Annotated in this window: 48 protein-coding genes and 1 tRNA gene (1 of these 49 only partly in view); 17 read left to right on the top strand and 32 right to left on the bottom strand. The window is 73.4% G+C overall.

Going from position 1 to position 56982, the window contains the following annotated elements; translation table 11 throughout:
* Positions 1–258: 258 nt before the first annotated feature.
* From thrB to ACFCZ1_RS13630, 6 genes are all read right to left on the bottom strand, one after another.
* Complete coding sequence (gene thrB / locus ACFCZ1_RS13655) at positions 259–1185, bottom strand: homoserine kinase (protein ID WP_376678553.1); 927 nt, start codon at positions 1183–1185, stop codon at positions 259–261.
* Positions 1186–1484: 299 nt separating this feature from the next.
* Entirely contained in the window at positions 1485–2555 is a 1071-nt protein-coding gene (gene thrC, locus ACFCZ1_RS13650; RefSeq protein ID WP_376678552.1) for a threonine synthase, read from the bottom strand.
* A 6-nt stretch (positions 2556–2561) separates the two neighbouring features.
* Positions 2562–3851, bottom strand: coding sequence for a homoserine dehydrogenase (locus ACFCZ1_RS13645; RefSeq protein ID WP_376678663.1), 1290 nt, complete (start codon positions 3849–3851; stop codon positions 2562–2564).
* Between the two features lie 126 nt (positions 3852–3977).
* Positions 3978–5369, bottom strand: coding sequence for a diaminopimelate decarboxylase (gene lysA, locus ACFCZ1_RS13640; RefSeq protein WP_376678551.1), 1392 nt, complete (start codon positions 5367–5369; stop codon positions 3978–3980).
* Positions 5370–5388: 19 nt separating this feature from the next.
* Positions 5389–6390 carry an ArgS-related anticodon-binding protein NrtL gene (gene nrtL / locus ACFCZ1_RS13635; RefSeq protein WP_376678550.1) on the bottom strand — a complete coding sequence of 334 codons (1002 nt, stop codon included), beginning with the start codon at positions 6388–6390 and terminating at the stop codon, positions 5389–5391.
* A gap of 70 nt (positions 6391–6460) precedes the next feature.
* Positions 6461–6958, bottom strand: a complete 498-nt coding sequence (locus tag ACFCZ1_RS13630; RefSeq protein ID WP_376678549.1) for a response regulator — start codon at positions 6956–6958, stop codon at positions 6461–6463.
* 82 nt (positions 6959–7040) lie between these two features.
* Here ACFCZ1_RS13630 and ACFCZ1_RS13625 point away from each other — a divergent pair.
* A tRNA-Arg gene (locus ACFCZ1_RS13625) sits at positions 7041–7112 on the top strand.
* Between the two features lie 266 nt (positions 7113–7378).
* On the opposite strand, the gene ACFCZ1_RS13620 is transcribed toward ACFCZ1_RS13625, so the two are convergent.
* Positions 7379–8680, bottom strand: a complete 1302-nt coding sequence (locus ACFCZ1_RS13620) for a tyrosine-type recombinase/integrase (protein WP_376678548.1) — start codon at positions 8678–8680, stop codon at positions 7379–7381.
* A gap of 120 nt (positions 8681–8800) precedes the next feature.
* Between ACFCZ1_RS13620 and ACFCZ1_RS13615 the strand changes: the two genes are divergently transcribed.
* Complete coding sequence (locus ACFCZ1_RS13615) at positions 8801–8986, top strand: DUF397 domain-containing protein (RefSeq protein WP_376678547.1); 186 nt, start codon at positions 8801–8803, stop codon at positions 8984–8986.
* On the opposite strand, the gene ACFCZ1_RS13610 is transcribed toward ACFCZ1_RS13615, so the two are convergent.
* Complete coding sequence (locus ACFCZ1_RS13610) at positions 8970–11453, bottom strand: helicase-associated domain-containing protein (RefSeq protein WP_376678546.1); 2484 nt, start codon at positions 11451–11453, stop codon at positions 8970–8972. The two genes, ACFCZ1_RS13615 and ACFCZ1_RS13610, sit on opposite strands and share 17 nt — an antisense overlap.
* A 108-nt stretch (positions 11454–11561) precedes the next feature.
* Positions 11562–13199 (bottom strand): hypothetical protein, encoded by a 1638-nt coding sequence (locus tag ACFCZ1_RS13605; RefSeq protein ID WP_376678545.1) that lies wholly within the window; start codon positions 13197–13199, stop codon positions 11562–11564.
* 721 nt (positions 13200–13920) lie between these two features.
* Between ACFCZ1_RS13605 and ACFCZ1_RS13600 the strand changes: the two genes are divergently transcribed.
* Positions 13921–14904, top strand: coding sequence for an XdhC family protein (locus tag ACFCZ1_RS13600; RefSeq protein WP_376678544.1), 984 nt, complete (start codon positions 13921–13923; stop codon positions 14902–14904).
* Between the two features lie 535 nt (positions 14905–15439).
* Here ACFCZ1_RS13600 and ACFCZ1_RS13595 read toward each other — a convergent pair.
* Entirely contained in the window at positions 15440–15739 is a 300-nt protein-coding gene (locus tag ACFCZ1_RS13595) for a plasmid stabilization protein (RefSeq protein ID WP_376678543.1), read from the bottom strand.
* A gap of 113 nt (positions 15740–15852) precedes the next feature.
* Here ACFCZ1_RS13595 and ACFCZ1_RS13590 point away from each other — a divergent pair, with 113 nt between their 5' ends.
* Positions 15853–16248 (top strand): DUF6479 family protein, encoded by a 396-nt coding sequence (locus ACFCZ1_RS13590; protein ID WP_376678542.1) that lies wholly within the window; start codon positions 15853–15855, stop codon positions 16246–16248.
* A 50-nt stretch (positions 16249–16298) separates the two neighbouring features.
* Here the strand turns inward: ACFCZ1_RS13590 and ACFCZ1_RS13585 are convergent, their stop codons facing one another.
* Entirely contained in the window at positions 16299–17183 is an 885-nt protein-coding gene (locus ACFCZ1_RS13585) for an ATP-dependent DNA ligase (RefSeq protein WP_376678662.1), read from the bottom strand.
* On the bottom strand, positions 17183–18088 hold the full coding sequence (gene ligD, locus ACFCZ1_RS13580; protein ID WP_376678541.1) for a non-homologous end-joining DNA ligase: 906 nt from the start codon (positions 18086–18088) through the stop codon (positions 17183–17185). Before ligD ends, ACFCZ1_RS13585 begins: the two co-directional genes overlap by 1 nt.
* A 31-nt stretch (positions 18089–18119) precedes the next feature.
* On the opposite strand from ligD, the gene ACFCZ1_RS13575 reads away from it, so the two are divergent.
* The gene (locus ACFCZ1_RS13575) at positions 18120–19193 is read left to right on the top strand and encodes a Ku protein (RefSeq protein ID WP_376678540.1); all 1074 of its coding nucleotides are present in this window, start codon (positions 18120–18122) and stop codon (positions 19191–19193) included.
* 127 nt (positions 19194–19320) lie between these two features.
* Here ACFCZ1_RS13575 and ACFCZ1_RS13570 read toward each other — a convergent pair whose 3' ends face one another.
* Entirely contained in the window at positions 19321–20142 is an 822-nt protein-coding gene (locus ACFCZ1_RS13570; RefSeq protein ID WP_376678539.1) for a nuclease-related domain-containing protein, read from the bottom strand.
* 185 nt (positions 20143–20327) lie between these two features.
* On the opposite strand from ACFCZ1_RS13570, the gene ACFCZ1_RS13565 reads away from it, so the two are divergent.
* The gene (locus ACFCZ1_RS13565; protein WP_376678538.1) at positions 20328–20957 is read left to right on the top strand and encodes a hypothetical protein; all 630 of its coding nucleotides are present in this window, start codon (positions 20328–20330) and stop codon (positions 20955–20957) included.
* Positions 20958–21067: 110 nt separating this feature from the next.
* Positions 21068–21820, top strand: a complete 753-nt coding sequence (locus ACFCZ1_RS13560; protein WP_376678537.1) for a hypothetical protein — start codon at positions 21068–21070, stop codon at positions 21818–21820.
* A gap of 166 nt (positions 21821–21986) precedes the next feature.
* Here ACFCZ1_RS13560 and ACFCZ1_RS13555 read toward each other — a convergent pair whose 3' ends face one another.
* The 3 genes from ACFCZ1_RS13555 to ACFCZ1_RS13545 form a co-directional block, all read right to left on the bottom strand.
* Positions 21987–22256, bottom strand: coding sequence for a hypothetical protein (locus tag ACFCZ1_RS13555; protein WP_376678536.1), 270 nt, complete (start codon positions 22254–22256; stop codon positions 21987–21989).
* A gap of 198 nt (positions 22257–22454) precedes the next feature.
* A complete protein-coding gene (locus ACFCZ1_RS13550; protein ID WP_376678535.1) occupies positions 22455–23168 on the bottom strand; it encodes a TetR/AcrR family transcriptional regulator in 714 nt (237 codons plus the stop codon).
* Positions 23169–23190: 22 nt separating this feature from the next.
* Positions 23191–24120, bottom strand: coding sequence for a diiron oxygenase (locus ACFCZ1_RS13545; RefSeq protein ID WP_376678534.1), 930 nt, complete (start codon positions 24118–24120; stop codon positions 23191–23193).
* Between the two features lie 169 nt (positions 24121–24289).
* Between ACFCZ1_RS13545 and ACFCZ1_RS13540 the strand changes: the two genes are divergently transcribed.
* A complete protein-coding gene (locus ACFCZ1_RS13540) occupies positions 24290–25411 on the top strand; it encodes a ferritin-like domain-containing protein (protein WP_376678533.1) in 1122 nt (373 codons plus the stop codon).
* Between the two features lie 134 nt (positions 25412–25545).
* On the opposite strand, the gene ACFCZ1_RS13535 is transcribed toward ACFCZ1_RS13540, so the two are convergent.
* Together ACFCZ1_RS13535 and ACFCZ1_RS13530 are read right to left on the bottom strand one after the other, a co-directional pair.
* Positions 25546–27003: a penicillin-binding transpeptidase domain-containing protein gene (locus ACFCZ1_RS13535; RefSeq protein ID WP_376678532.1), complete on the bottom strand. Its 1458-nt coding sequence runs from the start codon at positions 27001–27003 to the stop codon at positions 25546–25548.
* On the bottom strand, positions 27000–28415 hold the full coding sequence (locus tag ACFCZ1_RS13530; RefSeq protein WP_376678531.1) for an FtsW/RodA/SpoVE family cell cycle protein: 1416 nt from the start codon (positions 28413–28415) through the stop codon (positions 27000–27002). The genes ACFCZ1_RS13535 and ACFCZ1_RS13530 overlap by 4 nt, the downstream gene beginning before the upstream one ends.
* Positions 28416–28508: 93 nt before the next feature.
* Here ACFCZ1_RS13530 and ACFCZ1_RS13525 point away from each other — a divergent pair, with 93 nt between their 5' ends.
* A complete protein-coding gene (locus ACFCZ1_RS13525; RefSeq protein ID WP_376678530.1) occupies positions 28509–28916 on the top strand; it encodes a DUF6325 family protein in 408 nt (135 codons plus the stop codon).
* Between the two features lie 26 nt (positions 28917–28942).
* Entirely contained in the window at positions 28943–29350 is a 408-nt protein-coding gene (locus tag ACFCZ1_RS13520; protein ID WP_376678529.1) for a hypothetical protein, read from the top strand.
* Between the two features lie 18 nt (positions 29351–29368).
* Here the strand turns inward: ACFCZ1_RS13520 and ACFCZ1_RS13515 are convergent, their stop codons facing one another.
* Positions 29369–29845, bottom strand: a complete 477-nt coding sequence (locus tag ACFCZ1_RS13515) for a hypothetical protein (protein ID WP_376678528.1) — start codon at positions 29843–29845, stop codon at positions 29369–29371.
* Positions 29846–30064: 219 nt separating this feature from the next.
* On the opposite strand from ACFCZ1_RS13515, the gene ACFCZ1_RS13510 reads away from it, so the two are divergent.
* Positions 30065–31312, top strand: a complete 1248-nt coding sequence (locus ACFCZ1_RS13510) for a C40 family peptidase (RefSeq protein ID WP_376678527.1) — start codon at positions 30065–30067, stop codon at positions 31310–31312.
* Here the strand turns inward: ACFCZ1_RS13510 and ACFCZ1_RS13505 are convergent.
* From ACFCZ1_RS13505 to ACFCZ1_RS13485, 5 genes are all read right to left on the bottom strand, one after another.
* Positions 31195–32499 (bottom strand): styrene monooxygenase/indole monooxygenase family protein, encoded by a 1305-nt coding sequence (locus ACFCZ1_RS13505; protein WP_376678526.1) that lies wholly within the window; start codon positions 32497–32499, stop codon positions 31195–31197. The two genes, ACFCZ1_RS13510 and ACFCZ1_RS13505, sit on opposite strands and share 118 nt — an antisense overlap.
* A gap of 66 nt (positions 32500–32565) precedes the next feature.
* The gene (locus ACFCZ1_RS13500) at positions 32566–33177 is read right to left on the bottom strand and encodes an ATP/GTP-binding protein (RefSeq protein WP_376678525.1); all 612 of its coding nucleotides are present in this window, start codon (positions 33175–33177) and stop codon (positions 32566–32568) included.
* A gap of 7 nt (positions 33178–33184) precedes the next feature.
* Complete coding sequence (locus ACFCZ1_RS13495; RefSeq protein WP_376678524.1) at positions 33185–33574, bottom strand: DUF742 domain-containing protein; 390 nt, start codon at positions 33572–33574, stop codon at positions 33185–33187.
* Complete coding sequence (locus ACFCZ1_RS13490) at positions 33571–34056, bottom strand: roadblock/LC7 domain-containing protein (RefSeq protein WP_376678523.1); 486 nt, start codon at positions 34054–34056, stop codon at positions 33571–33573. The genes ACFCZ1_RS13495 and ACFCZ1_RS13490 overlap by 4 nt, the downstream gene beginning before the upstream one ends.
* Complete coding sequence (locus ACFCZ1_RS13485; RefSeq protein WP_376678522.1) at positions 34053–37046, bottom strand: nitrate- and nitrite sensing domain-containing protein; 2994 nt, start codon at positions 37044–37046, stop codon at positions 34053–34055. The genes ACFCZ1_RS13490 and ACFCZ1_RS13485 overlap by 4 nt, the downstream gene beginning before the upstream one ends.
* A gap of 388 nt (positions 37047–37434) precedes the next feature.
* On the opposite strand from ACFCZ1_RS13485, the gene ACFCZ1_RS13480 reads away from it, so the two are divergent.
* A complete protein-coding gene (locus tag ACFCZ1_RS13480) occupies positions 37435–38208 on the top strand; it encodes a hypothetical protein (RefSeq protein WP_376678521.1) in 774 nt (257 codons plus the stop codon).
* A gap of 114 nt (positions 38209–38322) precedes the next feature.
* On the opposite strand, the gene ACFCZ1_RS13475 is transcribed toward ACFCZ1_RS13480, so the two are convergent.
* The 5 genes from ACFCZ1_RS13475 to ACFCZ1_RS13455 all read right to left on the bottom strand — a co-directional run bounded on the left by ACFCZ1_RS13475 (position 38323) and on the right by ACFCZ1_RS13455 (position 44689).
* On the bottom strand, positions 38323–38796 hold the full coding sequence (locus ACFCZ1_RS13475; RefSeq protein WP_376678661.1) for a MarR family winged helix-turn-helix transcriptional regulator: 474 nt from the start codon (positions 38794–38796) through the stop codon (positions 38323–38325).
* 95 nt (positions 38797–38891) lie between these two features.
* Positions 38892–41303 carry an endopeptidase La gene (gene lon / locus ACFCZ1_RS13470; protein WP_376678520.1) on the bottom strand — a complete coding sequence of 804 codons (2412 nt, stop codon included), beginning with the start codon at positions 41301–41303 and terminating at the stop codon, positions 38892–38894.
* A 127-nt stretch (positions 41304–41430) separates the two neighbouring features.
* Entirely contained in the window at positions 41431–42186 is a 756-nt protein-coding gene (locus ACFCZ1_RS13465; RefSeq protein ID WP_376678519.1) for a DUF4097 domain-containing protein, read from the bottom strand.
* 66 nt (positions 42187–42252) lie between these two features.
* Positions 42253–43245: a sulfurtransferase gene (locus ACFCZ1_RS13460; protein ID WP_376678518.1), complete on the bottom strand. Its 993-nt coding sequence runs from the start codon at positions 43243–43245 to the stop codon at positions 42253–42255.
* A gap of 73 nt (positions 43246–43318) precedes the next feature.
* Complete coding sequence (locus ACFCZ1_RS13455) at positions 43319–44689, bottom strand: hypothetical protein (RefSeq protein WP_376678517.1); 1371 nt, start codon at positions 44687–44689, stop codon at positions 43319–43321.
* 53 nt (positions 44690–44742) lie between these two features.
* Here ACFCZ1_RS13455 and ACFCZ1_RS13450 point away from each other — a divergent pair, with 53 nt between their 5' ends.
* From ACFCZ1_RS13450 to ACFCZ1_RS13430, 5 genes are all read left to right on the top strand, one after another.
* Positions 44743–45288, top strand: a complete 546-nt coding sequence (locus ACFCZ1_RS13450) for a hypothetical protein (RefSeq protein WP_376678516.1) — start codon at positions 44743–44745, stop codon at positions 45286–45288.
* 237 nt (positions 45289–45525) lie between these two features.
* Positions 45526–45795 carry a hypothetical protein gene (locus ACFCZ1_RS13445; protein ID WP_376678515.1) on the top strand — a complete coding sequence of 90 codons (270 nt, stop codon included), beginning with the start codon at positions 45526–45528 and terminating at the stop codon, positions 45793–45795.
* Between the two features lie 380 nt (positions 45796–46175).
* A complete protein-coding gene (locus ACFCZ1_RS13440; protein ID WP_328927608.1) occupies positions 46176–46916 on the top strand; it encodes a response regulator transcription factor in 741 nt (246 codons plus the stop codon).
* A complete protein-coding gene (locus ACFCZ1_RS13435) occupies positions 46913–47989 on the top strand; it encodes an ATP-binding protein (protein ID WP_376678514.1) in 1077 nt (358 codons plus the stop codon). The genes ACFCZ1_RS13440 and ACFCZ1_RS13435 overlap by 4 nt, the downstream gene beginning before the upstream one ends.
* 270 nt (positions 47990–48259) lie before the next feature.
* The gene (locus tag ACFCZ1_RS13430) at positions 48260–52147 is read left to right on the top strand and encodes a multifunctional oxoglutarate decarboxylase/oxoglutarate dehydrogenase thiamine pyrophosphate-binding subunit/dihydrolipoyllysine-residue succinyltransferase subunit (protein WP_376678513.1); all 3888 of its coding nucleotides are present in this window, start codon (positions 48260–48262) and stop codon (positions 52145–52147) included.
* Positions 52148–52367: 220 nt separating this feature from the next.
* Here the strand turns inward: ACFCZ1_RS13430 and fxsT are convergent, their stop codons facing one another.
* The 3 genes from fxsT to ACFCZ1_RS13415 form a co-directional block, all read right to left on the bottom strand.
* Entirely contained in the window at positions 52368–55370 is a 3003-nt protein-coding gene (fxsT, locus tag ACFCZ1_RS13425) for an FxSxx-COOH system tetratricopeptide repeat protein (protein WP_376678512.1), read from the bottom strand.
* A gap of 64 nt (positions 55371–55434) precedes the next feature.
* A complete protein-coding gene (locus ACFCZ1_RS13420; protein ID WP_376678511.1) occupies positions 55435–56691 on the bottom strand; it encodes an HEXXH motif domain-containing protein in 1257 nt (418 codons plus the stop codon).
* Positions 56688–56982: the end of an FxsB family cyclophane-forming radical SAM/SPASM peptide maturase gene (locus tag ACFCZ1_RS13415; RefSeq protein WP_376678510.1), read on the bottom strand. 1028 nt of this gene lie beyond the right edge of the window; 295 of the gene's 1323 nt are visible here — the last part of the coding sequence; its start codon lies off the right edge, out of view — the gene reads right to left on this strand; it ends in the stop codon at positions 56688–56690. The genes ACFCZ1_RS13420 and ACFCZ1_RS13415 overlap by 4 nt, the downstream gene beginning before the upstream one ends.

The following is a 56982-nucleotide window of genomic DNA, read 5'->3' as shown; positions in this document are numbered from 1 at the left end:
CGAGCTGGAAGCGTGGGAAAGTCACGCCGATTCCGGAGCGTGCTCGAAACTGCTGGAGTGATCAAAGCAGTCGGGGAGGCTCCCGGAAGAGAGGTGGTCCCGAATGGGGACACTGAGCACCGAGCCATGGCGGCTTCGGATGCGCACTTGAGACTAACACTACCGGATCCAACAGATATTCCCCCTCTCAATCACCGGCAATCGCGCCCTTCCGCGCGGGCGGCCTGCCCTGGCCGCCCGCCCCCGACCGGCCCTGACTCAGCCGCCCTGGGTACCCAGCGGAAGTACGCTCGCGCCCGCGGCGTCGAGGGCGAGCCGGTTCGCCGCCCACCCCTCGCCCGCGAGCTGCGCGACCTTGTCGGCCGCGCCGTTGTCGACCAGCGCGAGGACCGTGGGGCCCGCGCCGGAGATGACCGCGGGGATGCCGTCCGCCCGCAGCCGGTTCACGAGTGCGACGCTCTCGGGCATCGCCGGGGACCGGTACTCCTGGTGGAGCCGGTCTTCGGTGGCCGGCAGCAGCAGCTCGGGGCGCCTGGTCAGGGCTTCCACGAGCAGTGCCGCGCGGCCTGCGTTGACGGCCGCGTCCACGTGCGGGACGGTGCGCGGCAGCAGGCCGCGCGCGGTCTCCGTGAGGACGGGCTTGGAGGGGACGAAGACCACCGGAACGATGGAATCGGCGGGCTCCATCCGGATCGCCTTGGCACTGCCGCCGTCCATCCAGGCCAGCGTGAAGCCGCCGAGCAGACAGGCGGCGACGTTGTCGGGGTGGCCCTCGATCTCGGTGGCGAGCTCCAGCAGCGCCGCGTCGTCGAGTCTGGCCTCTCCGCCTATGGTCACGGCGCGGGCGGCGACGATGCCGGCGCAGATGGCTGCGGAGGAGGAGCCCAGGCCCCGGCCGTGCGGGATGCGGTTGGCGCAGACCACCTCGAGGCCGCGCGGCTGCCCGCCCAGCAGGTCGAAGGCGGTGCGCATGGAGCGTACGAGCAGGTGGCTCTCGTCCCGCGGGAGGGTGTCGGCGCCCTCACCCGCGATGTCGATGTCGAGGCCGGAGTCGGCCACCCGGACGACCACGTCGTCGTAGAGCCCCAGGGCCAGGCCCAGGGCGTCGAAGCCCGGGCCGAGATTGGCACTGCTGGCGGGGACGCGCACCCGTACGGCGGCGGCGCGGAACGCTGGACCGGCCATCGTCCGATGACACTCCTTGTGACTGTGCGAGATCTTCGCTCTTCGCTGGCTCGCTGCGAATGTACTGGAGAACGTACGACACCCGAAGGCCCTGTGGGCAGCACCGCAGTCATATGCGCGGTGGCGGATGTAAGTACAGCCTATCGAAGGAAGGTTCTCTCGCGACATAGGGCGCACGGGAGGCGCACGATGCGTGTCGCGGGTACCGCGGCCTTCAGCCGCACTTTTGTCGTCGTACGGGGCGAGTTGCCGGGTTCCGGAGGACCTTGCGGGCCTCCGGAACCCGGCCCCGGCCGGCCTCAGACCAGGCCGAGGCGGATGGCCGCGGCTTCGGCGTCCACCGGAACGGTGACGGGCTGCGGAGCACCGGCGACCGCCCAGTCGGGGTCCTTGAGGCCGTTGCCGGTGACGGTGCATACGATCTTCTGGCCCGGGTCGACGAGGCCCAGCTCGGCGGCCTTGAGCAGACCGGCCACGGAGGCGGCCGAGGCGGGCTCGACGAAGACACCCTCCTGTGCGGCCAACAGCCGGTAGGCGGCCAGGATCTGACGGTCGGTCACTTCGTCGATGAAGCCGCCCGACTCGTCACGGGCCTGCAGGGCGTAGTCCCAGGACGCCGGGTTGCCGATGCGGATCGCGGTGGCGATGGTGTGCGGCTCCTTGACGACCTCGCCGCGCACGATCGGCGCGGAACCGGAGGCCTGGAAACCCCACACGCGGGGCGTACGGGAGGCCAGGCCGTCGGCCTTGTACTCCTTGAACCCCCTCCAGTACGCGGTGATGTTGCCGGCGTTGCCGACGGGCAGCACGTGGACGTCGGGTGCGTCACCGAGCGCGTCGACGATCTCGAACGCGGCCGTCTTCTGACCCTCGATGCGCACCGGGTTGACCGAATTGACCAGCGCCACCGGGTAGTTGTCGGAGAGCGCGCGGGCCAGGTCCAGGCAGTCGTCGAAGTTGCCGTCCACCTGAAGGATCTTGGCGCCGTGCACGAGGGCCTGGCCCATCTTGCCGAGCGCGATCTTGCCGCGGGGCACGAGCACCGCGCAGACCATCCCGGCGCGCACCGCGTAGGCGGCGGCCGAGGCCGAGGTGTTGCCGGTGGAGGCGCAGATGACGGCCTGCGCACCCTCCTCCTTGGCCTTGGAGATCGCCATGGTCATGCCGCGGTCCTTGAAGGACCCGGTGGGGTTCGCGCCCTCGACCTTGAGGTGGACCTCGCAGCCGGTGCGCTCGGACAGCACCTGCGCGGGAACGAGAGGAGTGCCGCCCTCGCGGAGCGTGACCACGGGAGTGGTGTCCGTCACCGGCAGGCGGTCCCGGTACTCCTCGATGATGCCGCGCCACTGGTGGGTGCGATTGCTGCTCATGGGTCCTTACTCCCCTTCAACACGCATGATGCTGGCGACACCGCGGACGGTGTCCAGCTTCCGCAGCGCCTCGACGGTCCCGGAGAGGGCGGCGTCGGGTGCGCGGTGAGTGACGACGACGAGGGAGGCCTCGCCGTCCTTTCCCTGCTGACGGACGGTGTCGATGGAGACACCGTGCTCCGCGAAGGTGGTCGCCACCTGGGCGAGGACGCCCGGCTTGTCCGCCACATCGAGGCTGATGTGGTAGCGGGTGACGACGTCCCCCATGGGGCTGACCGGCAGCTGGGTGTACGCCGACTCGCCCGGCCCCGTTGCCTCGGCGAGCTTGTTGCGGCAGACGGCGACGAGGTCGCCGAGGACCGCGGACGCGGTCGGCGAACCGCCCGCGCCGGGCCCGTAGAACATGAGCCGCCCGGCGGCCTCGGCCTCGACGAAGACCGCGTTGTACGCCTCGCGGACGGAGGCGAGGGGGTGGCTGAGCGGAATCATCGCCGGATGCACGCGCGCGGTCACCGACTCCCCGTCGGCGGCGCGCTCCAGGATCGCCAGGAGCTTGATGGTGCAGCCCATGCGCTTGGCGGAGGCGAAGTCGGCGGCGCTGACCTCGGTCATGCCCTCGCGGTAGACGTCGTCGAGGCGGACCCGGGTGTGGAAGGCGATGCCGGCCAGGATCGCGGCCTTGGCGGCGGCGTCGTAGCCCTCCACGTCGGCCGTGGGGTCGGCCTCGGCGTACCCGAGGGCCGTGGCCTCGTCGAGCGCCTCCTGGTAGCCGGCCCCGGTGGAGTCCATCTTGTCGAGGATGAAGTTCGTCGTGCCGTTGACGATGCCCATGACGCGGTTGATCTTGTCGCCCGCGAGGGACTCGCGCATCGGACGGACCAGCGGAATGGCGCCGGCGACGGCGGCCTCGTAGTAGAGGTCCAGCCCCCGGGCCTCCGCTGCGGCGTGCAGCGCGGCGCCGTCCTGGGCGAGCAGCGCCTTGTTCGCCGAGACGACGGAGATGCCGTTCTCGAAGGCGGTGGTGATGAGCGTACGGGCGGGCTCGATGCCGCCGATGACCTCGATGGCGATGTCGATGTCGCCGCGTTTGAGGAGGGCGGTCGCGTCGGTGGTGATGAGCGCCGGGTCGATGCCCTCGCGCACCTTGGAGGGCCGCCGTACGGCCACGCCGGCGAGCTCGACGGGCGCACCGATCCTCTGCGTGAGGTCGTCGGCGTGCGTCGTCATGATGCGGGCCACTTCCGAGCCGACCACTCCACAGCCCAGCAGCGCCACCTTCAGCGGACGCGTACGCATCATCGACCTACGCCTTTCGATCTTCCATCAGTACCCCGCGCGCGGCTTGCGCGCGGGGTGGGAACCAGTCTCACTCAATGGACAGCAGTTTCCACCTTCGGTCCATTGACTGAGATGTCTATTTCATCATCCGAGGTCGAGGCGCAGGAGATCTTCCTCCGTCTCGCGGCGGACGATCACGCGGGCCTGTCCGTCGCGCACGGCGACGACGGGCGGGCGGAGCGCGTGGTTGTAGTTGCTGGCCATGGACCGGCAGTACGCGCCGGTGGCGGGGACGGCGATGAGGTCGCCGGGCGCGAGGTCGGCGGGGAGGAAGGCGTCCTTGACGACGATGTCGCCGCTCTCGCAGTGCTTGCCGACGACGCGGACGAGCATCGGCTCCGCCTCGGAGGTGCGCGAGACGAGGGCGACGGAGTACTCGGCGTCGTAGAGGGCGGTCCGGATGTTGTCGGACATCCCGCCGTCGACGCTCACGTACGTACGGAGCCCTTCGAGCGGCTTGATGGTGCCGACCTCGTAGAGGGTGAAGGCGGTGGGGCCGACGATGGCGCGGCCGGGCTCGACGGAGATGCGCGGCGCGGCCAGGCCGGCGGACTCGCACTCGCGGGCCACGATCTCGGTGAGCGCCTTGGCGATCTCGTGCGGCTCGCTCGGGTCGTCGCCGGAGGTGTAGGCGATGCCGAGGCCGCCGCCGAGGTCGATCTCGGGGAGCTCGACGCCGTGCTCGTCGCGTACGGCGGCCAGCAGTCGTACGACGCGCTTGGCGGAGACCTCGAAGCCGGCCATGTCGAAGATCTGCGAGCCGATGTGCGAGTGGACGCCGAGCAGCTCGAGGCTGTCGTGGCCGAGGGCGCGCCGTACGGCCTCGGCGGCGGAGCCGTCGGCCACGGCGATGCCGAACTTCTGGTCCTCGTGGGCGGTGGCGATGAACTCGTGGGTGTGCGCCTCGACGCCGACGGTGACGCGGATCTGGACGGGCTGGCGTACGCCCAGCTCACGGGCGATGTGCGCGACGCGGGCGATCTCCTGGAAGGAGTCGAGCACGATCCGGCCCACGCCGGCCCCGATGGCGCGGGTGATCTCGCCCTCGGACTTGTTGTTGCCGTGGAAGGCGATCCGCGAGGCGGGCATCCCGGCGGCGAGCGCGGTGGCCAGCTCCCCGCCGGAGCACACGTCGAGGTTCAGCCCTTCCTCCTTGAGCCACTTCACGACGGCCTTGGAGAGGAACGCCTTCCCGGCGTAGAAGACGTCGGCGTCCTTGCCGAAGGCGTGCGCCCAGGCCCGGCACCGCGCCCGGAAGTCCTCCTCGTCGAGGAAGTAGGCCGGCGTCCCGAACTCCTCGGCGAGCCGGGTGACTTCGATCCCGCCGACGCTGGCGACGCCCTCGCTGTCACGCGTGACGGTCCGGGCCCAGACCTTCTCGTCGAGTGCGTTGAGGTCGGCGGGCGGCGGGGAGTAGTGCCCCTCGGGCAGGACATCGGCGTGGCGGGGCCCGGCGGGGTGCGCGGAACGGCTCATCGGTATCTCTCTTCGCGGGTCACAGGCGTGTCGGTGCGTCTATGCCGAGCAGGGCCAGGCCGCCGGCCAGCACCGTCCCGGCGGCTTCGGCGAGAGCCAGCCGGGCACGGTGGGCGGCCGAGGGTTTCTCGTCCCCCTGGGGCAGCACGCGGTACTGGAAGTCGAGCAGCGCGTCCGCCAGCTCGACGAGGTGCCGGGTGAGCCGCTCGGGGGCACGGTGGTGCGCGGCGGATTCGAGGACGAGCGGGTGGTCGGCGAGGAGGCGCAGCAGGGCGGGGGCGTCGACGTCGCCCGCCTCCGGGTGGAAGCCCAGTTGGTCGGCGTTCCGTACGAGCGCCCGGCTGCGCGCGTGGGCGTACCGCACCCGGAAGAACTCGCTGGCCTCGCCCTGTACGAGCAGCACCTCGGAGAAGACCGGGGTCTCCCGGGCCGGCACCGCGAGCATCGCCCAGTGGGCGGCGTCGCTCCCGTAGCGGGCGACGACGTCGCGGTCCCGCTTGGCGAGGGGGGCGACGGGCAGGGGCTCGGGCAGCTGCTCGGGCAGCTGCTCGGGCAGGTCGCGCTCGGTGCCGCCGCGGGCGCACAGGAGCCGCAGGACGCTGCGGCGCACGACGCGCTCGCGCGTCCCGAGCCCGGTCTCGTCGGCGGGGACGGCGTGGGCGGCGCCGCCGCACACGTCCCGGATCACGACGTCGCGGACGAGGGCGTCCCGGACGACGGAGGGTGCGGAGGGGGCCGGCAACACGAAGTTGAGGAACCCGGCTCCGGTGACCTCGACGTGCTCGATGCCGGGCTCCGCGCCGAGCCGCCGGGCCAGTACGTCCGCCACGTCACGGGGCGGACAGCCGGCGGCCCTGGCGACCTGGAAGGCGACGGGTGTGGCGTAGTCCCCCACTCCGCCGGGCCGGGTCCGCTCGACGACGACCCGCTCCGGCGCGACCGCGCAGGCGGCCAGCTCCCCGTCGGCGACGGCGCGGCGCACGGCGCCTACGACGCAACGGGAGAGGTCTGCGGGGGTCACGGGACCAGCCTAGGGGAGACCCCCCGTCATCCCGCGAAGGGTTTCGCCATGTGAACAGGAGGCCGGGAACTCAGCCCCGCCCCCTGCCGGCGGGAGCCCCTTTCCTCCCGTCGCGCCGGTCCTTCCCCTCGATCAGCCGCCGTACGACCCGCACCAGCTCGGCGGGCTCGAAGGGCTTCGCGACGAAGGCGTCCACCCCGGCCACCATCCCGGCCTCCACCTCGTGCTGCGTACAGGCGCTCACGATCGCGACGGGCACGTCCCTGGTCCGCGGATCGGCCCGCAACCGCGCGACCGTCCCGAACCCGTCCAGCCGGGGCATGACCACATCAAGGGTGATCACATCGGGAGAGACGTGGTGCACGACGTCCAGGCACTCGGCACCATCGTTCGCGGTCACGACCTCGAAGCCCTCCAGCTCGAGATTGACCTTGATCAGTTGCCTGATGACCTTGTTGTCGTCGACAACAAGCACCCGGCCCGAGACGCCTGACACAACTCGAGAGTAGGTCGGCCCGGGCCCCCGCGTCCGCGTTTTTGCCACTTCCACCCCCTGCGGGCGACCCACCCCCCTCTCCCCCGCAAACCAGTTCCTGATCACCCCACGGAAGCTGGTAGTGTTCAACCCGTCGCCGCACAGCGAACGACACGCCCCCGTAGCTCAGGGGATAGAGCAACGGCCTCCGGAGCCGTGTGCGCAGGTTCGAATCCTGCCGGGGGCACTTCGCAAGAAGCGCCAAAGAAGCCTCTGACCTGCAGAAATGCAAGTCAGGGGCTTTCTTGTTCATACCAAAAGACACACGGCCTGTATGACCGTTGCGCTTTCTATCAACTCGCCCCTCACACGTCCCTGACCTGTGGTTTTGCCTCGCCACGTCGACGGGATCGGGCGTCCCCGACCGCGTGCAAACCGCTCGCGCGGGAGATGCTTGGGACGCAAAAGGTCTACGCGGACCGCCTGATCCTCCACGGGAGTCATGATGGCCCCTCAGTTGTACTCGTCCAGAAGCGCGTCGATGCGTTTGTTCGCGAGGGCCTGGCGCCCATAAAGGCACTTCGCATACCGGGTCATGAGGACCTCTACGCTGTTCCCAGCCCGTTCGGCGACTTCGGTGGGATCGACGCCGGCGTTCAGCCAGGTGGACAGCGCCGAGTGCCGCAGGTCGTAGGGGCGGGCGGCGAGGGGGGATCCCACCAGGCCCGGCGAAAGCGCGAGTTCGCGGGCCTCGCGCCAGGCACGGTCGTAGGTGGTGGATCCCACGATGCCGCCCTTCTCGTTGAAGAACAGCCGACCGTCGTCCGCGGTGCCGAAGGTGTCGACGCTCTCCCGCCACAGGCTGACGAGTTCGTGCGGGAGTGGCACCTTACGCGTGCCTCCCGGCGGTCGACTCTTCAGGCCGCGCAGGTCGTGATTCTGTCCGCTGTCGGTCCACTTCTTGCCGACGGAGGGGCGGGTGGCATGAAGGACCACGCTGCCCCACCCCTCTGTCGGCAGTTCGCAGTCCGGCAACGTAACCGCAACGGCTTCGGCCGGCCGCAGCCCCCCGTAGTACATCCCGGCGAGGAGGCCGACCAGCCTCCGCCCCCGCGCCCGCCCGTAACCACCGACGTAGGAGACCGCACAGAGCAGGTTCCGGGCCTGCACGGGATTGACGACCACCCGGGGATCGACCTGCTGAACGGTTTCGGTGATGCGCCAGCTGATGTTGGCCAGTGGATCGGCGCGGAGCTGACCTAGCTCGATCGCGTACCGCACCGCGTTCACGAACGTCATCCGCTTGCGCCGCTGCGTCTCGGCAGCCGCGACCGTGCCGTCCCTCTTCAGCCGGAGGGCCTGCAGCACACCGCGCATCACGGCTGGGTCCAGCAGGTCATCCAGGGGGCGTGAGGCCCGGGCGACCCAGCCCAGGGCAAGCCGCACCTCTGTGGGCGCCTTGCGCACATCGGGACGGGGCACCACGAACGCCCAGTTTCGCAACGCCCGCCGCAACAACTCGTCATCCGGCCGGCCTCGCGTCCTTCGGAGCATGGCCTCGGTGATCGAGCACAGAGCATCGTTGGTCTCGCTCCGGGTCTTCACCGCGACCTGCACCCAACGCGCCTCCATATATTCGAGCGAGAAGGCGTACCAGCTGAGGGCCAGAGCGCGCTCATTCCTCACCCGGCCGAAGTCATCAGCGGCGGCTTCCTTGATCGCCCGAACCAACGAGGACCCGATCTCGTCGGCAAGCGCTCTGACATCCGCCCCGTCCCCCGCCGCGCGCCCCCGGCGGGACGGTGCGGCAACCACCGCCCTCGACCCACGCCCGGTGGGCCCTCGGCCAGGGCGAGGACGACCGACAGGCCGCCGGTTGCGTGGTGGGCGGTTCGCACGCTGCGGACCGCGTGCCAGAGCAACGAGGTCCGCACGATGGCCGGGGTCCACAAGACGGCGATATGGCGCACGAGCAGCTACAGCGGGGGGCAAGGAGACTGCGTCGAGGTCGCGGACAGTCTGCCCGGCGTCGTTCCCGTCCGCGACAGCAAGCGGCCCGCCGGGCCCGTGATCGGGTTCGGGCCCGGCGCCTGGCAGGCGTTCGTCACGTACGTGGGCTGAGGAGCCGGGCCGCCAGGGTGCGGGCGCTGGCCGGGACGCCGCGGGCGGGTTCGCCGTAACGGGGGTGGGCCTGGTCGAGGGTGGGGAGGAGGCTGCGCGCGCGTTCGGCCGGGGCCCGGTCGAGGACCGTGGTGCCGGTCTCGGCTTCCTGGGTGGGGGCGTAGCCGGCGGCGCGCAGGGCGGTGAGGGTCTCCTCGGGAGGCGCTGTGGAGATCAGGACGGTCGGGGCGATCCGGCGCAGGCGGAGCTTGGTCAGGCCGCGGGCATGGGCCACCTCGGCGATCAGTGCGGTGTCGTCCGAGCGGATGCAGCAGGCGGAGCGGACGACCTTGAGCTGTCCGTGGGTGCGGGCGGTGTCCTTGATCGTGTAGGCGAGCGGCTGGGGCAGTGGGGTGTTGCGTTCGCTCACCTCGGTCAGGCGGTCGAGGAGTTCGTCGGCGGCCCAGCCCGCGTCCAGGGCCCGGCGTACGGAAGTCGCGGTGATCCGCCAGACCACCGCGTGCCCCTCGGACTCGATGTCGCCGACGCTGGACAGCAGCTCCGCGAGGGCGGGCGCGGGCGCGCCGGTGACGGTGGCGGTCAGGTCGCTCTGGAACCGGGCGGTGACGCTGGGCTCGGGCAGGGCCGCGTACAGGGCTTCACGAAGGGTGGTCACCGCCTGGGCCAGGGCGGGGCGGTGGGTGAGGTCCTCGCCCAGGCCCTCGGAGTCGCGGGCGGCCGGGTCGGCGCCCGCTCCGGGCACGGCCGGGTAGTGGTGGGCGGCGCCCGCCTCCAGGAGTCGGCACAGGGCACGCCCTACGGGGGTGAGCGCGCCGTGGGCGACCACGCCGAGCAGGGCCGCCTCCGCCAGGGTGGCCGCCAGGCGGTCGAGGAGTTCGTCGGCGACCGTCATCGCTCCCGTGCCATCTCCGGCCAGGTGGCCGCGCAGGGCCGGCTGGAACCATGCGGCCAGGACCAGGAGTTCGGCGTATCCCTGCGCGTCCCCGGTCAGCCCGTGGCCGTCGGGGAGGGTGGCGAGGGCCCGCAGGACGCCGGTACGCAGGGTCACCGCGTCCTCGTCACTCGGGCTGATGAGCGCGACCGGGGTCTCGTCGGGGTCCGGCCAGTGGCTGAGGACCTCGGGGACCACGGCCCAGGCGGCCAGCAGAGGCAGCAGCTTGCCCGCGGGCGGGGCCGCCGCCCAGGCGTCGTAGCGGTCGCTGGGCAGCAGGCGGGCGGAGGGCTGGGGCGCCTTGGAGCCCCGGCGGCGGCTCCGGGCGGCGGGGGCCGGCTCGTCGTCCTGGGGTGCGGCGAGCCCGGCGTTCACGGCGAGGTCGAGCCACAGCCGGGTGCCGGCCTCGTCCGCCCCGGCCGCTTTGGCCAGCCGCCGGGTCTCCCGTACGGCGATCCCGCCCGCCTTGCGGATGGCGACCGGCTGGGCGGCCAGCGCCCGCAGTACCAGTTCGGCCCGCCAGGCGGCCGCCGCGGCGGCCGTGCCGCCCTCGCCTTCCCAGCCGGGCGGCAGTGGCGCGGTGGCGGTGAGCGGCTCCGGTTCCAGGCGGGGCGCGGGTGCCGTGCCCTCGTCGCGGAGTGCACGCGCGACCTCGTACGGAAGCTCCGCCAGGTCGAGCCCGACGGGGACCACGAGCCCGCGCGCGGCCAGCCAGTCGGTGCCCTCGTCGCCGCTGCCGCTCTCCCGGAAGACGTACTTGGAGTCCGGGCCCGCGTACTGGCCCCCGTACCGGCTGGCGAAGCAGTGGGTGCGCAGCAGCGGCGGGCCGGGCACCAGGTGGTCCAGCAGCTCCTGGGCGCGGGCCGGGGCGTCCGCCACCAGTGCCCGCACCCGGGCGGGATCGGCGAGCAAGGCGGTGATCTGTTCCTGGGCCTGGTCGCGGGTACGGGCTGCGCCCTCGCCGAAGAGGTTCGCGGCGATCCGCTTGACCTCCGGGGCGTTGTAGGCGGAGGTCAACAGCCGGTCGGCGGTGCGCCCGTAGCCGTCGAACCCGGCGGCCCGGACGTGCAGCAGTGGCGGCAGCGCCAGTTTCCCCTTGGGCGCGGGGAGCAACAGCGCGCGCTCCCGCAGCCGGGTGAGCGTGTGCTCCGCCCGCTGCCGCTTCTCCCCCGGCTCGAACCAGGCCAGTACGTCCCGCTCGGCCACCATCCGGTCCGCGGGCTCCACCGGCGCCACGGGCCGGTGCTGCTGCCAGGGATACCGGGGGCCGCTCCCGCTCTCGCCGCCCTCGACAGGGCCGTGCCGCTCCAGAGCCAGCGCGGCGATGGAGGCAAGCAACGCCAACTCCCCTGCCGTGCCTGCCATCAGGCCGTGGCCCACCGACTCGTCGGTGAGCAGGTGCTCGGCGAGCTCGGGGAGGGTGGTGACCTGCCGGTACTCGGCGGCGAGCGGCAGATCCCGCTCCTCCAGCAGGGCGGTCAGCCGCTCGGCATCCTGGGCGCCGAGCCATTTCGCCAGGGCGGTGCGTGCGTTCACCCGGCCAGCCTAGCGTCGGCCGGCCACCCCGCAGGGGTGAACCAGCCGCGTGCCTCAAGGCGCCGCCCTGCGCCGGCGCAGGCGCCCGCCCGCCCGCCCGCGGGGCCGTCATGTCAGGGTGTTGGTGAGGTGCGGGCCGATGTAGCCGATGAAGATCCCGTGGGTGGCGCACGATGCGTCGTAGTAGTGCAGTCGCGGGGCGACCGTGTTGCCGCCGCCGATCCTGACGTGCGCACCCATGAAGACCCTGCGGGCGGGGTCGACGTCCTCCGGCACGGGGAACGTCCGTTCCCTGCGCCAGTCGGTCTTGGTCTTCACCGACTTCGACTCGTCCCGCACGATCTTCCGCGGCGAGATGGCGTGCTTGCCGTCGGGCGCGTCCTCGCACCACTGTTTGAAGTCCCGCGAGGTCTCCCCGCCGGCGGCGGCGTCGGCGTAGTCGCGCAGTGCCAGCAGGGCGTCCCAGGTCATGCGCCCCCAGGACGAGCCGTACGCCTGGTCGTCGAGTTCCAGAGTGACCTTGCGGGCGCCGGTGAAGTGGACGCGGGGCATATCGGCGATCCGGTCGAGGATCTCCGCGAAGGACGCCGGTTCCGCGGGTCCGGGGGCGACGGGCGTGTACGCGGCCTCGCCCGCGTTGAGTACGAGGAGCCGGTTCTGGAGCACGCGCACGTGGGCCTTGGCGCCCTGCAGCTCCCGGTACTGATCGTCGTACTCGACGGCCAGCATCGACTCGCCCCGCCGTGCCCGTTGCAGTTCCTGCTTCAGGTCGCGGATCTCGTCCGCCCGGACCCTCTGCTCGCGCCCCGCCTCCTCCAGGATTTCGAAGAGCGCGTGGTTCTCGTCCCTCAGCCGCTGCAGCTCGGACGTCCCGACGCCCTCCTTGGTCCGGGCGCGGAGCACGGGAACGGAGTCGAGCTCCGGCGGCAACGGGGCGTGCGTCGCCAGGCTCTGCGGGAGCTGGGCGAGGAGGCGGCGGGCCCGATGCGGGCTCTCGACGACGGCCCGGCGGGACATCACGCGGTGCCGCTGGCCGTCGGCCGCCCAGGCCGGGTCCACTCCTGGCAGGTACGTGCGGATCCCGCCGGCGAAGACCTGGTGGTATTCCAGCGCCCGGTTGAAGCGGGGCTCGGCCTCGGGCGCGAGGACGTAGAGGACGGCCAGGCCGGCCAGCGGCCGGACCAGCGGGTCCACGGTGCGTTCCAGCCAGGCGTCGAAGTCGATGCCGTGGGGGGTGCTGGCCACGACCACGGGCAGGCGCCGCCGGTCGTCGCACAGCTCGTCTATGACGCAGTCGACGTCGTCGGCCTCGATGACCTGCGGCATCCGCGTCACGTCGGCGAGCCCGTCGCGCGCCTGGAGCACATCGAGCAGGCTTCCGGCGAGCCGGGGGGTCTTGGCCGGTACGGGGAGTGCGCCGGGGTCGTCGGGCAGGTGCTCCACGTCCAGTTGGACCCAGGTCGGTCCGGCGCCGGCCTGCCGGATCACCACGGTCGTCTGCCACGTGCCGTCCGGGGTCGTCTCGCGGAGCCGCCAGCGTCCGTAGGCTCCTGACGTCCCCGTCGCGGAGTCGTGGTCGAGGGTCACACCCCGGGCTATCTCGTTGCGCCCTTCGGCGAACGCGTCGATGTCGTACGTCTTCGGGGGCGCCTTGAGCCAGCTCCGCAGCCGGTCGTCGACCTGGGCTCCGGTTCCTACGTAGTCGAGTCCGCTGGTGACGACCATGCGGTAGCGGGGGGTTGCCACGTGGGGCGGTTCCTTCCGTACGGGGGTCACGGCCTGACGGAGGTCGTGACCGGGGTGGGCGGCACGGATCGCGGGAGCTGCGCCGAGACCTGCGGAGCGGTGTGGTCGTGCAGGTTGCGCCGGCCCCGCTTCCCGACCTGAGTACGTTGCTGTCGGCGGAAGTTGTCCCCGGTGAGCAGCAGTTCGGCGGCTCCGGCGGCTCTGGCGGCTCTGGCGGAGCGCGGCTTCACCGAGCCGGGCCGGTGCCGCGCCGACGGGGCGCCGAGATCGACCGCCGGTGAACCGGCCCCGCCCGCCCGGCACTTCTGGTCCGCGGCTCGGGCAGCAGCTCCGCCACGAGGTCCCGCACCGCGGGGGCCGGCCCGGAAGGGGCGGGGCGGTCGAGTGCCAGGGCGCGGAGGGCGGGGTGGGGCTGGTCACTCACGGCGGCTCCTTGCGGTGGCACGGGGGCGGCGCTGGTCGAGCTGTTCGCCCATGGTGCCCGAGTCCGCCGCCCCCGGGAGGCGGAACCGTCCAGCGAGGTCATCGGCCTTGCGGCTCATGGCGCCCGGGCCCCGGCGCTGCGGTTCCGGTGGTCCGTACGAGGGGGTGGGGGCGGGTCTGTGGGTTTGGGGGGTGGGTGGGGGCGGGGAGCGTGCGTAGGGTGGACGGTGAGGCCGCATAGTGCCGTTGACCTGGTGCTTTGCGGGAAGTGAGCTGGCATGCGGATGGGGCGGTGCGGATGCGTGAGCTGGTGGGGACGGCCCGGCGGTGGGTGGCCGAGGGGCGGGCGGGCTATCTGGCCCGGCCCGTGACCGAGCAGGGGTTCGGACCGCGGGATCCGGCCGGGGCACTGCTCGTCGACGCGCGCGGGGAGTGCGTCGGAGCCCTGTACCGGGGGGTCTTCGACGCCGAGCTCGTCGCCGAGGCGGGAGCCATGGCGGCCGGGCACACCGCGCGGGTGTGCGAGGTGTCCGTGCGCGCGGCCGAGGCCGCGGAGGCGAGGCTGACGTGTGGCGGGCAGGCCGAGGTGCTGCTGCAGCCGCTGACGGCGATCCCGGCCGAGTGGTGGGAACTGCTCGGTGAGGGGGCCGGGGTGGCACTGGTGACCCGGCTGAACGAGGCCGCCGACCGGGCCGTCAGTGAGGTCGTACGTGCCACGGACACGCCGCGTGACGATGCCGGGCGGCGGGCCGGGGAACTGCTGGGCACCCGGCGGCCCGGGCGGGACGCGCTGTACGGGGAGAGCGGGCTGGTGCTCGTCGAGGCGTACCCGTCGGCCCCGTACGTGGTCATCGGCGGCGGCGGCGAGCTCGCCGGGATCATCGAGCGGCAGGCCGCGCTGCTGGGCTGGGGCACGCGGCTGGTGGACTCCGCGGCGGACGCCGCGGAGGTGCTCGCGGACCACCGGGACGCCGCGTGCCTGGTCGTGCTCAGCCACGAGCCGGACTTCGACGTCCCGACGCTGCGCAAGGCCCTGGAGCTGCGCATCCCCTACGTGGGGGCGCTGGGGTCGAGGCGGACCACGGCGCGCCGCCGGGAAGGGCTGATCGCCGCCGGGGTGAGCGAGGCCCGGCTGGCCCTGGTGCACGGGCCGATCGGGCTGGACCTGGGCGCGAAGACGCCGCCCGAGACGGCCCTGGCCATCTGCGCGGAGATCCTCGGGGTGCTGAGCGGCCGGGCGACCCCGGCGCTGCGCGACTCCGACGGTCCGCTCAGGGGATGAGCGGACAGAGGGAAAGGTGGGCGGCTCCGCCGGGCGCCCGTGAGAGCCCGGAGTTCGCGTAGGAGTGGACAAGCGCGTACGAGCGCGTACGCGCGAGGCGTGCGCGCTGCGGGACGAGTGGCCGGCGTACGGGCTGAGCGCCCGGCCGGCCGGCCCGCCGTTCCGGCAGCGCCGATAACGCGGGTTGTTGCGGCATGCCGGTCTGCCGCCGAACCGTCGCCGACCGCCCGCCGACCGCCCGCGCCTCGCCATGGCCGGACCCGGCTCGCCCGCACGGAGTCTGGCTACCGCACGGAGTCCGGTCTGCGGCGCCGGTCGGGCGAGGTCGCGGCCGAGCCGTGGCCGGGTCGTGGGCGCTGCCCCGGGCGCGCCTCGGGCCACTGCCGCCGGGAACGTCGGCGGGTAGGCACTGGCCGCCGTTGGCCCCGGCCCCGGCACCCGGTTGCCCCACACGCCAGCACGCCAGGGAGCCCGGGAGCCGCGAGCCCGGGACGCGGCTGGCGGCGGGCCGTCATTCGCCCAGGGCGCGCTTGAGCTACTCCTTGTTCATGTCCGACCGGCCGTGGACGTTGCGGCGCCGGGCCTCCGCGTAGAGCTGGTCGTACGTCGGGCCCTGCGCGCCGCTGTGGGAGCGCAGGCCGCCGCGCCGGGACGAGGACATGTCCTCCAGCGACTCCTTGCTCGCGGTCCTGGCTTCGCCGGCCCGGGCGCGTTCCTTGTTGACCGTCCGGGCGGCGATCTCCTTGGCCTTCTCCTCGGACTCGCCGCGCTGCTCGACGCTCTCCTTGATGTGTTCGTACTGGCGTTCGCGCTTGGGGGAAGATCCGCGGGGCATGACCGGCCTCCTTCTCCGTTCGGGCTTCCGCAGTGGGGCGCGTACCCCGGATGGCGCAAGTTATCCCCGGCCGAACAGCGCATATCGTGGCGAAATGCGGGAAACTGGGCTTCATGGACATGATCCTGAGCGTGGACTCGACCTTGACCGACATCGCGTGGTTCGCGGTGGTCGGGATAGTCGTCGTCGGCTTCCTCCTCGCCGGCTTCAAGCTGGGCCAGCGGGTCAGGGCGAAGGAGCCCCCGCCGCCCACTCCCGAGAGTCAGCCCCACCTGCCGAACGGCGGAGCCGTGTACGAGGTCCGCGAAGAGCGGGACCCGGTGGAGATCCCCGAGGGCGGCCTGAGACCGCACGAGATGCAGGGCTACGGGAACTTCGGCTCCACGACCTCCGGCCATCCTGACGACGTCCGGGCGGAACGCGAGTCCGGCTACGAGCACGTGGAAGGGCCTGGTCCGCATCCACAGCCCGGGTCTCCCCCGAACGCGGGGCGCGGCGCCCACAGCTGACGCGCACCGCCGACAGGACCCGTCCCTCTGACCCGCGCGTCCCGCACGGGTCAGAGGTCCGTCCGCAGCCGCAGGACCTCGGGCGGCGGGTGCCGGGTCGAGGTGTGCCGGACCTCCGCCGTCAGCGGCGGGTCGAGCGGGCGGTAGGGGACCTCGCCGAGCCCGATCGCGGTGACGGTCGCCCCGGCCGGGGCCGCCTGCGCTCGATCGGCCACGGCCACCGCCACTTCCGCGCGCAGGGCCGCCGTCAGCGGGCTCGACACCGTCGGGGTCTCGTCCCCGACCGGCAGCACGAGCACCAGGGCGAGCGGGCGGCGCGGGGTGCCGGTGTAGCCGACCACCGCCGCGTCGCGGACGTCGGTGTGCCGGAGCTTCTGCCAGCCGCGCCGCCCCGCCGGGTAGGTCTGGTCGAGCCGCTTGATGACCAGACCCTCGACGCCGCTGGCGGGCAGGGTCTCGTACCAGGTGGCGGCCAGTTCCGGGTCGGTCGTCATCGGCACCGGCTGCAGCGGCGGCCCGAGCGGCAGCAACAGGTCGACCAGGAGCGCCCGGCGGCGCTCGTACGGCCGCCCGCGCAGGTCGAGGCCGGCCAGTTCCAGCACGTCGAAGGCCGCGTACGAGGCCGGCAGGTCCTGGGCCAGTACGGCGGCCCGGGCGGGCGTGGCCGCCGCACGCCGCTGGACCAGCGCGAAGTCCGTCCGGCCCGCGTGCCAGACCACCACCTCGCCGTCCAGCACCGTTCCGGCGGGCAACTGGCGCGCGGCTGCGGCCAGATCGGGGAACGCGCTGGTCACGATCCGGCCGGAGCGGGCCTGCAGCACCACGTCCGCCTCGGAGCGGACGACGACCAGGCGGTGGCCGTCGAACTTCGGCTCGTACGCCAGGCCCGCCCCGCGCGGCAGGGTCCGTACGGCTGCGGCCAGCGCGACCTGGATCACGGCGCCGCTCCCCCTCCCGCGGGCAGCCGGCCGGCCAGGCCGGGGTTGAGCATCGGGCCGAAGAGGTCCCCGTCGCGCTCCAGCCGCGGCCCGATGTCGTCGGCGAGGAAGAGCAGGTCGGCGGGGGTGCGACAGGCCGCCACCTCCTCCCAGGACACCGGCGCGGACACGGTGGGGCGGGCCCGCGCACGCAGCGTGTAGGGGGCGGCGGTCGTCTTGGCGGCGGCGTTCTGGCTGTGGTCGACGAAGACCTTGCCGGGGCGCAGGGCTTTGGCCATGCGGTGGACGATCAGGTCGGGAAGCTCGCGTTCGGCCTCCTGGGCGAGTCGCTTGGCGTACGCCGACACCTGCCGGGACGGGGTCGGCTCCAGGGGCACGGCCAGGTGCAGGCCCTTGGAGCCGGAGGTCTTGGCGAAGGCGTGCAGGCCGTCGGCGGCGAGCCGGTCGCGCAGCCAGAGCGCGGCGGCGCAGCACTCGACGACGGAGGCGGGGGCGCCGGGGTCGAGGTCGAGGACCATGCGGTCGGCGACGGCGGGGGCGCCGGCGGGCCACTGGGGGGTGTGGAACTCCACGACGAGGTTGGCGGACCACATGAGGGTGGCCATGTCGGCGACGACCACCTGTTCGGCGGAGGGGTCCTCGGAACGGGGCACGGGTGTGGTCTTGACCCAGGCGGGTGTGCCGGGCGGCGGGTTCTTGGTGAAGAAGAGCTGGCCGTCCGGGCCGTCGGGGTAGCGCAGGAAGGACACCGGCCGGTCGTGGATGTGGGCGAGGAGGGAGTCCGCGACGGTGGCGTAGTAGTGGAGCACCTCGCCCTTGGTGAAGCCGGTCTCCGCATAGAGGACCTTGTCGAGGTTGCTGAGCGAGATGCGACGACCCTCCACCAATGTGATCGGCGTCATACGATGAGACTGCCACGAATCAGGAGGAACCGTGCGATCCATTTGGAACGGGGCGATCTCCTTCGGCCTGGTCAGCATTCCGATCAAGCTCGTGAACGCCACCGAGAGCCACTCGATCTCCTTCCGCCAGATCCATCTCGCCGACGGCGGGCGGATCCGCTACCGCAAGGTGTGCGAGCTGGACGGCGAGGAGGTGCCGGGCACCGAGATCGGCAAGGGGTACGAGGAGGCCGACGGGTCGGTCATCCCGATCACCGACGAGGACCTCGGGCAGCTCCCGATCGCGACGGCCAGGACGATCGAGATCATGTCGTTCGTGCCGGCGGAGGAGATCGACCCCCTGCAGATGGACGCGGCGTACTACCTCGCGGCGAACGGGGCGACGGCGGCGAAGCCCTACACGCTGCTGCGGGAGGCCCTGAAGCGCAGCCGGAAGGTCGCGATCGCCAAGTACGCGCTGCGGGGGCGGGAGCGGCTGGGCATGCTGCGGGTCGTCGACGACGTGATCGCGATGCACGGGCTGCTGTGGCCGGACGAGATCCGGGCGCCGGAGGGGGTGGCCCCGGAAGCGGACGTGTCCGTACGGGAGGCCGAACTCGACCTGGCGGACGCGCTGATGGCGACGCTCGGCGAGGTGGAGATGGCCTCGCTGCACGACGACTACCGGGAGGCCGTGGAGGCGATGATCGCGGCGAAGGCGGGTGGTGCCTTCGAGCCGTCCGAGGCCGTCGTGGAGCCGGCCGGGGGCAAGGTGATCGACCTGATGGCGGCGCTGGAGAAGAGCGTGAAGGAGGCGAAGGCCTCGCGGGGCGAGGCCGCCGCGGCGGAGGCCGAGGTGACGCCGATCCGGCGCAAGGCGGCCGCCGCCGCACCGAAGTCGGTGGGCGGGAAGAAGTCGACGGCGGCTTCGGCGAAGAAGACGGCGTCCGGCGCGACGAAGAAGACCACGGCCACCGCCAAGTCCACGAAGACGGCGAAGACGGTGAAGACGGCAAGGACGGCGAGGACGGCCAAGACGGCGGCGACGAAGTCCACTTCCGCGACCGCGAAGAAGACGGCCGCGGCCGCGAAGAAGGCGGCGCCCCGGAAGCGGACCTCCGCCTGACCCCGGGCGGGGCAGGGCGGGGCCCCCTGCGCCGCTGTCCCCGCCGGAACGGGGCTACGCGGGCCGCGTGGCCTGCGTCGACCCGGACGTCCGGGTCACCCGGCGCCCCGGCGCCCCGGCCCCGGCGTCAGCCGCGGAGGCCGCGACCGGACCGGCCCAGCCACGCCCTCGCGTCGCGGGCCAGCGTGAACAGGGCCTCGATGTCCGGTGGTTTGAGCGCGACCGCGGATCCGGTGAGGTCCGCGGCGGCCGTCGGGGGCTGGAGGATGCGGATGTCGCGGACGGTGGGGGCCACCTCGACGCGGGAGGCGTCGGCCACCGCCAGGGCCGGGGTGACCTGCGCGGTCAGGACGAGGGTGGCGCGGGCCGCCGCGCGGCGGGCCCAGCGCGGGTCCGGGCGGGGTTCCGCGCGGCCGACCGTGAGCAGCAGGTCGCCGACCACCGCGCGCTGGCGGCGGCCCGGGACCGCACGGACGCAGAAGATCCCGGACGGGCCTATGAGCAGGTGGTCGATGCGTCCCGATCCCGGGAGCGGGACGCAGTGCAGGATCCGCCAGCCCTGCGCCTCCAGGGCGTCGCAGACGTCGCCCATCCGCTGCTGGGCCGACAGGTCCTGGCGCAGCCGGTGCCGGGCCCGGCTGCCCGCCGGGACGTGTTCCAGTTCGCCCAGCAGGGTCTCGCCGGGGCGGTTGGGGGCCAGGTCCGCGTCCGGCGGCAGGGCGAGGCCGGCCAGGTCGGCGGCCGTGGGTACGGGGGGCGGGCCGATCGAGACCGTGCCGCTGAGGTAGGGCCGTAACACCGCCAGGATCGCCTCCCGATGGTCGTCCGCGAGCACGCTGATCCGGTTCGCCTGCCGGTCGTACCAGGCCACCGCCTGCCCGTCGGGCAGGTTGACGTACAGTCGGCCGCGGCCGGGCCGGCCGCTCGGCAGTACCTTGAGTCCCCTCATCGCCCTCACCCCCGCGGTCCATGGGAGCAGCCGGGACGCCGCACGGCAATCCCCCGGCTGTGTAACGACTCCGACGCGCCCCTGCGACACCGCTGTTACACGAACGGGGCGCTGCCGCAACGGCCGCCCCCTAAGTTGGTCGCACCTGGACCCGCCAGACTCCGACCAGCACCGAAGGGCTTCCCGTGAGTACCGTCAGCCGCCGCACTCTCGTTCGCGCCGCCGCCGTGACCGCATGCGCCGGAAGTCTGCTTGCGCTGCCCACCGCCGCCGCCCTGGCCGAAGGTGTCCCCGCGGCCTCGGCCGCGCACTCCGCGGGCCCGCGGGTGCTGGTCAAGAGCCTCGCCCTCGCGGACGGCACGTCCACGGCGAAGGTCTACCGCGTCGCCGGCGGCGCGTACCAGGCGGACATCCTTACCGCCGACGGCGCCAGGGCCGCCACCTTGACCAGCCGTGACGGCGTCACGGGCTTCGGCGGCGCCGGGGAACTGCACGCCTCGCTGGAGTCCGACGGGCGGCTGACGTCGTGGGTGGGCGACGCTCCCGCCGGGGCCGTCGCGCACGCCGTCGGGGGCGAGGGCCACCACAAGACCGGCACCCGCATCGGGCAGGTCGTCCCCGCGTCGGCGCCGAAGGCGGCGGGCGGCGGAAGCGGGGTCCTGGCCGGCGGCCCGGCAGGGGTGCGGCGCCTGAACACACTGGCCGACGGACCGGGCGAGGGCGTGCTGCTGCTCGCCGCGGGCGGCGGTATCGCGGCCGTCGGCGCCGCCGGCCTCGGCTTCGCGATGGTGCGGCGCGGGCGGACCGAGAGCTGAGGCCCGGGCGCCGTCCGTGGACCGGGAAAGCCGCGAGCGAGACGGGCACGCCTCCGCATAGGTTGACGGAATCGATCGTCGTGCCGCGCGGAGGGAGGGCGCTGGGGTCCGTGGGAACGCTTTCCATCCGCTCGGTCGCCGCCGCCCGCGTCGCACCGGCGTTCGCGACGCTCGCCCTGGTGAGCCTGCTGGCGGGGTGCGACGACAGCGGCGGACTGGCCGGGGCGGGCCCGGCGGCGCCCGCGAGCGGGCCCGTACATCTGTGGCCCGGCCGTCAGGGAGCCGTCGTACCGCCGGCCGATCCGGGCGGCGCTCCGCCCGAGTACGTCAAGGGGATCCCGCCCGTCCGGGACCAGGACGTGCACGGGGTCGATCCGGTGGCCCTCGTCCAGGCGGAGGTGCGGGCCCGTCCGAAGGCGGACGCCGGTGCGGACGGGATGCCGCCCGGGACCGCGGCCTCGATCGGGGAATGCGGCACGCGGGACGCACAGCCCGAGGCGTGCCCGGTGCTGGCGCCGTACTACCGGGACCTCACGGGCGACGGCAAGGACGAGCTGATCGTCGGCATCGAGTTCCCGGACAGCATGATGTCGGTACGGGTGTACACGGCGGACGAGCACGGCCGGCTCAACCGGATCATGGCGACCACGCAGACCGTGATCACCGTGGACCTGGCCGGGCGGGACGTGATCCTGCGCGCGCCCAGCGGGAACAACGGCTACGAGCTGATCACCGCCTGGTCCTGGGACGAGAAACAGCTCACCATGCTGCCGACGCGCGAGCAGATCGTACGGGTGCCGGGCCGTCCGCACGGCCCGGCGAATCCGCACGGCCCGGGCGCGGGCCGGCCGGGCGCGCCGTGAGGCTCCGGCTGCCCGCCTGAACGGCGACGCCGACCTCGAAGGCCGCGTGCCGCGTGCTTCCTCGCGGTGGCTGCACTGTAGCTGCCGGACGAGGGGGTGTCGCGGGCGAGTGGGCGGGCACCCTCACGGGGCCCGTCTCCCCGGCGCGGCCTCGGACGCGCAGCGGTTACGGGCGGGGGGACTTGGTCCAGGGCCAGCGGACCTTGGGCTTCTGGCCTGAGGGCGCGAAGGCGTACTTCCAGCCCTTCTGGAGACCCAGGCGCTTGGAGTAGCCCGCCGGGACGCGCTCGTACAGGAGGACCGTCGGGGCGCCGCCGTCGGGTGCCGGGACCGGGATCTCGTACCACTTCGGGGGGTGTCCGGTCGGGCCGAGGAGGATCGGGAGAACCCGGCCGTCCATCGGGCCGCCCTCGAAGGGCGTCGGTTCGCTTCTCACCCCACCAGTGTCACCCAGGAACAGGATGCCCCTGAGCGCGGAATGCGGAGTCCGGAGTGCGGAGTGCGGAGGTCGGAGTGCCGCATGAGCGGTCACCGTCTCCCCGGGGGCGGGAACCGCGCACGCGTCACGCCGGGCCGGGCCCGTCCGGGCCGGGTGAGCCAGGAACCCCTCTCCCTCGTGCACGAGGGAGAGGGGTCAGAGCAGGTGCGCGGCCTCGGAGACCACCGGGATCACGCGGCGGGCCAGCACCCCGACCGGGCCGTCCGCCGGCTCCAGGGCGAGGGCGGCGCGGGCCGCGGCGGCCGTCTCCGGGTCCGTGGCCGCGGTGGCGGTCAGCAGTGCGATGAACTGGTCCACCAGCCAGTCCCGCAGGGAATCGACCTCCGGCTGCTTGCCCTCGTCGATCCAGATGAGGGAGGCCGCTTCGACGGCCGTGATCCACGTGCGGACCATCATGCGCAGGCGCGGCCCGGGGGCGGGCACGGACAGGTGGAGGAGGATCTGTCCGGCCGCCGAGCGGCGGATGCCGTCGACCGTCGCGGTGGTGCGGGAGGTCTCCACGACGCTGCCGCCCTGGAGGAGGGCCGCGAAGCCGGCGTCGTGCTCGTCGACGAAGGCCAGGTACCGGTCGAGGGCCCGGGTGAGGCGCTGGGTCAGGGGGCCTTCCTGGGGTTCCGCGAAGCACAGTTCGAGGACGTCCGCCGCCGAGCGCAGGGCGGCTTCGTAGAGCTGCTGCTTGCCGCCCGGGAAGTAGCGGTAGACCAGGGGGCGCGAGACCCCGGCGGCCTCGGCGACGTCGTCGAGCGAGACCTCCTCCGGCGCCCGGTGCGCGAACAACGACAGTGCGGCGTCGAGAAGTTGGGCTCGCCGCTCCTCGACGCTCAGTCTGCGGTAGGCGCGTACGGTCATGCCCGCAGCGTAGACGACCTTCCTACGCCAGGAGGCCCGAGCTCTTCCACAGGCGGCGGCCGGTTCCGCGCAGGACGCCTATGTCGTCCAGGAAATCGGTGAGCCGCTTGGCGCCGGACTGCATGACCTCCCGGCGATGGCCGCTCGCCTTGACCTGGGCGACGGCTTCGCGGCGGTCCAGGCCGATGCTCTCGTAGACGGCCGGGTTGACGAAGGCGAGGGAGAAGACGCGGGCCGCCTCGCCGCAGCTGATCCGGGTGAGTTCCTGTTCCCAGCGCGGGGCCGTCAGCATCTGGCGGCGCAGTTCCTCGCGGGCGTACCGGACGTGCCGGGCCTCCTCGATGACGTGGATGCGGGTGACGCCGCGGACGAGCGGCTGGACGCGCTCGTCCGGGAAGGTCAGGCGCTGCATCCAGTCGAGCACTTCTTCCCCGAGGAGGGTGCAGGCGAAGGAGCCGGGGGTGGTGGAGACCGTCTTGAGGACGCGGGCGAGGTTGTGGTTGACGCGGGAGACCGGGTACGCGGGGGCGCCGGCCTTCTGGATCAGGCGGGCGAACATCATCGAGTGCCGGCACTCGTCGGCGATCTCGGTGAGCGCGTAGCGCACGTGGTTGCTGGTCAGGGACTTGTCATAGATGTGGCGGACCAGGAGCTGCATGAGGATGATCTCGAACCAGATGCCGAGCGAGGCGAGCGCCGCTCCCTCGTGGCGGGAGAGCTCGATGCGCCGCTCCTCCCCCATCTTCTTCCAGAGCGGCGTGTCGTAGAGGGACAGCAGCTCCGGCGGCCAGTAGTACTTGCCCTCGACCATCGGGGCGTCCCAGTCGAGTTCCTTGTCGGGGTCGAAGGAGTGCCTGGCGGAGGATTCGAGCAGCCGTTCGGCGATCTGCTCGCGGTCCTTGAGCAGGCCGAGTGCGTCCCTCAGCGCGATTCGATCGGTCGCGGTCGTCATGGCTTCGGATACCTCGCTCGTTGGGTTACCGGCGGTCATTGATTATGAGACTGCCTGTCAGCAAGGCCGTCAATCCCCCGCGCACGACTTGTTGACCGCGTGTCTACCAACGTGTGACGCTGCCAACAGTCCAGTCCTGTACGGAAGTACGTGAGACGAGGAGGCGTCAGTGTCGACGCACGAGCTCTACACGACGGATCCGGGCGAGGGCGTCTGGCAGATCCCCGCCACCGGCTCCGCCCGCTTCAGCTGGGAGTACGACGGAGGCCGCGAGCGGCTCCTCGCGCTCTACCAGAAGGGCAAGGACAAGCAGTGGGACGGCGCCAAGCGCATCTCCTGGGACACCGAGGTGGACCCGTACGACCCGCTGGGCGCCCCGGACGAGGCGCTGACGCTGTACGGGACGCGGCACTGGGCCAAGCTGACCGGGAAGGACAGGGGCGAGCTGCGCCGGCACTACGCCTCCTGGCAGTTCAGCCAGTTCCTGCACGGCGAACAGGGCGCGATGGTGTGCGCGGCGCGCATCGTGGAATCGGTGCCGGACCTCGACGCGAAGTTCTACTCCGCCACGCAGACCATGGACGAGGCCCGGCACGCGGAGGTCTTCGGGCGCTTCCTGCACGAGAAGGTCGGGATGCTGTACCCGGTCAACAAGAGTCTCCGGGAGCTGCTGGGCGACACCCTGCGCGACTCCCGCTGGGACATGCCGTACCTGGGCATGCAGGTGCTCATCGAGGGGCTGGCGCTGGCCGCCTTCGGGATGATCCGCGACACGACCGGCAAGCCGCTGCCGAAGCAGATCCTGGCGTACGTGATGCAGGACGAGGCCCGGCACGTGGCCTTCGGGCGGATGGCGCTGCGGGACTACTACCGACAGTTGACGGACGCCGAACTGCGCGAGCGCGAGGAGTTCGTGATCGAGGGCTGCTACCTGATGCGGGACCGGCTGCGCGGGGTGGAGGTGCTGGAGAACTTCGGCATCCCGAGGAAGGAGGCGGAGCAGCTCAGTGAGCAGTCGGAGTTCCTGGCGCTCTTCCGCAAGCTGCTGTTCAGCCGGATCGTGCCGTGCGTGAAGGACATCGGGCTGTGGGGCGAGCGGCTGCAGAAGGCGTACCTGGAGATGGGCGTCTTCGAGATGGGCGACTCGAACCTGGACCTGCTGATGCGCGAGGACGAGGAAATCGCCGAAGCCCTCGACCGCGAGCGGTTCGCGGCCGAGGAAGCGCAGCGGGTGGCGGAGGTCGAAGCCGCCATCGCCGCAGGGGCCGAGGGGGCCGAGGGGGCCGGCTGAGGGATGTCCACCGGATCACGGGGCGGGGTCCGGGGCGGGGTCGGGATCGGAGCCGGGGTCTGAGCCGGTCCCGGAGCCGGACTCCGGGTCGCGGGCCCCCGGTCCGCGCGGCCCGCGGTCCGCGGTCCGCGGTTTCAGCCGGACAGCGCCGCCTGCATCACCGCACGCGCGATCGGCGCGGCGGCCAGGTTCCCGCTGATGTCGCCGCGGTGGGCCGCCGCGTCCTCGACCACCACCGCCACCGCGATCCCCGGCAGCGGCGCCCCGTCGGCCTTGGCCCAGGAGATGAACCAGGCGTACGGGGTGCCCGCGTTGCCCACGCCGTGCTGCGCGGTACCGGTCTTGCCGCCGACCACCGCGCCCGGGATCGCCGCGTTCTTCCCCGTCCCGTTCTCCACCACCTTCACCATCAGCTCCTGCAGCCGCAGCGCGGTGGCCGGACTCATGGCCCGGCCCAGGCTGCGCCGGCCGCCGCGCCGCACCGGCGAGCCGTCGTCCTGCGTCGTCCGGTCCACCAGGTACGGGGACTTCAGCTCCCCGCCCGCCGCGACCGCCGCCGCCACCATCGCCATCTGCAGCGGCGTCGCCCTCGTGTTGAACTGGCCGATCGAGGACAGGGCCAGCTGGTCCCGGCTCATGTCGGTGTCGAAGTTCGACCGGGACACCCACGAGGGCACCCGCAGCCCGCCGCCGTTGAAACCGAACCGCTCCGCCGCCGCCACCATCCCGCGCAGCCCGACCCGCACCCCGATCTTCGCCATCACCGTGTTGCAGGACCACTGCACCGCCTCCGCCATCGAGGCGTCCTGGCAGCCCGTGGCCGCGTTCGGCAGCAGGGTGCTGGTACCGGGCAGCGGGTACGGGTCCGGGGTCTCGGTCGGCGCGTCCACATCGGTGACCACGCCCGCGTCGAGGGCGGCCGCCGCCGTCACGATCTTGAAGGTGGAGCCGGGCGGGTAGGTCTCGCGCAGCGCCCGGTTGAGCATCGGCCGGGCCGGGTCCGCGTTCAGCCGGGCCCAGGCCTCCTTGACCCGCGTGCCCGTACCGGAGAGCGCGGAGGGATCGTACGAGGGGCTGCTGACCAGCGCGAGGATCTTCCCGGTGGCCGGCTCGACGGCGGCCACCGCGCCGCGCTTGCCCCCGAGCCCGGTGTAGGCGGCCTGCTGCACGCGCGCCCGGATGGTGGTGGCCGCGTTCCCGCCGGCCGGGCGGCCGCGGGCGAGGTCGTACCAGAGCGGGAAGGCGGAGAGCCCGGGGTCGGTGCCCGAGAGGACCGCGTCCTCGGCGCGCTCGACGAAGCTGGTCCCGTACGTCTGCGAGGAGAAGCCGGTGACGGGCGCGTACAGCGGCCCGTTCGTGTACGTCCGCTCGTAGCGCAGCAGTTGGCCGCTGTCGCGGGAGCCGGTGACGGGGCGCCCGTCGACCAGGACGTCACCGCGCGGCTGCCCGTAGCGCTCGATGGCGGAGCGCTTGTTGGCCGGGTTCGCCCCGTAGGCGGCGGCCTCCCAGACCTGCACGCGCCCGATGTTGACCAGCAGGGCGACGAGCAGCAGGGCGCAGAAGTACGCGCACCAGCGGATGTAGCGGATCATGCGGCGCCCTCCGGTCGGGCGGTCTGCGGGTCGGGGGCCCCGGGGGCCGCGGCCTGCTGCGCCGGGCGCGGTCTGCGGGCGCTGTCGCTGAGCCGGACCAGCAGGGCGACGATGACCCAGTTGGTGACGACGGAGGAGCCGCCCTGGGCGAGGAAGGGCATGGCCATGCCGGTCAGCGGGATGAGCCCGGTGACGCCGCCCGCGATGACGAACACCTGGAGCGCGACGATCGAGGAGAGACCGGTCGCGAGCAGCCGGCCGAAGGGGTCGCGCAGCGCGAGCCCGGCGCGGAAGCCGCGGGCGACGAGGAGCCCGTAGAGGAGCAGGATCGCGGTGAGCCCGACGAGGCCGAGCTCCTCACCGGCGGTGGCGAGGATGAAGTCGGACTTCGCGGCGAAGCCGATGAGGAAGGACTGGCCGTGGCCGAGACCGGCGCCGAGCAGGCCGCCGGCGCCGAAGGCGAACAGGGACTGGGCGAGCTGGCCGGGGCCCTCGCCGCGCTCGATGGAGGCGAAGGGATTCAGCCAGTCGTCCACGCGGCTGTTCACGTGCGGCTCGAAGGTCCCGACGGCGTACGCGCCGAGGGCGGCGAGCAGCAGCCCGATCGCGATCCAGCCGATCCGGCCGGTGGCGGTGAACAGCATGATCACGAACAGCCCGAAGAACAGCAGCGAGGTCCCGAGGTCGCGCTCCAGGACCAGCACGCCGACGCTGAGCAGCCAGATCGTGAGGATCGGGCCGAGGACGCGGCCGGGGAGCAGGCGCAGCCTCCAGAAGAGCCGGCGGCCGGTGAGGGCGAGGGCGGTGCGGTTCGCGGCGAGGTAGGAGGCGAAGAAGACGGCGAGCAGGATCTTGGCGAACTCCCCCGGCTGGAAGGAGAGTCCGGCGAAGCGGATCCAGATGTGGGCGCCGTTGACCGCCGGGAAGAAGACGGGGACGAGCATCAGCGCGAGGGCGCTGGTGACGGAGAGGTACGCGTACCGCTGGAGCGTGCGGTGGTCGCGCAGCGCCGCGACGGCGAGGACGAAGAGCCCCACCCCGAGGGCGGACCAGCGGAGTTGGTCGTCGGCGGTGAGGTGGCCGGGGGTGGTCGCGTCGAGGCGCTGGATGAGGACGAGGCCGAGTCCGTTGAGCAGTACGGCGATCGGGAGCACGAGGGGGTCGGCGTACGGGGCGCGCAGGCGTACGGCGACGTGCGCGAGCAGGGCGGCCGCGGCGAGACCTCCGGCATAGTGCGCGGCGGGGCGCGGGATGCGGCCGGTGGTGGCGAGGCCGACGTAGAGGTGCCCGAGGACGGAGATCAGGACGGCGCCGGCGAGGAGCGTCAGCTCGACGCCGCGGCGCTTGGGGGCGCTGGCGTCGGGTGGCGGGGGCGGGGCGGGCTCCGCCACCTCTGCCGTCAGAGCGGTCATACGCGAAACGTAGCAAGCGAACGGATGATATGTCCGCTATGCCATAGTGTGCCGAGGAGTCGTCACAAACGGTCGGAAGCGGAGCCGAGGCTTATGGGACCTGTGGAATTCATCGTCCTCGCCTTCCCGGAGGAGCAGCTGCGGGTGCCGGCGGTCGAAGCCGTGATGGGCCTGCGGAAGACCGGGGTGGTCCGGCTGATCGACGGGCTCGTGGTCACGAGGACGGCGGCGGGGGAGGTCCTGGCGGCCGAGTTCGACGAGTTCGTGGAGCTGCGGGGCCTGCTGACGGGCCGGGATGTGGCACGGCTGATCGGGCCGGAGGACGTACAGGAGTCGGCGGGGCTGCTGGAGCGCGGGAGCTGCGCGCTGCTGCTGCTGGTCGAACACGTGTGGGCCGAGGACGCGGCGATCGCCGTACGGGCGGCGGGCGGGCGGATCGTGGGCTCGGTCCGCATCCCGGTGGACCGGATCCCGGCCGACCCCCGGACGGGCGTGGCCTGATGTTCATCCGGCCGGTGGGAGTGACGGTGCGGTCCGCGGACCGCCCGGCGGGCCGCCCGCTGCTGCGGGGCCTGCTGGCGCGCGCGGTGGGCGCGACGGAGGGCACGGTGAGGGCGGACGCGCCGCGGCACGGGGTGCGCTGGACACCGGCGGGCGTGGTGGAGCCGGCGGGGGCGGAGGCGGCCTGGGTGGAGCCGGCCGAGGCGGAGCCGGCCGGGGCCGGGCCGGAACCCGTGGAGTCGGTCGGGCGGGAGCGGGAGCCGGAGCCCCCGGCGGGTGCGTCTCCGGCTGCCCCTCCGGGTACGCCTCCGGGTGGAACCGCTCCCCCGGCGGGCCTGGTGGCGGAACTGCGGCAACTGGCCGACCTGGCCCGGGAAGGCCTGCTGACCCCGGAGGAGTTCACGACGGCCAAGGGCCGCCTCCTGCGCGGCTGACGGCGCCGGGGCTCCGCATCACACGGCCGGGTCCTCCCGGGCGCGGCGCTCCGATGCGAGGGCCGCGGCCCCGGCGCACACGGCGGCGGCCAGCCCGAGGCCCAGCACGGCCGGGTTGACGTAGCCGGGAACGGACCCGGCGGCGTACCGTCCGCCGCCCGTCGTCTCACAGACGAAGCGCAGGGGCACGTAGTCCACGGTGTAGTCGACGACCGTCAGCGCCCGCTCCCACCGGCCAGGCGTCCTACAGGGCCGGAGCGGCGAGGACTCGGCGCCGCCGTCCTCCGCGTCGACCACCGCACCGGCGACGTACAGCAGGCCCCAGGTGTAGACGGCGGCCGCGACACCCGCAAGCAGGGCGGCGAGACCCCGGTGCCACACCGCCCGGCCGGTACGCCGCCGCCCGGCCCGGCCGAGGGTCACGAGGCCGTGGCCGACGAGTCCGAAGGCCGCGACCAGCCCGGCCGGAATGAGCAGCAGAAGCAGGAGCGCCATCCGCCGAGTCCACCAACCCGCGTTCCCGCCACCTATGACGGACCCCACAGTTCCGGCAACAGAGCTGTCACGGCGAGGCGGGGAGGGGAGGGGAGGGGAGGGGCGGGGCGGAGGCCGTGCCCGCCCCCACCGCCGACCGGCTCCACACCCCGCCCACCCCGCCAACCGGGTGAGTGCGCGAGGCCCGCCGACACCGCTGGGGCATTTGTCGTACCGGGCGTGGCAGCATCGGCGCCCTCGGAGGTGATCACATTGTCCTATCGGCTGCTTCGTGCCGCCTGCATCGCCGCGGTGCTCGTCACGGCCGGGCCGCTGCCCACCGTCCATGCCGAACCGCTGCCCGGTGAGAACGTCGGGGTGCTGCTCACCCGCCTGCAGGGGCTCTACCAGAAGGCCGAGGAGGCCGCCGAGGCCTACAACGCCACCGAAGTCGCCCTCAGGTCCCACCAGGAGCAGGAGCGGCGGCTCAGCGCCGAGTCCGGCAAGGCCCGCAGCGCCCTCGGTGCCGAAAAGGCGCTGCTCGGGCGGCTCGCCCGGGAGCAGTACCAGGGCAGCCGCGGCCTCTCCCCGTACGCCCGGATGCTGCTCGCCGGGAACCCGCAGGCCGCCTTGGACCAGCGCCGCCTCGCCGCCCGCGAGGGCGCTCGGCAGGCCGCCGTGCTGAAGCGGCTCACGCGCGGGGAGCGGGCGGCCGACGCGCTCGCCGCCCGGGCACGCGAGGCGCTGGACTCCCAGCAGTCGCTGGCCGCGCGGCGCAGGCGGCAGAAGGACGAGGTCGCGGTGCAGCTCAAGGAGGTCGAGCGGGTGCTCGCCTCCCTGACGGCCGAGCAACTCGCACAGCTCGGCGCGCGGGAGGCCCGTGACACCGCCGTCGCGCAGCGGGAGCTGGTGGACTCCGGCAGGCTCCCCACCCGCACCGGTACCCCGACGGCCGCCGGCGGCGCGGCCCTCACATACGCGGCCGCCCAGATCGGCAAACCCTACGTGTGGGGCGCGGAGGGCCCGGCGTCCTTCGACTGCTCCGGGCTGACCTCGCAGGCCTGGGCACACGCCGGACGCGCCATCCCCCGTACCAGCCAGGAGCAGTGGGCCCGGCTGCCGAAGGTGCCGCTGGACCAGCTGCGGCCCGGGGACCTGGTGGTCTACTTCCCCAAGGCCACCCACGTGGGCCTGTACGTGGGCGGGGGCAAGGTGATCCAGGCGCCGCGGCCGGGCGCGAAGGTGAAGGTCTCGCCGATCGCCGCCAACCCGCTGCTCGGTGCCGTACGGCCCGACGCCGACGGGACGCCGCTCACGCAGTTCACCCCGCCGCCGCTCCCCGAGGACGCGGCGGCGGGGGACGACACCGGCTACTCGGAAGAGGGGGCGCCGGTGGAGGGGGCGCCGGAAGACGCAGCGTCGACGGACGGAGTGCCGGAGGCCGAAGCGACCTCCGCCAAGTACTCCGCGGCGTCTTCGGGATCGTAGAAGTACGCGTCGAAGTCGGCCGGGTTGTCGAAGCCGTTGGCGAATCGATTCGCCACCGGCTGGAGCTCCCCGGCCGCGCCGAGCAGGTTCAGCACGTGCTCCGGCGGGACGCCCAGCATCGCGTTCGTCCACTGGGTCACCGGCTTGCCCGTGGTGAACCAGTACTTGTCGAAGGTCGCCTTCATCCACGCCTCGTCGAACGGCTTGTCCCCGTGCATCAGGATCGACGAGAGGTACGAGGCGGCGCACTTGGCGGCCGAGTTCGAGCCCTGTCCGGTGATCGGGTCGTTGGAGACGACCACGTCCGCGACGCCCAGCACCAGCCCGCCGCCCGGCAGGCGCCCGATCGGATTGCGGACCACCGGCGCGTACCGGCCGGCGAGCGTGGCGCCCGCGTCCGTCAGCTCCGTCTTCGTGGCACGCGCGTACTCCCACGGCGTGAACTTCTCCATCAGGCCCAGCGTGAGCGCCAGGTGTTCCGCCGGATCCGTGACGCCCTTGAACACGTCCACCGGACCGCCCGGGATGCCCTCCCAGAACAGGATGTCCGCCCGCCCCGAGGTGGTGAGGGTCGGCATGACGAACAGCTCGCCGACGCCCGGGACCAGGTTGCACCGGACGGCCTCGGTCTCCGGGTGCTCCGGTCGCGGGCCGAGCCCGTGCACGTAGCTGACGGCGAGCGCGCGCTGCGGGGCGTCGTACGGCGAGCGGGCGGCGTCGCGGCCGAACATCGACACCAGCTCGCCCTTGCCGGCGGCCACCAGCACCAGGTCGTACGTACGGGAGAAGTAGTCGAGGTCGGCGACGGACGCACCGTGGATGACCAGCTGGCCGCCGCGCTGCGCGAAGGTGTCGAGCCAGCCGGCCATCTTCAGGCGCTGGTCGACGGACTGCGCGTACCCCTTGAGGTGGCCCAGCCAGTCGATGGCGCGGCCGCCGTCGGGGGCGGCGACGGAGACGCCGAGACCCTCGATCCTCGGGGCCTGGCGCGCCCAGAAGTCGAGCTGGAGGTCGCGCTCGTGCTGCAGGGCCGTGTCGAACATGACCTGCGTGGACATGACCCGTCCGGTGCGGATCTCGTCCGCCGTCCGGTTGGACATGAGGGTGACCTCGTACCCCTTCGACTGGAGTCCGAGGGCGAGCTGGAGACCGGACTGGCCGGCTCCGACGACAAGTATCTTGCGCATCTCTCACGTTCTCTGTTCGGGGGTGCCGTGTTCGGGTGCCGTGTTCGGGTGCCGTCTTCTGGGGCCCTATTCGGGGGTCCTGCTGAGGGCGTGGTCCACCAGGGTGAGCAGGGATTCGACGACCGTGCGGCGACTGCGCGCATCCATGATCACGACGGGCACCTCCGGCGGGACGGTGAGCGCCTCGCGCACGTCCTCGGGCTCGTACGAGTCGGTGCCCTCGAAGTGGTTGACGGCGACGGCGTACGGCAGCCCGCTGCTCTCGAAGTAGTCGAGGGCGGGGAAGCAGTCGCGCAGCCGGCGGGTGTCGGCCAGCACGATGCCGCCGATCGCTCCGCGCACCAGGTCGTCCCACATGAACCAGAACCGCTCCTGGCCGGGGGTCCCGTACACGTAGAGGACGAGGTCGTCGTCGAGGGTGAGGCGGCCGAAGTCCATCGCGACGGTGGTGGTGTTCTTGTCCGGGGTCGCGGACAGGTCGTCGGTCGGGACGCTGGCCTGGGTCATCACCGCCTCGGTGCACAGCGGGGTGATCTCGGAGAGGGAGGTGACGAAGGTGGTCTTGCCGACGCCGAAACCACCGGCGACCAGCACCTTGACGGCGACGGGCGCGCGGGAGCGGTCGTACTGCCAGGGCTGGGCGGTCTCGTCGTCCACCACGGCCGACGCGTCCGCCACGGGCTTTTCAGAGACGGCGAAGACCACTGAGCACCCTTTCGAGCAGCGCGCGTTCGGGCCGGCCCGTGCCGTGACCCGTGCCGTAGACGCGGATCCTGCCCTGGTCGGCGAGGTCGCTGACCAGGACGCGGACCACACCGAGCGGCAGCTTCAACAGCGCGGCGATCTCGGCGATCGTGCGCATGCGACGGCAGACCTCGACGATGGCGGGCAGTTCGGGCATGCGGTCGGGCTTCTGCGGCTCCGACAGCTTGGTGTCCAGGGTGGCGACGAACGTCTCCACCAGCAGGACCTCTGTGAACCGGGTACGGCCCCCCGTGAGGGAGTACGGGCGTACGCGGGCGGGGCGGCGGTCGGCGCCGCGTATCGGCAGCCGGTCGGAGGCCGGACTCCTCACGGGGTGTTCTCCATCGACTGGCGCAGCTCGCTGCGGACTTCGGGGGTCAGGACGTGGCCGGCGCGGCCGACGAACAGGGCCATGTGGTAGGCGACGACGCTCATGTCGCAATCGGGGGTGGCGTGCACGCCCAGCAGTGAGCCGTCGCTGATGGCCATGACGAAGACGGAGCCGTGCTCCATCGCCACCATGGTCTGTTTGACGGAGCCGCCGTCCATCAGGGCGGCCGCACCGGTGGTGAGGCTGCCCAGGCCGGACACGATGGTGGCCAGGTCGGCGGAGGCGCCCCGCGGCCCCCTGCTCTTGGGCTGCGGGGCGGTGGCGGCGCCGTCCGTGACGGGGTCCGAGGACAGGAGCAGTAGCCCGTCCGAGGACACGACGGCGACGGAGTTGACGCCGGGTACCTCCCTGACCAGGTCGGTCAGCAGCCATTGCAGGTTGCGGGCCTGGGTGCTCAGTCCGTACGTACTGGGCGCGGTCATGTGCGTGCCTCCTGTGCGGTGTCCCCCTGGTCGGTGTGGCCCTGTTCCTGTTCGCGGTCCGGTACGTGCTCGCCCCCCGGGTCCCGCGCGATCTCGGCGGCGGCCACGCGCCGCCCGTCCTGGGCGCCCTGGTAGAACCCGCCGAGGCGGCGGCGCAGTTCGTCGGCGTCGATCCGGCGCGGCGGCTCGGCCGGTCCCTCGTCACGGACCGCGCGGGGGACGGGGACGGACCGCGGGGTCCGCTTCGGCAGGCCCTTGTCGGTGACGGGCTCCGCCTCGGCGGGATCGGCGGGGTGGCTGCCCTGGCGGGGGAGCCAGTCCTCCTCCTCGGCGGCGGTGGCGTGGCCGTGCGGATCCGGCTCGGGGCCGGATTCGCGTCCGTCGGCACCTTCCCCGGCGTCCTGCGCCTCGGTCGGTATCCCCGGCTCGGGGTCCGCCGCCCCGGAGGCCGCCGCGTCCGCGTCGGGGACGACCCGCGCGAGCAGCTGCTCCTCGGGGCCGGGCCCGGCCGGCACCTCCGCCGGGGCTTGTGCCGGAGCCGGTACGGTGAAGATCTCCTCGGCGGGCGGCAGCGGACCGTCCACCGGACCGGCCGTGTCGGGCTCGGCGTCGGCGCGGGCGTCGGCTTCGGGCCCGGACTGCGGTTCGGCGGCGACGGCGGCGGGATCCGGCTCGGCGTCCAGGGCCCCGTCCGGCAGGACGGCCCCGTCCAGCTCGGGCTCGGGCTCCAGCTCCAGACCGGCCTCCGGCCCGGGCTGCGGCCCGGCGGCGACAGCGGCGGGATCCGGCTCGGCGTCCAGGGCCCCGTCCGGCAGGACGGCCCCGTCCAGGCCGGCCTCCGGCCCGGGCTCCCCGGCAGCGGACTCCGACTTGCCGCGCGTGCGGCTCGGCAGCGTGTTCTCGTTCGCCTCGGCGATCACGCCGGGAAGGTGCAGCGCGGGCGCGCCCGGCGTCGCCAGGGTGTGGACCGGGGAGAAGGGCGGGGTCGCGGGCAGCAGCGCGGCCGGGACGACCACGAGGGCCTCGGTGCCGCCGTGCCGCGGGGCGCGCAGCTCCGCGGTGACCCCGTGGCGCGCCGCGAGGCGTCCGGCGACGTACAGGCCGAGGCCCAGGCCGTGTTCGGCCTCGGGCTCCTCGTCGTAGGCCTCGGGCGTGGCCAGCCGGGAGTTCAGTGCCTCCAGCCGGTCCTCGGTGACCCCGATGCCCTCGTCGACGACGGACAGCACCACGTCGCCGGAGTCCACCAGCCACCCGGACACCTTGACCTTGGCGTCCGGCGGCGAGAACGTCGTCGCGTTCTCCAGCAGCTCGGCCAGGACGTGCGAGATGTCGTCGGCCGCGTGCCCGGCGACCTGGATGTGCGAGGGCAGCGCGGCGAGGTCGACGCGCTCGTAGCGCTCGATCTCGCTGACGGCGGCGCGCATGACGTCGACCAGCGGGACCGGCAGTCCCTGGCCGTGACCGTGCTCCTGCCCGGCGAGGACCAGCAGGTTCTCGTTGTGGCGGCGCATCACGGTGGCCAGGTGGTCGAGCTTGAAGAGGATCGCCAGTTGGTCCGGGTCCTGTTCCTTGGACTCCAGTTCCTCGATGACGGCGAGCTGGCGCTCCACCAGGCCCAGGGTCCGCAGCGACAGCGAGACGGACGTCGTGGACATGATGCGGCGGTGCTCTTCGAGCCCGGCGCGCAGCGTCGTCAGCTCTTCCTCCAGCGCCTCGCGGCCCGAGGCGAGCGCCTCGTTGCGGCCGATGATGCGGCGCCGGTCGGCGTCGAGCCCGGCGATGCGGGTGTGCAGCGAGACGGTCTGGTCCCGGACCGCGTTCAGGTGGCGTACGACCTCGGCGAACTCGTCGTTGCGGCCCGTGAACCGGACCGGCTCCACCGAGCCCTCCGGCGTCGCCAGCCGCTCCGCGCCGCGGCGCAGGACGGACAGCGGCCGGGTCAGCGAGCGGGCCACGGCGGTCGAGAAGCCCACGGCGACCAGGAACAGCAGGCCCAGCACCGCGATGAGGGTTTCCAGCCGGGTCACGTCGTCGTCGCGCAGGGCGGCGAGCGCGGAGGCGCGCTGCCCGGCGAGGGTGGATTCGACGGACCGCATGCGGTCGATGCGGGCGGTGAGCGCGGAGCCGACGGCGGCCGCGTCGGTCTTGCGGTCGGCGGCCGAGAGCGTGGGCCGCTCGGTGAGCCGCTTGAGGTGGTCGTCGGCCGCCTTGACCTCGGGTCCGGTGACGGTGGCGGCGAGGGTCTGGCGTACGTCGGGCCGCGCGGCCCGCGCGAAGTCGTCCAGCGCGGCCTGTTCCCGTACGCGCGAGCGCTGGGCGGCGGTGCTGAGTTCGTCGGCCACGGCCGAGTTGGGGGGCTGCTCGCCGCGGGGGACGGCCAGCGCCGCGAGCAGCAGTCCACGGGTGGCCGAGGCCTGTTCGACCGCCTGGCCCAGCGGGGCCATCGGGCGCGTGGTGGCGAGGGCGGCCACGGCGCGCGGCGGGGTCAGTTCGGCGAGCCGGTCGCCGGGGGCGAGCAGTTCCGCGATGACTGCGGCGTAGGCCTGGTGGGCGGCGAGGGCGCTGCCCTTGCCGTCGACGGCCTCGCCGCGGACGGCCTGGACGCGGGCGAGCGCGAGGGCGGTCTGCTCGTCGGCATCGGCCTGGACCTCGGCGAGCTGCCGGTCGGTGCGGGCGGCGCGTTCCTGGACGGGTCCCTTGGCCCCGCCGGGGCGGCCCTTCGCGGCGTACTCGACGACGGCATCGCGCTCGTCGCCGAGGAGGTGCGCGAGGGTGAGGGTCTGCCGGGTCCGGTCCGCGAGGGTGACCAGGCGCTGGGAGTCGTTCAGTTCTCTCGTGGCGGAGACGACGGCTGGGCTGCCTGCCGCGAGGACGGTGAGACCGGCGACGGCCACGCCTACGACCAGCCTGCGGCGCACGCGGACGCGGCGTCCTGCGGGGGCCGGGCCGTCGGTGGCGGTGCCGTTCTTCCGAGACCGCTTCTTCTGCACCGGTGCTCGCAATCCTGTACGTGTGCTCTTGCTCGTCTACTCGTGTGGCCGAGGTAACGGCCGGTCAACAAGTAAACGCGCCCCGCTCCCTCGTACCGCCTCAGACCTTCGCAGTGTGATGGGAAGAGAGCCGCACATCGCCCACCCGGCCACTCGAACGAGTGAACATCACGGATGAGTTGGCGACCAACTCGGGCACCGGGTGTCAGGGCGCGTCCACGGACGGGCGGTTGAAAGATCCACGCGGGCTTTGGCAGGATGCCCGCCCACACGCCCGCGGGGCCCCGGCCGGGCCCTGGACGGCGCGCAGGGCCACTCCCGCCCACCCCTCCCGCATTGGTACGGACCTACCCGCGCGCCGGAGCCCCGCGCCCGGCAGAATGACGGCATGCGCATCGACCTCGCATCGGCCCCCGGCAACACGGAACGCCCCAATGAGGACTGGGTGTCGGCCGCGATCCCCGCTTCGGGCGGCGGCGTCGTGGTCGCCCTGGACGGGGTCACCCCGCCGCGCGGCGACGACGGATGCGTGCACGGAGTGCCGTGGTTCACGGCCCGGCTCGGCGGCCGATTGACCGAACTGTCCGGATCGCGGCGGGACATGCCGCTGGACCGGATCCTGGCGGAAGCCGTCCGCTCCACGGCCGCGGCGCACCGGGACACCTGTGACCTTTCTCACGTCCGCACGCCGCAGGCGACGGTGGTCGTCGTCCGCTGGGACGAGGCGTACGTGGAGCACCTCGTGCTCTCGGACTCCGTACTGCTCCTGCAGGCGCCGGACGGTGAGGTCACGGCCGTGCTCGACGACCGGCTGGACCGGGTCCCGCCGGAGATGCTGCGGTCGCAGGAGACGGCGGACGCGCTGCGCAACGCGGAGGGCGGCTTCTTCACGGCGGCCGCCGATCCGGCGGTGGCGGTACGGGCGGTGACGGGGCGTACGCCGCGCGGGCGGGTCCGGGCGGTGGCCGCGCTCACGGACGGGGCGAGCCGGTGGACGGACACGTTCCAGGAGGGCGACTGGTCCCAGTGCCTGGCGGTGCTGCGGAAGGAGGGCGCGGAGGGGCTGATCGGCAGGGTCCGCGCCGTCGAGTCCGACCCGGCCCGCCCGTCGGCCCGGTACAAGCGGCACGACGACGCCTCGGCGGTCTACGCGGAGCTGTGAGGGCCGGCGCGCAGCCGCTCCGGACCTCTCCGGGCCTCTTCGGACCTCTTCCCCCGGCCTCTCCGGGCCTCTTCCCCCGGCCTCTTCGGAGCCCGTCTCCCGGCCCCTGCGGGTCTACTCCTCGCCCGCGTTCAGCTGGTTGAGCAGCCGGGCGAGTTCGGCCACCTCGCCGCGGTCCCAGCCGGCGAGCTTGCGCATGTACTGCTCGCGCCGCGCGTCACGCACCCGCAGGAACCGCGCGCGGCCCTCCTCGGTGAGGCCGACCAGGAAGGCCCGGCCGTCGGCCGGGTCGGGCTCGCGGGCGACCAGGCCCAGCACCTCCAGGGCCCGCAGCTGGCGGCTCATGGTGGCCTTGCCGACGCCGAAGTACGCGGCGAGCTCGGTGGCCCGCTGCCGGCCGGCCGCCTCCAGGCGGGTCAGGAGTCCGTACGCGGCGGGTTCGAGTTCGGGGTGGAGCTCGCGGGCCATCTCGCCGGAGGAGGCGCGGGCGCGCCGGAGGAAGACGGACAGCTCCCGCTCCAGGGCAAGGAACTCCTGGTCTTCGCTCCCGTGCACGTCAGGCTCCCTCTGTGGTGTGTGGGCCGCCAGTATTTCGCAGCCGGCACGCCGACGGCCCGGGGCCCCGCCCGGGGGTCCCCCCGGACGGAGTCCGGGGGAGGGGACCCGGGCGCCGTGACCCGCCCCTACGCGGCGGTGGTGAAGGGCACTTCCGCCCCGGCCCGGGCCTGGGCCAGGGCGAGTTCCAGGACCTGGCGCACATCCGTCACCGGGTGCACCTCCAGTCCCTCCAGCACCTCGGCCGGGACGTCGTCCAGGTCGGCCTCGTTGCGCTTGGGGATGATGACGGTGGTCAGCCCGGCCCGGTGCGCGGCGAGCAGCTTCTGCTTGACCCCGCCGATCGGCAGGACCCGCCCGGTCAGCGAGACCTCGCCGGTCATGGCCACGTCCGTGCGCACCTGCCGCCCGGAGAGCAGCGAGGCGAGGGCCGTCGTCATGGTGATGCCCGCGCTCGGGCCGTCCTTGGGGACCGCGCCCGCCGGGAAGTGGATGTGCACGCCCCGGTCCTTCAGGTCGGCCACCGGGAGTTCCAGTTCGGCGCCGTGCGAGCGCAGGAAGCTGAGCGCGATCTGCGCCGACTCCTTCATGACGTCGCCGAGCTGGCCGGTGAGGGTCAGACCGGCCGCGCCCGTCTCCGGGTCGGCCAGTGAGGCCTCCACGAACAGCACGTCGCCGCCCGCGCCGGTCACCGCGAGGCCGGTGGCCACGCCGGGCACCGCGGTACGCCGCTCCGCCGGGTCCTGGGCGGACTCCGGCACGTGGTGCGGGCGGCCGATCAGGGCACGCAGGTCGTCGGCGCCGATGCTGAAGGGCAGCTCGCGCTCGCCCAGTTCGTGCTGCGAGGCGACCTTGCGGAGCAGCCGCGCGATGGACCGCTCCAGGGTGCGTACGCCCGCCTCGCGGGTGTACTCGCCGGCGAGCTTCCTGAGCGCCTCCTCCTGCAGGACCACCTCGTCGGCGCCGAGGCCGGCGCGCTCCAGCTGGCGGGGCAGCAGGTGGTCGCGGGCGATGACGACCTTCTCGTCCTCGGTGTACCCGTCGAGGCGGACCAGCTCCATGCGGTCGGCCAGAGCCTCCGGGATGGCCTCCAGGACGTTGGCGGTGGCCAGGAACACCACGTCGCTGAGGTCGAGCTCCACCTCCAGGTAGTGGTCCCGGAAGGTGTGGTTCTGCGCCGGGTCCAGGACTTCCAGGAGGGCGGCGGCCGGGTCCCCGCGGAAGTCGGAGCCCACCTTGTCGATCTCGTCGAGCAGGACGACCGGGTTCATCGACCCGGCCTCCTTGATCGCCCGGACGATGCGGCCCGGCAGGGCGCCGACGTAGGTCCGGCGGTGTCCCCGTACCTCGGCCTCGTCGCGTACGCCGCCGAGCGCGACCCGGACGAACTTGCGGCCCATGGCGTGGGCGACGGACTCACCGAGCGAGGTCTTGCCGACACCGGGCGGCCCGACGAGCGCGAGGACGGCTCCGCCGCGGCGGCCGCCGATCACGCCCATGCCGCGCTCGGTGCGCCGCTTGCGCACGGCGAGGTATTCGGTGATGCGGTCCTTCACGTCGCTCAGCCCGGCGTGTTCGGCGTCGAGGACGGCCCGCGCGCCCTGGATGTCGTACCGGTCCTCCGTGCGCTCGTTCCAGGGCAGCTCCAGGACGGTGTCCAGCCAGGTGCGGATCCAGGAGCCCTCCGGGCTCTGGTCGCTGGCCCGCTCCAGCTTGTCGACCTCCTTGAGCGCGGCCTCGCGGACCTTCTCGGGGAGGTCGGCGGCCTCGACGCGGCTGCGGTAGTCGTCGGACTCCTCGCCGTCCTTCTCCCCGTTCAGCTCGCGCAGTTCCTTGCGGACGGCGTCCAGCTGCCGGCGCAGCAGGAACTCCCGCTGCTGCTTGTCGACGCCGTCCTGCACGTCCTTGGCGATGGACTCGGCGACGTCCTGCTCGGCGAGGTGGTCGCTGAGTGCCTTGACGGCCAGCTTGAGCCGGGCGACGGGGTCTGCGGTCTCCAGCAGTTCGACCTTCTGCTCGACCGTCAGGAACGGCGAGTACCCGGAGTTGTCGGCGAGGGCCGAGACCCCTTCGATCTGCTGGACCCGGTCGACGACCTGCCAGGCGCCGCGCTTCTTCAGCCAGCTGGTGGCGAGCGCCTTGTACTCCTTGACGAGCTCGGTGACCGCACCCGGCAGCGGGTCCGGCACGTGCTCGTCGACGGTCTCGCCCTCGACCCAGAGCGCGGCCCCTGGTCCGGTCGTCCCGGCGCCGATGCGGACCCGGCCGCGGCCGCGGATGAGCGCGCCGGGATCCCCGTCGGAGAGCCTCCCCACCTGCTCGACGGTCCCGAGCACACCGGTGCCGGCGTACGTCCCGTCGATCCGCGGCACGAGCAGCACCCGGGGCTTTCCGCCGCTGCCCGCCGCCGCCTGGGCCGCCTCCACGGCGGCGCGCACCTCGGCGTCGGACAGGTCGAGCGGAACGACCATCCCAGGCAGCACGACCTCGTCGTCGAGCGGCAGCACGGGCAGGGTGAGCGTTACGGACGTCGAAGCCATGATCTTCCCTCCGGCAGTGAAGTTGAGCTATGCCGACTCAATGCATGTGCGCCGCCCGTTGTTCCCCAACTGCCGTTCGCCCGGGGCGAACGACCCGGGGGCAGCCCTGGACCGGCCCCGTCGGCCGTCAGCTCCGTGCCGAGACGCGGACGTCGCCCGAGGTGGTCTTCACCGCGAGGCTGGCGGGTGCCGAGGGGTCCGTGGGGAGGGTGACGTCGCGGGCACCGGAGGTGGTGGTGACCGCCATCCGGTAGGGGGCCCGGGGAACGTCCAGGGTGACGTCGCCCGAACCGGTCTCGGCGAGCACCGAGGACGGGGCCCGTGTGAAGTCCAGGCGGGCGTCGCCCGAGTCGGAGCGGACCTCGGCGGTGGGCCCGGCCAGGCCGGAGGCGGTGATCGCGCCCGAGGAGGTACGGGCCTTCAGCGGGCCCGTGATGCGGTCGGCCCGGACCTCGCCGGAGTCGGCCGTCAGCTCGGCCGCCGCCACGCCGGTCACCGTGATGCGGCCGCTGCTGCTCTCCAGCCTGACCGTGGCGGAGGCCGGGACCTCCAGGCGGTAGTCGATGAAGCAGGTCGCGTCGCAGCCGTCGGAGAAGGTGAGTACGCCCGCGGTGACCCGCTGTCCGGGCGTCGGCACGGTGTCCCCGCGGTAGTGGACGGTTCGGCGGACCGTGACTCCGGGCCCGTTCGCGGCGGTGACCTCGACCGAGCCGGCCCGGGCACCCGTGACCTCCACCGCGGTGACGGCCTCGGTGACCGTGGCGTCGGCCGTCGCCGTCTTCTGGGGGCCGTCCCCGAAGGAGCAGCCCGCCAGCAGGAGCCCGGCCCCGAGGGCGACGGCGGCGGTGCGGGCGGGGCGGGATGACACGGCGTGAGAAAGCATGGTCACGAGTCTCCGGCGGGGAGCGCCCCGCGGCCGATGGGGCAGGTCCCCGGGCCTGGGGTGGGGTTAACCCCCGGCACCGCCCGCGACCCCCGCGACCCCGGCACCGCCGGCGACCCCCGCGGCACCCCCTCCGCCGCCCCCGTCCCCGCCCGCCGGCCCGTGGCCCGTGACCACCGGCCGCTCGTCCGAGGGCATGCCCCACTCGCTCCACGAGCCGTCGTACACGGCCAGGTCCCGGTAGCCGGCGAGGGTGGCGCCGAGGGCCAGGACGCAGGCCGTCACTCCCGATCCGCAGCTGAAGTAGAGGCGCTCCCGCTCGCCGGTCAGCGCGTGGACGGCCGCGCGGAGTTCCTCCGCCGGGCGCATCAGTCCGTCGGCGCGCTGGAGTTCGGCGAAGGGCAGGTTGAACGCGCCCGGCATGTGGCCGCCGCGCAGGCCCGGGCGGGGTTCGGGGGCGGTGCCCGCGAAGCGCTCGCGGGTACGGGCGTCCAGGACCGCGGCGGCCGGGTCGGCCAGGGCCGCGGCGATGGTGGCGCCGTCGGCCAGCAGCCCGGGCCGGGGGCGGGCGGTGAAGGAGCCGCGCGGGCCCTCTCCTCCGGCTGCCGCCGCGGGGTTCCCCCAGGCCGGGCCGGTGGCCTCCACGGGCAGCCCGGCGGCCTCCCAGGCGGGCAGTCCCCCGTCGAGTACGGCGGCCCGGTCGAAGCCCATCGCGCGCAGCATCCACCAGGCGCGGGCGCTGGAGTAGATGCCGGCGCCGTCGTAGACGACCACGGTGGAGGTGTCGTCGACGCCGAGGGCCCGCATCGCCTCGGTGAACCGTGCGGCGCCGGGCATGGTGTGCGGGGCGGGGGCGTCGTGGTCGGACAGGTCCCCGTCGAGGTCGAAGGGGCGGGCGCCGGGGATCCGGTGGGCGGCGCCGCGATGGGCGCCGACGGAGGCGTCGAAGATCACCAGCCCGGGAGCGGCCAGCCGCTGCGCGAGCCAGCCCACGCCGACCAGCGGACCGGGGTTCCGGTAACCGGCCTCTCGGGACGGGGAGTTCTGGGACGTGGGCATCTGGCGCCTCCTGTGCGAACCGGGTCGCCCCATCCTCGCAACCGGCCCGCCGCGCACGCGTGCCCGGGCGGGCTCAGGGTCCGCCGCAGCCTCCGGGGCGGGCGTAGACGGCGACCCTGGCGCCGCGCACCTCCGTGACCGAGCACAGGTCGAACCAGGCGGCCAGCGTCTGCCGTTTCACCGCCTCCCGCGGGTACGGGTCCAGCGGCTGGCCGGCCGGGTCCAGCAGGGCGATCACCCGGGGGGACCCGATCAGCGCCTCCCGGATGGCGAGCGACGGCAGCTCGGTGCCCTGCAGGCTCCGCGAAGCGGCCGGGGTGCGGTCCAGGGCCACGTCGCGCAGCTCCCCGTAGACGCCCGGCGAGGACAGCAGCCACTCGCGCCGTCGCGACGGCAGGAAGGCCACCGCGTCCCCCGGCCGGGCCTTCTCCCGGACCGCGGCGGCCACGGCGAGGGCGTCGTCCTTGCGGCTGTCGGGGGTGCGCAGCCAGACCGACCAGAGGGCGAAGGGCACCAGGAGGGCGGCGGCCGCGAGCCACGGCCACCGGCAGCGGGCCGACGCCAGCCGGGCGCCCGCCAGCAGGGCGGGCCCGGCCAGCGCGTAGAGCACGTACCGGTCGACGTACCAGGGGTCGAGGAGGGAGACGGCCAGCAGCAGGCCGGGCGGCAGCAGGGCGAGCGGCAGCGCCACCCGTACGAGCTCTCCGGGCGCTCCCCGCGCGAGCAGCAGGGCGGCCGCCGCGAGGACCCCGTACGCCGCCCAGTCCTGCCAGCCCGGCCGCCCGAGCCAGCCGAGCTGCTGCTGGGCCTGCCGGGCGCTCACCAGGGCCAGCGGCAGCAGCAGGGCCACGACGGTCCCGGCGGCGACGCGCCAGCCGCGCGAGCGCCAGGCGGTGAAGGCGTGCGCGGCCAGGGCCAGTACCGCGAACTCGTGCAGCCAGCAGCCGAGCAGCAGCACCGCCGCGTACGCCGTCCACCGCTCGCGCAGCATCAGGTACGTCGCCCACACCACGGCCGCGGCGACCAGGGCGTACGAGCGGCCCTCCTGGGCGTACATCTGCACCGGCGGCAGCACGGCGTAGGTGAGCCCGGCGATCAGCGCGGCCCGCTCCCCCGAGAGCCGGCGGGCGGTCGCGGCCACTCCGGCGGCCGCGAGGGCGGTGGCGGCGACGGAGGGCAGCCGCAGGGCCCACAGGCCGCCGTCCCAGGCCAGGAACACGCCGTGCATGAGGAGGTAGTACAGGCCGTGCACGGCGTCCACCTGGCCCAGCAGCTCCCAGAGCCCGCCGAGCGGGCGGTGGGCCACCTGCCAGGTGACCGACTCGTCGCGCCACATGCTGCCGCGCCGCTCCAGACCCAGGAGTCCGAGCAGGACGGCGAGCAGCGGGGGCAGCACGCGCCAGGGGGCGATGCGGGTGATGACTGCCTCCGGGAACTGTCGCAACGGGCGGTGGGACTCCATACTCGGGGTTCGGGGAAGTACCTGCGGAGGTGGGTGTGCGAGCGTTCCGAGCGGTGGCGGGCGCGGTGCTGGGCGCGGTGGTCCTGGCGGGCTGCGGGCCGTCCGGTTCCGTGGGCGTCGACAACGCGCCCGCGACGCCCGGGCAGGCCGCACCGGCCCCGACCGGCCCGACGCTACCGGGCCCGGGTCCGACGCCGGCGCCGAGCGGTGCCGCGAGCCCCACGGCCGGCAAGCCGCCCTCCGCGGAGGAGACCCTGGTCCGGGTCACCCGCAGCGGCGGCTTCGCGGGCCAGACGCACACGCTCGTCGTCAAGGGCGACGGTTCGTGGACCCGTCTTGACCGCGAGGCGAAGCCGGAGGGCGCCGGGAAGCTGTCGGAGGCCGAGCTGGCCGAGCTGCGCACCGCGCTGCGCGAGGCGGACTTCGCCGGGCTGCCGCGGATCGCGACGGGCGGGCCCACGATCTATGACGGGTTCTTCTACACGTTCGTGCACGGCGGCTACGAGGTGGCGGGCGGCGAGGGCAGCCTGGCCCCGGCCCTGCGCGAGGTCCTGGAGGCCCTCCCGTCGTTCACGCAGTAGGAGTCCGGACCGGTCCCCGCCGCCGGGACCTCCTGCGGCCGCCGGTCCGGGGAGGCGTGCACTGCGGCCGGTATGTCCACGCTCATGTCCACGCTCCGGCGGCCGGGCGGCCCGGGATCCCCCGGACGCCGCGGCGGGGCGCCGCCCGTCATGGCCCCGGCAGATCCGGAGGGATTCCTTCCGCTCTCCGCGAAACCCTCGCCCCGATCCGCCGGATCCGCGCAGTCGGAGCGGTACGTGCGCAGCTGGGACGGGGCCGACGCCGCCGAGTACGGCGAGGCCGCGGCCGACCCGGCCGACGCCGCTCCGGCCGCGCTGCGCCTGCGGACCCCGTGCGGGCCCGGCGAGCACGTCTTCGAGCCCTTCTTGCGGGCGGGCCCCCTCGCCGCCCCCGGGCCGGGACCCGCCGAGGCCCCGGGCCCGCCGGACCGGGTCCCGCCCCTGGTCCGCATCACCGGGCAACGCCCCGCCCCATCCCGCAGACCGCCGGGCGCGCGGCGGCCCTGACGGCCGGCTGCGGCGCCGCCGACCCCGCCCTGCCGGACGCGGCCTTCGGCCGCGCAGTGCCCGAGGACCCGCCTGCCGTGCGAGCTCCCCCGCTCGACGGCGGCCGTCGCGGTCTCGCGCCCCGACGTCCCGACCGGCACGGAGCACCCGGCCCTCCCCCACGGATACGGACTGTCGTTGTAGGGCACACGGACAGTGGGGCGGCGCCGTCGCCCCGCCCGCCGGGTGCCGGTCCAGTGGGGGGCCCGGCACCCGGTACATCCCACCCGCTACCAGGATGATCAGCACAAATGCCCTGTCCGAACCCCGCATAGCCGCAGGCCGGTGCCTCCTCTACGCTGCACCCCACCACGCAGATCTTCATGGGGCGGGACCGGGACATGGAACAGACACACACCACCCACAACGGCGCATCGGCGACCCCCGGCGCCCAGCGGCGCGTGCTCGTCGTCGAGGACGACCACACCATCGCCGAGGCGATCGCGGCCCGCCTGCGGGCCGAGGGCTTCCAGGTGCAGACGGCCGCGGACGGTCCGGCCGCCGTCGCCGCGGCCGAGAGCTGGCTGCCCGAGCTGCTGGTCCTCGACATCATGCTGCCGGGCTTCGACGGCCTGGAGGTCTGCCGCCGGGTCCAGGCCCAGCGGCCGGTCCCGGTGCTGATGCTCACCGCCCGGGACGACGAGACCGACCTGCTGGTCGGGCTCGGGGTCGGCGCCGACGACTACATGACGAAGCCGTTCTCGATGCGCGAGCTGGCCGCACGGGTCCACGTACTGCTGCGGCGCGTGGAACGGGCCACCCTGGCCGCGCACGCGCCGCGCGGGGCCACGCTGCGCCTGGGCGACCTGGAGATCGACCACGCGCAGCGCCGGGTCCGGGTGCAGGCCGAGGACGTGCACCTGACGCCGACCGAGTTCGACCTGCTGGTGTGCCTGGCCGGCACCCCGCGGGCGGTGCTCTCGCGGGAGCAGCTGCTGGCCGAGGTGTGGGACTGGGCCGACGCGTCCGGGACCCGTACGGTCGACAGCCACATCAAGGCGCTGCGCCGCAAGATCGGCGCGGAGCGGATCCGTACGGTCCACGGCGTCGGGTACGCCCTGGAGACCCCGGCGCAGGCGTGAACGGGGCACCCGGGCAGCGCTCCGCCGGGGCCCTGCGGCCCTTCTCGCCGTTCTCGATCAAGACCAAGCTGGGCACCCTCGTGGTGGTCTCGGTCTTCATCACGACGGGCCTGCTGCTGGTGGCCCTGCGCACCGACACCGAGCTGCGGTTCATCACGGTCTTCTCGGTGATCGCCTCGATGCTGATCACCCAGTTCGTGGCGCACAGCCTGACCTCGCCGCTGGACGACATGACGACCGTCGCCCGGGCGATATCCCAAGGCGACTACACCCGCCGGGTGCGCGGCGCGGGACGCCGGGACGAGCTGGGCGACCTGGCTTCCACGATCAACCTGATGGCGGACGACCTGGAGGCGGTGGACCGGCACCGCAAGCTGCTGGTCGCCAACGTCTCGCACGAGCTGCGCACGCCGATCGCGGGGCTGCGGGCGGTGCTGGAGAACGTGGTGGACGGGGTCTCGGCCGCCGATCCGGAGACCATGCGCACGATGCTGAAGCAGACCGAGCGCCTCGGCCGGCTCGTGGAGACGCTGCTGGACCTGTCCCGGGTGGACAACGGCGTGGTCCCGCTGCGCGCCCGCCGGTTCGAGGTGTGGCCGTACCTGTCGGGGGTGTTGAAGGAGTCGGCGCTGGCGGCCGCGGGCCGGCCGGGGCTGTCCAGCGGCTCCGGCGGGCACACCCGCAACGACGTGCACCTGCACCTGGACGTGTTCCCGCCCGAGCTGACGGCGTACGCGGACGCTGAGCGGCTGCACCAGGTGGTGGCGAACCTGATCGACAACGCGGTCAAGCACAGCCCCCCGCACGGCCGGGTCACGGTCCGCGCGCGGGCCGGCGACACGCCCGGCAGCCTGGCGCTGGAGGTGCTGGACGAAGGTCCCGGCATCCCCGAGGCGGAGCGGCACCGGGTCTTCGAGCGGTTCAACCGGGGCAGTGCGCGCGGCGGCGACGGCGGCACGGGACTGGGCCTGGCGATCGCCCGCTGGGCCGTGGAGCTCCACGGGGGGCGGATCGGAGTGGCCGAATCGTCACGGGGCTGCCGCATCCTCGTCACGCTTCCGGGCAATCCGTAGGCGCCGCGTTGACGTAGGGTTCGACTGGGAAGGACATGATCTCGGCCACACGTGCCCGGGGTCCGTCAGGGGTGCGAAGCCTGCAGGCCGCAACCTCGGTGCCGCCTACCCGAACCACACTTGTTTCCCGCCATTCCAGGCGGTGAAACCCGCCGTTCGATGTGACCTGCATGACGGAAGTCCCGCCCGGTCTGCATCTCGTGGTCCAGGAGGCGTAGCCTTTATTCCCGCTGTCCATACCTTGTGAAGCGGAAGAGGGCGGTTGCCGCCGTGTCGCCACAGTCCCCCAGTAACTCGAGCACCACGACCGAAGCAGCAGGAGGCGGGAAGAACCCCGCCTCAGGCTTCGGCGCCAATGAGTGGCTCGTCGACGAGATCTATCAGCAGTACCTCCAGGACCCGAACTCGGTCGACCGGGCCTGGTGGGACTTCTTCGCCGACTACAAGCCGGGGAGTGCTGTCGCTCCGGTGAAGGCCGAAGAGCCGAAGAAGTCCCCTGCGACGACGGACGGCGCCCCCGCACAGGCCGCCACCACCGTCACCGCAGCCCCGCAGGTCGCCGACGCCGCCGCCACGGGGGCGGCGAGCGCCGCAGCCACCCCGACTCCTGCGCCCACGCCTGTGTCAGCTCCTGCCCCTGCTCCTGCCACTCCCTCTGGTGCCCCTGCTGTGACTGTCACCTCCCAGGCCCCGGCCGCCGCACCGGCCGCGCCCGCCTCCTCCGCCGTAGCCGCTCAGAAGCCCGCGCCCGCCGCCGAGGCCCCTGCGGGCCCCGAGCTGGTGACGCTCCGCGGCCCGGCTGCCGCCGTCGCGAAGAACATGAACGCCTCGCTGGAGGTGCCGACGGCCACGTCCGTGCGCGCCGTCCCGGTGAAGCTGCTGTTCGACAACCGCATCGTCATCAACAACCACCTCAAGCGCGCCCGGGGCGGGAAGATCTCCTTCACCCACCTCATCGGCTACGCGATGGTGCAGGCGATCAAGGCCATGCCGGCCATGAACCACTCCTTCGCGGAGAAGGACGGCAAGCCGACCCTGGTCAAGCCGGAGCACATCAACTTCGGTCTCGCGATCGACCTGGTGAAGCCGAACGGCGACCGCCAGCTGGTCGTCGCCGGCATCAAGAAGGCCGAGACCCTCAACTTCTTCGAGTTCTGGCAGGCCTACGAGGACATCGTCCGCCGCGCCCGTGTCGGCAAGCTGACGATGGACGACTTCACCGGCGTCACCGTCTCGCTGACCAACCCCGGCGGCCTGGGCACCGTGCACTCCGTGCCCCGCCTGATGCCCGGACAGTCGGTCATCATGGGCGTCGGCTCCATGGACTACCCCGCCGAGTTCCAGGGCACCTCGCAGGACACCCTGAACAAGCTGGGCATCTCCAAGGTCATGACCCTGACCTCGACCTACGACCACCGGGTCATCCAGGGCGCGGCCTCCGGCGAGTTCCTGCGCGTCGTCGCGAACCTGCTGCTCGGCGAAGAAGGCTTCTACGACTCCGTCTTCGAGTCCCTGCGCATCCCGTACGAGCCGGTCCGCTGGAACCGCGACATCGACGCCAGCCACGACGACGACGTCACGAAGGCCGCCCGCGTCTTCGAGCTGATCCACTCCTACCGGGTCCGCGGCCACGTCATGGCCGACACCGACCCGCTGGAGTACAAGCAGCGCAAGCACCCCGACCTCGACATCACCGAGCACGGCCTCACCCTGTGGGACCTGGAGCGCGAGTTCGCGGTCGGCGGCTTCTCCGGCAAGTCGATGATGAAGCTGCGCGACATCCTCGGCGTGCTGCGCGACTCGTACTGCCGCACCACCGGCGTCGAGTTCATGCACATCCAGGACCCCAAGCAGCGCCGCTGGATCCAGGACCGCATCGAGCGCCCGCACACCAAGCCGGAGCGCGAGGAGCAGCTGCGCATCCTGCGCCGCCTGAACGCGGCGGAGGCCTTCGAGACCTTCCTGCAGACGAAGTACGTCGGCCAGAAGCGCTTCTCCCTGGAGGGCGGCGAGTCCGTCATCCCGCTGCTCGACGCCGTCATCGACTCGGCCGCCGAGGCCCGCCTCGAAGAGGTCGTCATCGGCATGGCCCACCGCGGCCGCCTGAACGTGCTCGCGAACATCGTCGGCAAGTCCTACGCGCAGATCTTCCGCGAGTTCGAGGGCAACCTCGACCCGAAGTCCATGCACGGCTCCGGCGACGTCAAGTACCACCTCGGCGCCGAGGGCACCTTCACGGGCCTGGACGGCGAGCAGATCAAGGTCTCGCTCGTCGCCAACCCCTCCCACCTGGAGGCCGTGGACCCGGTCCTGGAGGGTGTCGCCCGCGCCAAGCAGGACGTCATCAACAAGGGCGGCACGGACTTCACCGTCCTGCCGCTGGCCCTGCACGGCGACGCGGCCTTCGCGGGCCAGGGTGTGGTCGCCGAGACGCTGAACATGTCGCAGCTGCGCGGCTACCGCACCGGCGGCACCGTGCACGTGGTCATCAACAACCAGGTCGGCTTCACCGCCGCCCCGGAGTCCTCGCGTTCGTCCATGTACGCGACCGACGTGGCCCGCATGATCGAGGCGCCGATCTTCCACGTGAACGGCGACGACCCGGAGGCCGTGGTCCGCGTCGCGCGGCTCGCCTTCGAGTTCCGTCAGGCGTTCAACAAGGACGTGGTCATCGACCTCATCTGCTACCGCCGCCGCGGGCACAACGAGTCCGACAACCCGGCGTTCACGCAGCCGCTGATGTACGACCTGATCGACAAGAAGCGCTCGGTGCGCAAGCTGTACACCGAGTCCCTCATCGGTCGCGGCGACATCACGCTGGAAGAGGCCGAGCAGGCGCTCCAGGACTTCCAGGGCCAGCTGGAGAAGGTCTTCGCGGAGGTCCGCGAGGCCGCCGCGCAGCCCGCCGCCGGCGCCCCGGTGCCGCCGGCCCAGGTCGCGCAGCAGTTCCCCGTCCCGGTGGACACCGCGATCTCCCAGGAGGCCGTCAAGCGGATCGCCGAGTCCCAGGTCAACATCCCCGAGCACGTCACCGTCCACCCGCGTCTGCTGCCGCAGCTGCAGCGCCGCGCGGTGATGATCGACGAGGGCACCATCGACTGGGGCATGGGCGAGACCCTGGCCTTCGGCTCGCTGCTGATGGAGGGCACCCCGGTCCGGCTGTCCGGCCAGGACTCCCGCCGCGGCACGTTCGGCCAGCGCCACGCGGTCCTCATCGACCGGGAGACCGGCGAGGACTACACCCCGCTGCAGTACCTCGCGGACGACCAGGCCCGCTACAACGTCTACGACTCGCTGCTCTCCGAGTACGCGGCCATGGGCTTCGAGTACGGCTACTCGCTGGCCCGCCCGGACGCGCTGGTCCTCTGGGAGGCCCAGTTCGGTGACTTCGTCAACGGCGCGCAGACCGTCGTCGACGAGTTCATCTCCTCGGCCGAGCAGAAGTGGGGCCAGACCTCCGGCGTCACGCTGCTCCTGCCGCACGGCTACGAGGGCCAGGGCCCGGACCACTCGTCCGCGCGCCCCGAGCGCTTCCTGCAGATGTGCGCGCAGGACAACATGACGGTCGCGATGCCGACCCTGCCGTCGAACTACTTCCACCTGCTGCGCTGGCAGGTCCACAACCCGCACCACAAGCCGCTCATCGTCTTCACCCCGAAGTCGATGCTGCGTCTGAAGGCGGCGGCGTCGAAGGCGGAGGAGTTCACGAACGGCGCGTTCCGTCCGGTCATCGGGGACACGCGCATCGCCTCCGGTGCGGGTGACCCGAGCGCGGTCCGCAAGGTCGTCTTCTGCGCGGGCAAGTTCTACTACGACCTGGAAGCCGAGCGCGAGAAGCGCGGCATCACGGACACCGCGATCGTCCGCATCGAGCGGCTGTACCCGCTGGCGGGCGCGGAGCTCCAGGCGGAGATCGCCAAGTTCCCGAACGCGGCGAAGTACATCTGGGCCCAGGAGGAGCCGGCGAACCAGGGTGCGTGGCCGTTCATCGCGCTGAACCTGATCGACCACCTCGACCTGGCGGTCGGCGCGGACGTCCCGGCGGGCGAGCGCCTGCGGCGCGTCTCGCGCCCGCACGGCTCGTCGCCGGCCGTCGGCTCGGCCAAGCGCCACCAGGCGGAGCAGCAGCTCCTGCTGAACGAGGTCTTCGAGGCGTAGGCCCCGTAGCTCCCGGAAGGCCCGGCACCCCTCGGGGGCCGGGCCTTCCGGCGTTTCGGGCTGCTCCGGGGGGGTGCCGGCTGCCCGCGGGCCGCCGCGGCCCGGCCGGAGGCGCGGGGGCCGGGCGGATACCCGGGGAACCCGGCTCCGCCCGGGCCCGCTCCTCGGACGCCGGAGGGCCGGATGCGGCCGATGCCGCCCCGCGGCGGGGGGCAGGGCGCTACGGCTGGGGTTCGAAGTCCCAGTAGGGGCGGCTCTGCTGGCGGGCCGAGACCGTGTGGACGTGTTGCGGGCCCAGGGTGCGGATGAGGCCCTTGATGCCCGCTTCCTCGTGCTTGCCCGCCTCCGCGTCCTCCCGTACCGACCGGAGGTCCGCGGCCAGCGCGATCTGCGCGCTCAGCGTCATGGGGTGGTCCGGGCCCAGCACCTGCTCGGCGGCGCGCAGGGTCTCCCGGCTCAGGTCCAGCGCGTCCTCCAGGCGCCCTGTGATGTTGCGGTGCCCGGTGGCGTTCAGGGCGCAGCCCAGCGTCCACGGGTGCCGGTCGCCCAGGGCCCCCCGCATGCCGACCAGCGCCTGCTCGGCGAGCGAGAGGGCCTCCGCCCGCTCGCCCTGGGCCCGCAGCACCAGGCCGAGGTTGCCGACCGTGCCGATGCTGTACGGGTGGGCGAGGCCCAGTTGGGACTGGTAGCCGCGGACCACGTCCTCGGAGATCCGGCGGGCCTCGCCGATGTCCCCGTACTCCCTGAGGTAGGTGGCGTAGTCGGAGGCCACCATCAGCGTCCACGGGTAGTCGACCCCGAAGACCCGCGTGGCCCGCTCCCAGACGGCCCGCAGCCGCATGCCCGCACCGGGGATGTCCCCGGAACGCCGCAGGCACAGCCCGAGGTTGTGCTCGGCGCGCAGGGTCTGCGGGTGGCCCAGCCCCAGCACCTGGGTGTTGAGCTTGAGCCCCTGCTCCTGCCGGGTCTGCGCCTCCCGGTAGCGGCCCATCATCCGCAGCCCCATGGCGCAGGCGATGCCGGAGGAGAGGGTGGAGATGTGCTGGGCCCGCAGCACCCGCTCGCGGCGGCGCAGGGTGTCCAGGTCGAGGTCGTACGCGTCCTGGTAGCGGCCGAGCAGCCGGTAGGTGGCGGCCAGGTTGTTCTGGGCGCCGAGCGTCGTCGAGTCGTCCTCCCCGAGCAGTTCGCGGTACGTGGCCAGGCAGTGCTCGAAGATCGTGCGGGCCGGCTCGAACTTGGCGATGCACAGCAGGACTCCGCCGTAGGCGCTGCTGGCGCGCAGGGTCTCCAGGTCGCGCTCGCCGCGTTCCCCGGCGAGCCGGTCGGCGACGGCCTTGGTGAGGGTCTCGGCGCGGCGGAAGAGACCGAGGTTGCGCAGGGCTCCGCCGTACTGGTAGCTGAGCTCGCGGACCTTGGGGTGGTCCTCGCCGAGCATGGCGCGCCAGGCGTGGTCGGTCTCCTCGCAGAGCCGCAGGCAGGTGCGGTACTCCCCGGCGAGGATCAGGTAGCGCAGGCAGTGCAGCAGGAAGTTCTGGATGCGCGGGTTGCTGCTGGTCAGCACCCCGGCGGTGGCCAGGTGCGGGATGAGCTCGGCGTACCGGGGCCAGAGCCGGGAGTCGGAGGGCCGGCCGGGGTCGGCGGCGGCGAGGACCTGGCGGACGGCGCGGGAGAGCGGTTCGGCCTCGTCCTCGGAGAGGTTGTCCCGGACGATGCCGTGGACCATGCGGTGCAGCTGTACGGTCTCCAGTCCGCCGCCGCCCTCCTCCACGGGAAGGTCGGAGTACTCCAGGCGGACCACGGAGAACTGGACGAGTTTGTTGAGGGCCGCGTTCCACCGGATCTGGTCGTTGATCAGCCCGGCGAGTTCCTCGGGCACCTCGTCGGCGGGGAATTCGCGCAGCAGCCGCAGCGGCACCGGCCCGGGTGCGAAGAAGACGAACAGCCGCAGCAGGGCGAGGGCGTCGGGGAAGTTCTCCCGGACGTTGTTGAGCAGTATGGCCAGGGCCGTGGGGAAGGGCAGGGGGTAGTCGTCGGAGACGGTGACGGCCTCGCGGGAGTCCATCCGGCGCTGGAGCAGCGCCAGGTAGTCGCCGACGGTCAGCGGGGAGTCGGCGAGCCAGCCGGCGGTCTGGTCGAGGGCGAGCGGGTAGTCCTCCAGGGCCTCGGCGAGCTGGTCGGCCTCCGCCGCGGTGAGCCGCAGCGCGCGGCGCCGGATGAAGGTGATGGACTCGGGGCGGGCGTACAGCGGCACTTCCACGAGGCTGGTGTGCCGGGAGGCCCATTCGCGGTTGCGGGAGGTGATGATGACGTCGCCCGCGCCGGAGGGCAGCAGGTCGGTGAGGTCGTCGGGGTTGTCGCAGCCGTCGAAGACCATCAGCCAGCGGCTGTACGGGTTTCCGCGCCGCAGCGCTTCCAGGACGGCCCGGATCTGCTCGCCGTAGCTGCCGGCGCCGCGTGGCAGGCCGAGGGCGGGGGCGAGGTCGGCGAGGCGTTCGCGCAGGGTGGGCCGGTCCTCCGCGGGGACCCACCACACCACGTCGTACTCGGAGGCGAAGCGGTAGGCGTACTCGGTGGCGACCTGGGTCTTGCCGACGCCGGAGAGCCCGAGGAGCGTGACCGTGGAGGCACCGGCCGGGGCTTCGGCGAGCGCCGCGCGCAGGGTGCCGATGACGTCGTTGCGGCCGGTGAAGCGCGGGTTGCGGCGCGGGACCCGGCCCCAGATCTCGGGCGGGTCGTTGGGGAAGCGGGGGCCGCGGCGGCCGGTCTCGGTGCCGATCCGGTCGGTGGACAGTTCCAGGCGGCGCAGCACGCGGTACTCCGCCTCGTACGCGTCCAGGCCCCACAGGTCGGTCTTCTCCAGGACGGCGACGGCGCTGGGCAGCGGGGCGTCGGTGAGGCAGACCGCCGCGAACCGGTCGCGGTGGCGGTCGGTGACCTCGCGCAGGGCGGTGTTCCACTCCTCGTCGGTGTGGGTCCCGGCCGAGAAGTAGCGTTCGCTGAGGACGAGGAGGACCCGGCTGCCGGAGCGGGCGAGGTCGTCGAGGGCCTGGGCGAGGCCCGGGCTGTTCTGCGGGTCCCAGCGCTGGAGGGCGACGCGGTGCCCGTGCTCCTCCAGCCGGTGGGCGATCCACACGGCCCAGGGCCGGTTGAACCCGGCGAAGCTGATGACGAAGCGCTGCGGCCCAGCGGATGAGGTGGTCTGTTCCTGCCGACTACCGGTCATGCGGCCGTCTCCCTGAGATCCGGGCAGTGGACGGGACTGAAAAGGTACCGCAGCGGACGGTCCGTCAGCCTTGTGCGAACGCCGCGAGTTCGGGGTGTTCCGCGCACCAGGCGCGGCGCTCGCGGTCGACGGCCCGGCGGGCGGTGGCGTGCTGGTCCCCGGGCGGCGGGAGTTCGTCCATGGCCCGTTCGGCGGCCCTCATGGCATCGGTGAACTCCCGTCCGGCGGAGGTCAGTCGGTCGTCCCCGCGCAGTACGGGCAGGACGGCGGCGACCTGGGCGCGGATCCGGGCGTGCTGGGCCCAGGCGCCGCGGGCCCCGTAGAGGGCGGCGCGCTGCCAGTAGCCGGCCAGGGCCAGGTGGGCGTAGGCGCCGTGCAGGAGTCCCTCCAGCGGGCGGGGGTCGGCGCGCCAGGGGGCCCAGTACCGGGGGGTGCGGTCGGCGGTGTGCAGGGTCAGGACGTCGGCGAGGGCGGTGAGCTTGCCGTGCTGGACCTCGTGCACGAGCGTGGCGGCCAGGGCGGGCGGGGCCTGCGCGCGGGCCAGGACGGAGCCGGCGGCCGCGGGCAGGGTCGCGCCGCTGGAGCGGGAGCCGCCGGCGAGCGGTACGACGGAGCGCAGCAGCTGGACGGTCTCCTCGGCGCGGGCGGTGTCGTACCGCTGGAGCAGGGTGAGGGCGCCGGACCACTGGGTGTCCCAGCGCCGGTGCCCCTTGGGGGTGAGGCGGCGGGCGGGGCGTACGGGGGCCTGCTGCGCGGGGCCGGGGGCCCGGTAGGGGTCGAGGTCGTCGAGGGCGGTCCGGCCGCCGGGCAGGGAGTGCAGGGGGAGGGTGGCGGGGTCCTCGGGGTCCCAGGAGCGTTCGGTGAGGGTGAGCGGGCCCGGCCGGTCCGGGCGCAGGACTCCGAGGGTGGGCAGGACGAGGCGGCCCTGCTGGGGGCGCAGGGTGTGGGTGAAGGACATCCCGGCGCGCAGGGCGGCGGCGGCGGCGAGGGCGCCGAGGTGGCCGAGGTCCGGCGGGGGGCCGTCCGGGGCGTGCAGGCGCCGCAGGGTCTCCTCGGCCCACACCCCCGTGGCCGGGTAGTGCAGGACGTCGCGCACGGCGCCGGGGTCGTGGTGTTCGGCGTCCTCCAGCAGGGCCCAGTGACCGGCGGTCTCCCCGGACCGGCCGCCGGGGGCGGCGTCGAGGACCCCGCGCAGCAGGACCAGGCGCTTGGAGCGGCGGACGTCGCGGACCAGGCGGGTGCCGTCCGCGGAGGGCTCGGTGGAGGCGAGGGCGCGCAGGGTGCGGGAGGAGACGGTGAAGGCGGCGAGGGTGGCGGTCATGAGGCGACCGCCGGGGGGTGGGCGGCGGTGGCGGCCGCGGTGGCGGTGGCCGCGGCCCGCTGGAGGGCCGCGGCGATATGCCGGATCAGGACCTGGAGGTCGGCGCAGTACACGGACGGCTGCCGGAACCCCTCGCCGGCGCGGTAGCGGTGCGGGTAGTGGCCGCCGCCGCACACCTCCACCAGTTCGCAGGCGCGGCACCCGGCGGCGAGCGCGTCCCGCCCGAGCTGACGGGCGGCGAACCCGGGGTGGTCGAGGATCTGGTCGAAGCTGTGGGTGGCGAGGGTCGTC

Source organism: Streptomyces sp. NPDC056224, assembly GCF_042267665.1.
In the GTDB taxonomy this organism is placed as follows: Bacteria; Actinomycetota; Actinomycetes; order Streptomycetales; family Streptomycetaceae; genus Streptomyces.
Note: the sequence above shows the minus strand (reverse complement) of the source record. Positions and strands in the feature narration are given on the sequence as shown.

Coding starts and splice junctions, on each gene's coding strand:
- ACFCZ1_RS13535 (WP_376678532.1), bottom strand. CDS start 27,003: ATGATCCGCTACATCCGCTGGTGCGCGTACTTCTGCGCCCTGCTGCTC.
- ACFCZ1_RS13600 (WP_376678544.1), top strand. CDS start 13,921: ATGCGTGAGCTGGTGGGGACGGCCCGGCGGTGGGTGGCCGAGGGGCGG.
- ACFCZ1_RS13420 (WP_376678511.1), bottom strand. CDS start 56,691: ATGACCGCCACCCTCGCCGCCTTCACCGTCTCCTCCCGCACCCTGCGC.
- ACFCZ1_RS13505 (WP_376678526.1), bottom strand. CDS start 32,499: ATGCGCAAGATACTTGTCGTCGGAGCCGGCCAGTCCGGTCTCCAGCTC.
- ACFCZ1_RS13645 (WP_376678663.1), bottom strand. CDS start 3,851: ATGCGTACGCGTCCGCTGAAGGTGGCGCTGCTGGGCTGTGGAGTGGTC.
- ACFCZ1_RS13570 (WP_376678539.1), bottom strand. CDS start 20,142: ATGAGGGGACTCAAGGTACTGCCGAGCGGCCGGCCCGGCCGCGGCCGA.
- ligD (WP_376678541.1), bottom strand. CDS start 18,088: ATGACGCCGATCACATTGGTGGAGGGTCGTCGCATCTCGCTCAGCAAC.
- ACFCZ1_RS13480 (WP_376678521.1), top strand. CDS start 37,435: ATGCGCATCGACCTCGCATCGGCCCCCGGCAACACGGAACGCCCCAAT.
- ACFCZ1_RS13465 (WP_376678519.1), bottom strand. CDS start 42,186: ATGCTTTCTCACGCCGTGTCATCCCGCCCCGCCCGCACCGCCGCCGTC.
- lon (WP_376678520.1), bottom strand. CDS start 41,303: ATGGCTTCGACGTCCGTAACGCTCACCCTGCCCGTGCTGCCGCTCGAC.
- fxsT (WP_376678512.1), bottom strand. CDS start 55,370: ATGACCGGTAGTCGGCAGGAACAGACCACCTCATCCGCTGGGCCGCAG.
- ACFCZ1_RS13590 (WP_376678542.1), top strand. CDS start 15,853: ATGGACATGATCCTGAGCGTGGACTCGACCTTGACCGACATCGCGTGG.
- ACFCZ1_RS13595 (WP_376678543.1), bottom strand. CDS start 15,739: ATGCCCCGCGGATCTTCCCCCAAGCGCGAACGCCAGTACGAACACATC.
- ACFCZ1_RS13615 (WP_376678547.1), top strand. CDS start 8,801: ATGGCCGGGGTCCACAAGACGGCGATATGGCGCACGAGCAGCTACAGC.
- ACFCZ1_RS13525 (WP_376678530.1), top strand. CDS start 28,509: ATGGGACCTGTGGAATTCATCGTCCTCGCCTTCCCGGAGGAGCAGCTG.
- ACFCZ1_RS13440 (WP_328927608.1), top strand. CDS start 46,176: ATGGAACAGACACACACCACCCACAACGGCGCATCGGCGACCCCCGGC.
- thrC (WP_376678552.1), bottom strand. CDS start 2,555: ATGAGCAGCAATCGCACCCACCAGTGGCGCGGCATCATCGAGGAGTAC.
- thrB (WP_376678553.1), bottom strand. CDS start 1,185: ATGGCCGGTCCAGCGTTCCGCGCCGCCGCCGTACGGGTGCGCGTCCCC.
- lysA (WP_376678551.1), bottom strand. CDS start 5,369: ATGAGCCGTTCCGCGCACCCCGCCGGGCCCCGCCACGCCGATGTCCTG.
- ACFCZ1_RS13490 (WP_376678523.1), bottom strand. CDS start 34,056: ATGACCGCGCCCAGTACGTACGGACTGAGCACCCAGGCCCGCAACCTG.
- ACFCZ1_RS13515 (WP_376678528.1), bottom strand. CDS start 29,845: ATGGCGCTCCTGCTTCTGCTGCTCATTCCGGCCGGGCTGGTCGCGGCC.
- ACFCZ1_RS13545 (WP_376678534.1), bottom strand. CDS start 24,120: ATGACGACCGCGACCGATCGAATCGCGCTGAGGGACGCACTCGGCCTG.
- ACFCZ1_RS13530 (WP_376678531.1), bottom strand. CDS start 28,415: ATGACCGCTCTGACGGCAGAGGTGGCGGAGCCCGCCCCGCCCCCGCCA.
- ACFCZ1_RS13550 (WP_376678535.1), bottom strand. CDS start 23,168: ATGACCGTACGCGCCTACCGCAGACTGAGCGTCGAGGAGCGGCGAGCC.
- ACFCZ1_RS13460 (WP_376678518.1), bottom strand. CDS start 43,245: ATGCCCACGTCCCAGAACTCCCCGTCCCGAGAGGCCGGTTACCGGAAC.